The 57,671-nt window shown below is 57.2% G+C and carries 46 protein-coding genes and 4 pseudogenes (2 of these 50 cut by a window edge); 14 read left to right on the top strand and 36 right to left on the bottom strand.

The features are described from left to right. Both cysI and cysJ read right to left on the bottom strand, forming a co-directional pair. Positions 1–1,092, bottom strand: partial view of an assimilatory sulfite reductase (NADPH) hemoprotein subunit gene (gene cysI / locus AU509_RS12095; protein WP_094118435.1) — the 5' portion only. 624 nt of this gene lie to the left of the window's left edge; only the first 1,092 of its 1,716 coding nucleotides appear in the window; it begins with the start codon at positions 1,090–1,092; the stop codon falls past the left edge of the window. Further along, complete coding sequence (gene cysJ, locus AU509_RS12090) at positions 1,092–2,909, bottom strand: NADPH-dependent assimilatory sulfite reductase flavoprotein subunit (protein WP_094118434.1); 1,818 nt, start codon at positions 2,907–2,909, stop codon at positions 1,092–1,094. Before cysJ ends, cysI begins: the two co-directional genes overlap by 1 nt. A gap of 350 nt (positions 2,910–3,259) precedes the next feature. Here cysJ and queD point away from each other — a divergent pair, with 350 nt between their 5' ends. Then, the gene (gene queD / locus AU509_RS12085) at positions 3,260–3,625 is read left to right on the top strand and encodes a 6-carboxytetrahydropterin synthase QueD (RefSeq protein ID WP_085653748.1); all 366 of its coding nucleotides are present in this window, start codon (positions 3,260–3,262) and stop codon (positions 3,623–3,625) included. Positions 3,626–3,665: 40 nt separating this feature from the next. Here queD and queE read toward each other — a convergent pair whose 3' ends face one another. Further along, positions 3,666–4,337, bottom strand: coding sequence for a 7-carboxy-7-deazaguanine synthase QueE (queE, locus tag AU509_RS12080; RefSeq protein WP_085653749.1), 672 nt, complete (start codon positions 4,335–4,337; stop codon positions 3,666–3,668). 182 nt (positions 4,338–4,519) lie between these two features. Between queE and AU509_RS12075 the strand changes: the two genes are divergently transcribed. Next, positions 4,520–5,506 (top strand): MBL fold metallo-hydrolase, encoded by a 987-nt coding sequence (locus tag AU509_RS12075; protein ID WP_085653750.1) that lies wholly within the window; start codon positions 4,520–4,522, stop codon positions 5,504–5,506. A gap of 307 nt (positions 5,507–5,813) precedes the next feature. Here the strand turns inward: AU509_RS12075 and eno are convergent, their stop codons facing one another. The 5 genes and pseudogenes from eno to rlmD form a co-directional block, all read right to left on the bottom strand. Further along, positions 5,814–7,115 (bottom strand): phosphopyruvate hydratase, encoded by a 1,302-nt coding sequence (gene eno, locus AU509_RS12070; protein WP_085653751.1) that lies wholly within the window; start codon positions 7,113–7,115, stop codon positions 5,814–5,816. Positions 7,116–7,195: 80 nt separating this feature from the next. After that, a complete protein-coding gene (pyrG, locus tag AU509_RS12065) occupies positions 7,196–8,833 on the bottom strand; it encodes a glutamine hydrolyzing CTP synthase (RefSeq protein WP_085653752.1) in 1,638 nt (545 codons plus the stop codon). 224 nt (positions 8,834–9,057) lie between these two features. Next, positions 9,058–9,852, bottom strand: a complete 795-nt coding sequence (mazG, locus tag AU509_RS12060; protein WP_094118433.1) for a nucleoside triphosphate pyrophosphohydrolase — start codon at positions 9,850–9,852, stop codon at positions 9,058–9,060. A 65-nt stretch (positions 9,853–9,917) separates the two neighbouring features. After that, positions 9,918–12,149 carry a GTP diphosphokinase gene (gene relA / locus AU509_RS12055; RefSeq protein ID WP_094118432.1) on the bottom strand — a complete coding sequence of 744 codons (2,232 nt, stop codon included), beginning with the start codon at positions 12,147–12,149 and terminating at the stop codon, positions 9,918–9,920. A 15-nt stretch (positions 12,150–12,164) separates the two neighbouring features. Then, positions 12,165–13,492, bottom strand: a pseudogene (rlmD, locus tag AU509_RS12050) (23S rRNA (uracil(1939)-C(5))-methyltransferase RlmD). A gap of 61 nt (positions 13,493–13,553) precedes the next feature. Between rlmD and barA the strand changes: the two are divergent. The 4 genes from barA (at position 13,554) to AU509_RS12030 (ending at position 19,421) form a co-directional block, all read left to right on the top strand. After that, a complete protein-coding gene (gene barA, locus AU509_RS12045; protein ID WP_094118431.1) occupies positions 13,554–16,304 on the top strand; it encodes a two-component sensor histidine kinase BarA in 2,751 nt (916 codons plus the stop codon). 441 nt (positions 16,305–16,745) lie between these two features. Further along, positions 16,746–18,281: a methyl-accepting chemotaxis protein gene (locus AU509_RS12040; RefSeq protein WP_094118430.1), complete on the top strand. Its 1,536-nt coding sequence runs from the start codon at positions 16,746–16,748 to the stop codon at positions 18,279–18,281. Positions 18,282–18,438: 157 nt separating this feature from the next. Then, positions 18,439–18,810 carry a FlxA-like family protein gene (locus AU509_RS12035; RefSeq protein WP_085651156.1) on the top strand — a complete coding sequence of 124 codons (372 nt, stop codon included), beginning with the start codon at positions 18,439–18,441 and terminating at the stop codon, positions 18,808–18,810. Positions 18,811–19,082: 272 nt separating this feature from the next. After that, positions 19,083–19,421 carry a FlxA-like family protein gene (locus AU509_RS12030; protein ID WP_162896324.1) on the top strand — a complete coding sequence of 113 codons (339 nt, stop codon included), beginning with the start codon at positions 19,083–19,085 and terminating at the stop codon, positions 19,419–19,421. 27 nt (positions 19,422–19,448) lie between these two features. On the opposite strand, the gene AU509_RS12025 is transcribed toward AU509_RS12030, so the two are convergent. The 5 genes and pseudogenes from AU509_RS12025 to AU509_RS12005 all read right to left on the bottom strand — a co-directional run bounded on the left by AU509_RS12025 (position 19,449) and on the right by AU509_RS12005 (position 27,533). Continuing rightward, a complete protein-coding gene (locus tag AU509_RS12025) occupies positions 19,449–19,682 on the bottom strand; it encodes a DUF3820 family protein (RefSeq protein ID WP_085651154.1) in 234 nt (77 codons plus the stop codon). A gap of 2 nt (positions 19,683–19,684) precedes the next feature. Beyond that, the gene (gene ligA, locus AU509_RS12020) at positions 19,685–21,733 is read right to left on the bottom strand and encodes an NAD-dependent DNA ligase LigA (RefSeq protein ID WP_094118429.1); all 2,049 of its coding nucleotides are present in this window, start codon (positions 21,731–21,733) and stop codon (positions 19,685–19,687) included. Positions 21,734–21,744: 11 nt separating this feature from the next. After that, positions 21,745–23,172 carry a bifunctional D-glycero-beta-D-manno-heptose-7-phosphate kinase/D-glycero-beta-D-manno-heptose 1-phosphate adenylyltransferase HldE gene (gene hldE / locus AU509_RS12015; protein ID WP_085651152.1) on the bottom strand — a complete coding sequence of 476 codons (1,428 nt, stop codon included), beginning with the start codon at positions 23,170–23,172 and terminating at the stop codon, positions 21,745–21,747. A gap of 116 nt (positions 23,173–23,288) precedes the next feature. After that, on the bottom strand, positions 23,289–26,144 hold the full coding sequence (glnE, locus tag AU509_RS12010; protein ID WP_094118428.1) for a bifunctional [glutamate--ammonia ligase]-adenylyl-L-tyrosine phosphorylase/[glutamate--ammonia-ligase] adenylyltransferase: 2,856 nt from the start codon (positions 26,142–26,144) through the stop codon (positions 23,289–23,291). Positions 26,145–26,199: 55 nt separating this feature from the next. Further along, positions 26,200–27,533, bottom strand: a pseudogene (locus tag AU509_RS12005) (CYTH domain-containing protein). 232 nt (positions 27,534–27,765) lie between these two features. Here AU509_RS12005 and AU509_RS12000 point away from each other — a divergent pair. Together AU509_RS12000 and AU509_RS11995 are read left to right on the top strand one after the other, a co-directional pair. Then, a complete protein-coding gene (locus AU509_RS12000; protein WP_085651149.1) occupies positions 27,766–28,386 on the top strand; it encodes a TIGR04211 family SH3 domain-containing protein in 621 nt (206 codons plus the stop codon). 91 nt (positions 28,387–28,477) lie between these two features. Next, positions 28,478–29,712, top strand: a pseudogene (locus tag AU509_RS11995) (multifunctional CCA addition/repair protein). Positions 29,713–29,805: 93 nt separating this feature from the next. Here AU509_RS11995 and bacA read toward each other — a convergent pair. Together bacA and folB are read right to left on the bottom strand one after the other, a co-directional pair. Next, the gene (gene bacA / locus AU509_RS11990) at positions 29,806–30,627 is read right to left on the bottom strand and encodes an undecaprenyl-diphosphate phosphatase (protein WP_085651147.1); all 822 of its coding nucleotides are present in this window, start codon (positions 30,625–30,627) and stop codon (positions 29,806–29,808) included. A 140-nt stretch (positions 30,628–30,767) separates the two neighbouring features. Further along, positions 30,768–31,121 (bottom strand): bifunctional dihydroneopterin aldolase/7,8-dihydroneopterin epimerase, encoded by a 354-nt coding sequence (folB, locus tag AU509_RS11985; RefSeq protein WP_085651146.1) that lies wholly within the window; start codon positions 31,119–31,121, stop codon positions 30,768–30,770. Positions 31,122–31,228: 107 nt separating this feature from the next. Between folB and plsY the strand changes: the two genes are divergently transcribed. Beyond that, a complete protein-coding gene (plsY, locus tag AU509_RS11980) occupies positions 31,229–31,852 on the top strand; it encodes a glycerol-3-phosphate 1-O-acyltransferase PlsY (RefSeq protein ID WP_139824049.1) in 624 nt (207 codons plus the stop codon). Between the two features lie 62 nt (positions 31,853–31,914). On the opposite strand, the gene AU509_RS19100 is transcribed toward plsY, so the two are convergent. Genes AU509_RS19100 through AU509_RS19090 form a run of 3 tightly spaced genes read right to left on the bottom strand, consistent with a single transcriptional unit; the run spans position 31,915 to position 33,499 of the window. Beyond that, complete coding sequence (locus AU509_RS19100) at positions 31,915–32,460, bottom strand: methyl-accepting chemotaxis protein (RefSeq protein WP_409359765.1); 546 nt, start codon at positions 32,458–32,460, stop codon at positions 31,915–31,917. After that, the gene (locus AU509_RS19095) at positions 32,442–32,867 is read right to left on the bottom strand and encodes a HAMP domain-containing protein (protein WP_409359764.1); all 426 of its coding nucleotides are present in this window, start codon (positions 32,865–32,867) and stop codon (positions 32,442–32,444) included. The genes AU509_RS19100 and AU509_RS19095 overlap by 19 nt, the downstream gene beginning before the upstream one ends. 26 nt (positions 32,868–32,893) lie before the next feature. Further along, entirely contained in the window at positions 32,894–33,499 is a 606-nt protein-coding gene (locus AU509_RS19090) for a Tar ligand binding domain-containing protein (protein ID WP_176223479.1), read from the bottom strand. Positions 33,500–33,789: 290 nt separating this feature from the next. Here AU509_RS19090 and ppa point away from each other — a divergent pair, with 290 nt between their 5' ends. Continuing rightward, the gene (gene ppa, locus AU509_RS11970; RefSeq protein WP_085651143.1) at positions 33,790–34,320 is read left to right on the top strand and encodes an inorganic diphosphatase; all 531 of its coding nucleotides are present in this window, start codon (positions 33,790–33,792) and stop codon (positions 34,318–34,320) included. 320 nt (positions 34,321–34,640) lie between these two features. On the opposite strand, the gene AU509_RS11965 is transcribed toward ppa, so the two are convergent. The 3 genes and pseudogenes from AU509_RS11965 to tamA all read right to left on the bottom strand — a co-directional run bounded on the left by AU509_RS11965 (position 34,641) and on the right by tamA (position 40,577). After that, positions 34,641–34,988, bottom strand: a complete 348-nt coding sequence (locus AU509_RS11965) for a gamma-glutamylcyclotransferase family protein (RefSeq protein ID WP_085651142.1) — start codon at positions 34,986–34,988, stop codon at positions 34,641–34,643. A 2-nt stretch (positions 34,989–34,990) separates the two neighbouring features. Continuing rightward, positions 34,991–38,841, bottom strand: a pseudogene (gene tamB, locus AU509_RS11960) (autotransporter assembly complex protein TamB). Next, the gene (gene tamA / locus AU509_RS11955; protein WP_244201033.1) at positions 38,838–40,577 is read right to left on the bottom strand and encodes an autotransporter assembly complex protein TamA; all 1,740 of its coding nucleotides are present in this window, start codon (positions 40,575–40,577) and stop codon (positions 38,838–38,840) included. Before tamA ends, tamB begins: the two are co-directional and overlap by 4 nt. Before the next feature lie 231 nt (positions 40,578–40,808). Between tamA and msrA the strand changes: the two genes are divergently transcribed. Both msrA and AU509_RS11945 read left to right on the top strand, forming a co-directional pair. Further along, positions 40,809–41,450, top strand: coding sequence for a peptide-methionine (S)-S-oxide reductase MsrA (gene msrA, locus AU509_RS11950; protein ID WP_094118426.1), 642 nt, complete (start codon positions 40,809–40,811; stop codon positions 41,448–41,450). A 232-nt stretch (positions 41,451–41,682) separates the two neighbouring features. After that, on the top strand, positions 41,683–43,011 hold the full coding sequence (locus AU509_RS11945) for a polyamine export protein PaeA (protein WP_085651139.1): 1,329 nt from the start codon (positions 41,683–41,685) through the stop codon (positions 43,009–43,011). Between the two features lie 200 nt (positions 43,012–43,211). Here AU509_RS11945 and AU509_RS11940 read toward each other — a convergent pair whose 3' ends face one another. From AU509_RS11940 to AU509_RS11905, 8 genes are all read right to left on the bottom strand, one after another. Then, entirely contained in the window at positions 43,212–43,418 is a 207-nt protein-coding gene (locus AU509_RS11940; RefSeq protein ID WP_026739210.1) for a DUF1107 domain-containing protein, read from the bottom strand. Positions 43,419–43,849: 431 nt separating this feature from the next. Beyond that, a complete protein-coding gene (cysQ, locus tag AU509_RS11935) occupies positions 43,850–44,590 on the bottom strand; it encodes a 3'(2'),5'-bisphosphate nucleotidase CysQ (protein WP_085651138.1) in 741 nt (246 codons plus the stop codon). Positions 44,591–45,114: 524 nt separating this feature from the next. Next, the gene (locus AU509_RS11930; RefSeq protein WP_409359763.1) at positions 45,115–45,489 is read right to left on the bottom strand and encodes a DUF2502 domain-containing protein; all 375 of its coding nucleotides are present in this window, start codon (positions 45,487–45,489) and stop codon (positions 45,115–45,117) included. Positions 45,490–45,645: 156 nt separating this feature from the next. Further along, complete coding sequence (locus AU509_RS11925; RefSeq protein WP_094118425.1) at positions 45,646–46,623, bottom strand: ABC transporter ATP-binding protein; 978 nt, start codon at positions 46,621–46,623, stop codon at positions 45,646–45,648. Beyond that, entirely contained in the window at positions 46,624–47,658 is a 1,035-nt protein-coding gene (locus AU509_RS11920) for an ABC transporter ATP-binding protein (RefSeq protein WP_085651136.1), read from the bottom strand. 4 nt (positions 47,659–47,662) lie between these two features. Next, positions 47,663–48,562, bottom strand: a complete 900-nt coding sequence (locus AU509_RS11915) for an ABC transporter permease (protein ID WP_099045350.1) — start codon at positions 48,560–48,562, stop codon at positions 47,663–47,665. Between the two features lie 2 nt (positions 48,563–48,564). Further along, positions 48,565–49,518, bottom strand: a complete 954-nt coding sequence (locus tag AU509_RS11910; protein ID WP_085651134.1) for an ABC transporter permease — start codon at positions 49,516–49,518, stop codon at positions 48,565–48,567. Between the two features lie 52 nt (positions 49,519–49,570). Then, positions 49,571–51,244, bottom strand: coding sequence for an ABC transporter substrate-binding protein (locus AU509_RS11905; RefSeq protein WP_094118424.1), 1,674 nt, complete (start codon positions 51,242–51,244; stop codon positions 49,571–49,573). Positions 51,245–51,897: 653 nt separating this feature from the next. On the opposite strand from AU509_RS11905, the gene AU509_RS11900 reads away from it, so the two are divergent. Next, positions 51,898–52,767 carry a nucleoside-specific channel-forming protein Tsx gene (locus tag AU509_RS11900; RefSeq protein ID WP_094118423.1) on the top strand — a complete coding sequence of 290 codons (870 nt, stop codon included), beginning with the start codon at positions 51,898–51,900 and terminating at the stop codon, positions 52,765–52,767. A gap of 68 nt (positions 52,768–52,835) precedes the next feature. Here AU509_RS11900 and fklB read toward each other — a convergent pair whose 3' ends face one another. Next, entirely contained in the window at positions 52,836–53,456 is a 621-nt protein-coding gene (gene fklB / locus AU509_RS11895; protein ID WP_094118422.1) for an FKBP-type peptidyl-prolyl cis-trans isomerase, read from the bottom strand. Between the two features lie 268 nt (positions 53,457–53,724). Between fklB and AU509_RS11890 the strand changes: the two genes are divergently transcribed. Further along, positions 53,725–54,399 carry a LysM-like peptidoglycan-binding domain-containing protein gene (locus AU509_RS11890; RefSeq protein ID WP_094118421.1) on the top strand — a complete coding sequence of 225 codons (675 nt, stop codon included), beginning with the start codon at positions 53,725–53,727 and terminating at the stop codon, positions 54,397–54,399. A gap of 162 nt (positions 54,400–54,561) precedes the next feature. Here AU509_RS11890 and rplI read toward each other — a convergent pair whose 3' ends face one another. The 6 genes from rplI to prfH all read right to left on the bottom strand — a co-directional run. Further along, positions 54,562–55,014 carry a 50S ribosomal protein L9 gene (gene rplI / locus AU509_RS11885; protein WP_085651130.1) on the bottom strand — a complete coding sequence of 151 codons (453 nt, stop codon included), beginning with the start codon at positions 55,012–55,014 and terminating at the stop codon, positions 54,562–54,564. A 41-nt stretch (positions 55,015–55,055) separates the two neighbouring features. Next, positions 55,056–55,283 carry a 30S ribosomal protein S18 gene (gene rpsR, locus AU509_RS11880; RefSeq protein ID WP_000135199.1) on the bottom strand — a complete coding sequence of 76 codons (228 nt, stop codon included), beginning with the start codon at positions 55,281–55,283 and terminating at the stop codon, positions 55,056–55,058. 4 nt (positions 55,284–55,287) lie between these two features. Then, positions 55,288–55,605 carry a primosomal replication protein N gene (priB, locus tag AU509_RS11875; RefSeq protein ID WP_085651129.1) on the bottom strand — a complete coding sequence of 106 codons (318 nt, stop codon included), beginning with the start codon at positions 55,603–55,605 and terminating at the stop codon, positions 55,288–55,290. Between the two features lie 9 nt (positions 55,606–55,614). Then, a complete protein-coding gene (gene rpsF, locus AU509_RS11870) occupies positions 55,615–56,007 on the bottom strand; it encodes a 30S ribosomal protein S6 (protein WP_085651128.1) in 393 nt (130 codons plus the stop codon). Between the two features lie 221 nt (positions 56,008–56,228). Next, the gene (gene yjfP, locus AU509_RS11865; protein ID WP_094118420.1) at positions 56,229–56,978 is read right to left on the bottom strand and encodes an esterase; all 750 of its coding nucleotides are present in this window, start codon (positions 56,976–56,978) and stop codon (positions 56,229–56,231) included. Between the two features lie 152 nt (positions 56,979–57,130). Next, positions 57,131–57,671 carry the 3' portion of a peptide chain release factor H gene (gene prfH, locus AU509_RS11860; protein ID WP_094118419.1) on the bottom strand. 77 nt of this gene lie beyond the right edge of the window, so the window shows 541 of its 618 coding nt (coding positions 78–618); its start codon lies off the right edge, out of view; its stop codon occupies positions 57,131–57,133.

Raw genomic sequence — 57,671 nt, 5'->3', positions numbered from 1 at the left:
ATTTTCGATAAACAGCGTCAGATGCCACTTATTGTCGATGCCTTTCACCCAGCCGATGCGATCGCCGCGGCCGGTGAATTCATACGGACGGATCTCTTCGAACGTGACGCCAGAGCGGCGTTCCACTTCCTGCTTGAACGTGTCGACGCCGACGCGCTCCAGCGTGTACTTGGTTTTGGCGTTCTTACGATTGGTGCGGTTGCCCCAGTCGCGCTGCGTGGTGACCACCGCTTCCGCGACCGCCAGCGTCTTCTCGACGGGGATATAGCCGAACTCGCTGGCAGTGCGCGCATAGGTCGCCTTGTCGCCGTGAGCGATGGACAAACCGCCGCCTACCAGCACGTTGAAGCCAATCAACCGGCCGTTCTCGGCGATTGCGACAAAGTTCAGGTCATTCGCGTGCAGATCCACATCGTTCTGCGGCGGGATCACCACCGTGGTTTTGAATTTTCGCGGCAGGTAGTTCGATCCCAGAATCGGCTCTTCATCCGTCGTCGCAATCTTTTCCCGATCGAGCCAGATCTCGGCATAAGCGCGAGTCTTCGGCAACAGGTGTTCGGAGATCTTCTTCGCCCAGTCGTACGCCTGCTGGTGCAGCTCGGACTCAGCGGGGTTGGACGTACACATCACGTTACGGTTGACGTCGTTCGCCGTCGCCAGTGAATCCAGCCCCACATCATGCAGCAGCTGATGCGCCGATTTCAGGTTGGATTTCAGGATGCCGTGAAACTGAAACGTTTGACGGTTGGTAATACGGATACTGCCGTAAATCGTCTTGGCCTTGGCGAAGTCATCGATCGCCCGCCATTGCTCTGGCGTCATGACGCCGCCCGGCAGACGGCAGCGCAGCATCATCGCATGACGTGGCTCCAGCTTCTGCGCGACGCGTTCGGCGCGAATGTCACGGTCATCCTGTTGGTACATCCCGTGGAAACGGATCAGCAAAAAGTTGTCGCCGGTAAAACCACCGGTCAGGCCATCGTTAAGATCGTCTGCGATCGTACCGCGCAGAAAGTTGCTCTGCTGTTTTAGACGCTCCGCATCGGTGAGTTTGCCTTCTACCACCAGCGGGCCAGAATATCTCTCGCTCATTAGTACACGTCTCTCTGATAGCGCCGCTCAAGCCGCAGCTCGCTTAAAAATTCATCCGCCTGTTCGGCATCCATCCCGCTCTGCTCGGCAATCACTGCCAACAGCGCCTGTTCGACATCTTTCGCCATTCGGTTGGCGTCGCCGCACACGTAAATATGCGCGCCATCCTGGATCCAGCGCCAGACTTCCACGCTCTTCTCACGGATGCGATCCTGAACGTAAATCTTATGCGCCTGATCGCGCGACCAGGCCAAATCGATGTGGGTCAGCAGCCCGTCTTTGACGTACCGTTGCCACTCCACCTGATATAGGAAATCTTCAACAAAGTGCGGATTGCCGAAGAACAGCCAGTTTTTACCCTCGGCGCCTTCCGCTTCACGCTGCTGCATGAAGGCTCTAAACGGCGCGATGCCCGTCCCGGGACCAATCATGATGACCGGCGTATTCGGGTTCGCCGGCAGGCGGAAGTTATCGTTATGCTCAATGAAGACGCGAACTTCGCCGTCTTCTTCCAGCCGATCGGCCAGGAAACCGGAGGCGCCGCCGGTGCGCTCCCTTCCCTCATAGGCGTAACGGACGACACCGAGCGTGATGTGCACTTCATTGTCGACCTCTTCCTGCGATGAGGCGATAGAGTAGAGACGCGGCGTCAGCGGACGCAGCCAGCTAACCAGCTGTTCCGGCGTCAGTTCGGCGGGTGCCGATCGCACCATATCCACTAGCGGCGTCTGCTGCGCATACTGCTGTAGCGCGGACTTATCTCCGACCCGTGACTGAAGCGTTTCATGTCCCGACAGCACGGCATATTTCTCTACCAGCGGCGCCGTATTTTGCGTCAGCTCCAGATGCCGTTGCAGGGCCTCGGCGAGCGGCAGCGTCTCACCAGACACCGTCACCGTTTCGTCCCCTTTCAGCTTCAGCAGCCCCAGCAATTCCTCAACCAACGCCGGATCATTCTCGTACCACACGCCCAGCGCATCGCCGGGACGATAGCGCAAACCTGACTCACCCAAGTCGATTTCCAGGTGGCGCACGTCTTTATCCGAGCCGCGGCCGGTGATCTTTTGATTGACCGACAGCGCGGCGGTATAAGGCGTTTCTTTGCCGTACGGGCTCGCGGTAATCTCATCCACCGCGCCCACTGCCGCTGTCTGGACAGCGGCCGCGTCCTGCGCCTGATGGCGAGACTTCAGCGTTTCCGTCAGCCGTTTCCGCCACTGCTCCGCCTCAGGTTGGAAGGCCACGTCAGCATCCACACGGTCTAGCAGGCGTTCCGCCCCCAGTTCCGCCAGACGACTGTCGAAATCTTTACCGGCTTTGCAGAAAAACTCGTACGAGGAGTCCCCCAAGCCAAAGACCGCGAATGCGGTGCCATCTAAGGTCGGCGCTTTTTTGGAGAACAAGTACTTATACAATGCCACGGCTTCTTCCGGCGGTTCACCTTCGCCCTGCGTCGATGCCACAACGACCAGCAGTTTCTCCTGAGCAATTTGCTTAAATTTGTAATCGCCCGCGTTGACGAGCGTGACCGGCAACCCGGCCGCCAGCAGATCGTCCCGCGTCTGTTCAGCAACCCGACGCGCATTCCCCGTCTGAGACGCCGAAATCAGCGTGATCGCCGAAGGAGCAGCGGCGGGTGCGCTGGCTGTCGCCATCGCGCCGGTAGAAACGCCTGCGGGCTGCTGAGAAATCCCCCAAAAATAACCGGATAACCAGGCAAGCTGGGTGGGTGAGAAATCACCGGTTGCCGCCTGCAGGCGCGCAAGTTGCTCCGCGCTCAGAGGGAGTAGCGAAGTCGGAGAAACCGGATTAGTCATTGTGATACGTTTTCCTTGTTCAGGTCGCTGGCGCCAATGCCGATTTGGTGCGGTACAAAGTTGAATGGGTTATTAAGGTAGCGACCCCCATCTTAACAATTAAAGAAATGATGGAAATATCAAATAACCAAAATGACTAAAGGGTTTTTTATATACGCTTTACCACAAAAAGTGATATAGGCCGAAAAATAGAATAAGCATCTGATTGTTAACAATAAAAAACCAATGCCGGCGTCGAAAACCAAATGATAAAAATTACTATTTACGCTTCTTTGCGGCGGAAAATAGCGCAAAGGCGCACTTTCCGGTAGTATGCGTCGGTTTTTTCAGGTCATATGAGATTCACCGTCATGCCAACCATGCTGTTTAAAGATTTTCAGTTTGAAGCCGCTCATCGGCTTCCCCATGTTCCAGACGGACACAAATGTGGCCGGCTGCATGGCCACTCATTTATGGTTCGACTGGAAATTACCGGCGAAGTCGATGCCTATACCGGCTGGGTGATGGATTTTGCCGAACTGAAAGCCATCTCTCGTCCGATCTGGGAGCAGTTAGATCACCACTATCTGAATGAAATTCCTGGGCTGGAAAACCCGACCAGTGAAATTCTGGCTCAGTGGATTTGGCAGAGATTGAAACCGATACTGCCGCTGCTGACCGCCGTCCGGGTCAAAGAAACCTGTACAGCGGGCTGCGTATATCGGGGAGAGGAATAATCGTCGCCTGACCCGCACGGACGCACCGGTCAGGTCGTCGTCAGGCTATGTTCAGGTACTTGTGGGTCTGCATGGATAAACGCCAGTTGCGCGCTATGCAGGTAGCAATGCACAACCGAGTCGCTTCTTCTTTCTGGCTGATAGGCTGTAACGCGATGACCCGCGCCTTATCATCATCCAACCGGTTTAACAGCGTATCCAACGTTTCGATATCACGCTCCCGCGCCACCGGATGTTTAATCTCATCCGCCCGCTGCAGGGCCTGATCGATGACGACCATTCCGCCGCGCATATTTACCTTTGGAGAGACCGTAACCCAGCAGTGGGTTGAGCAGCGGATTTCGTGCGTCCCGCTGGTTTCGATTTGTGTACTGAAACCCAACGCTTCCAGTCGCTGAGTCAGCGTCGTCAGATCGTGGATACAAGGCTCGCCGCCGGTGATCACCACATGCCGGGCGGTATAGCCCAGCCGCGTCATATGGCCAACGATATCCTCCACGCTGGCCGAGCCCCAGGCATCGCTCTCCGTCGTTTTATCGACGATCTGCTTTAGCGGAATTTCCCGCTCCGGGCGCTTCTCCCAGGTATGTTTGGTATCACACCAGCTGCACCCCACCGGGCATCCCTGTAAACGGATAAACACCGCGGGAACGCCGGTAAAATAGCCCTCTCCCTGTAAGGTCTGGAACATTTCGTTAATCGGGTACTGCATGTTTTTCCACTGTAGCGGTTGCGTAAAAGATCATTATCGCAGATCGTCGATGCGTCGCCAAACAACCGTCGTCATGAGCCGGATAGGTTTCGATTGAGTCATCGCTCATGTCCGGTTAATAATCGCCATTTAGTGCTAGGCTTTACCCAGTAAAAACCCGAAAACTACAAGGAACGAAAGACATGAGTTCGCTGAAATCTCTGACGTTGTGTTTAATGACGCTGTTCGCCGTTCCCGCGATGGTGAATGCCCAAGCCGTCCCACAGGTGAAAACCCAGCCGGGCTACTACCGACTGATGCTGGGGCAATTTGAAGTGACTGCGCTCTCGGATGGCACATTTACGATGCCGATGGGAACGCTGCTGGCTCGCACTCCGGCTGATATCATTAAACAAAAGCTGGCAGATGACGCGCTGGACGCCTCCGCCGTCGAAACGTCCGTTAATACCTTCCTAATCAATACCGGCAAAAATCTGGTTCTGATCGATACCGGCAACGGCGAAAAAGCAGGCGCGCCGGTGGGCCGCCTTCTGGGTAATTTGAAAGCCGCCGGTTACCGTCCGGATCAGGTCGATACCGTGATCCTGACTCACCTGCATGGCGATCATATCGGCGGGCTGCTGACCAACGGCAAACCGACCTTCCCCAATGCCGCGGTCTACATCAGCAAAACAGACAGAGATTACTGGCTGAGTGAAGCGAACCTGCAAAAAGCGCCAGCCGACGGCAAAGAGGCTTTCCAGCTGGCACAAAATACGTTTCAGGTCATCAATGCCGCGAAGAAAATGAAAGTGTATAGCGGCAACGATCGGATCGTGCCGGGGATCACCGCCCTGCCGCTAGCCGGACATACGCCGGGACACTCCGGACTGTGGGTAGACAGCGATGGCGCCAAGCTGCTGGTATGGGGCGATATCATTCACGCCGCCGCCGTTCAGTTCTCGTTGCCGGCAACCACGATCAGCTTCGACTCTGATATGGATACCGCTGCGAAAAATCGCGCTTCCATTCTGGCCGATGCCGCTGATAAAGGTTACTGGGTCGCGGGCGCGCACATCAGCTTCCCCGGACTGGGCCACGTCAAAGTGCTGAAAGACAGTGATGGCAAGCCGAACGGCTATCGCTGGGTTCCGGCCAACTACAGTCTGTCCGGGCTGGCAGGACAGTAATACGACGCCACGGCAGGGAGTACGCTCTCCCTGCCATATCCCCCCTCCTCCTCTTCACCTTTTCATTCGCTCCTTTACTCAAGGCTGACGGCATGACGACAGCGGCGGGTTATCGCGTTGAGAAAGGCATGAAAGAGGAAGTCTTTGTTCAGGAAAGCCGATCGGCGAAAACATCTCGTGCCCAAGCGGGCTTCTGACACAGGCAAAAAAAAATCCGGAGGCGCATGACACGCTTCCGGATTTATTTTCAATCCTACCGGAGTCTGAACGCTATTCGGCGTCAGACTCCTGAGAAGAAAGGGGGCGATTAAGCCTGGCCTTTCACTTCTTTCAGACCGTTGAACGGCGCTTTAGCACCCAGCGCTTCTTCGATACGAATCAGCTGGTTGTATTTAGCAACACGGTCAGAACGGCTCATAGAACCGGTTTTGATCTGGCCAGCAGCAGTACCTACAGCCAGGTCAGCGATGGTCGCATCTTCAGTTTCACCAGAACGGTGAGAGATAACGGCAGTGTAGCCAGCGTCTTTCGCCATCTTGATTGCAGCCAGAGTTTCGGTCAGAGAACCGATCTGGTTGAATTTGATCAGGATGGAGTTAGCGATGCCTTTGTCGATACCTTCTTTCAGGATCTTGGTGTTGGTCACGAACAGGTCGTCGCCCACCAGCTGGATTTTGTCGCCCAGGACTTTAGTCTGGTAAGCAAAACCGTCCCAGTCAGATTCGTTCAGGCCATCTTCGATGGACACGATCGGATACTGTTTGGTCAGTTCTTCCAGGTAGTGAGTGAATTCCTGAGAAGTGAAGGTTTTGCCTTCGCCTTTCAGTTCGTAGTTACCGGTTTCGTTGTTGTAGAACTCGGAAGCGGCACAGTCCATAGCCAGAGTCACGTCTTTACCCAGAACGTAACCGGCTTTTTCTACGGCTTCTTTGATGGCAGCCAGCGCAGCAGCGTTGGATTCCAGGTTCGGTGCATAACCACCTTCGTCGCCGACTGCAGTGTTCATACCTTTGGCTTTCAGAACTTTAGCCAGGTTGTGGAACACTTCAGAACCCATGCGGATGGCTTCTTTAACGGTTTTCGCGCCAACAGGCTGAATCATGAATTCCTGGATGTCGACGTTGTTGTCAGCGTGCTCACCACCATTGATGATGTTCATCATCGGCAGCGGCATGGAGTACTGACCCGGAGTGCCGTTCAGTTCAGCGATGTGTGCGTACAGCGGCAGGCCTTTAGAAGCGGCAGCAGCTTTAGCAGAAGCCAGAGAAACGGCCAGGATAGCGTTCGCGCCGAATTTGGATTTGTTTTCAGTACCGTCCAGATCGATCATGATCTGATCAACGTTAGCCTGGTCTTTAGCATCTTTACCCAGAACAGCCTGTGCGATCGGGCCGTTAACAGCGGCAACAGCTTTGGTCACGCCTTTACCCAGGAAACGAGATTTGTCGCCATCACGCAGTTCCAGCGCTTCGCGGGAACCCGTAGAAGCACCTGACGGTGCAGCAGCCAGACCTACGAAACCACCTTCCAGGTGAACTTCAGCCTCAACGGTCGGATTTCCGCGTGAGTCGATGATTTCACGGCCAATGACTTTAACAATTTTGGACATTAGATTTTCCTCAGTACAAGTTAAACTAAAACCTCAGACGAACAACGCGCGACCTTGGGACGCGCGTTGCTGACAAAACCCTATTTTTCCTGACGTTTCTGGTACGCTCCCGCGGCTTTCACAAAGCCGGCGAACAGCGGATGTCCATCACGCGGTGTGGACGTAAATTCCGGATGGAACTGGCACGCCACAAACCAAGGATGATCAGGGATTTCAACAATCTCTACCAGTCGACGGTCGGCGGAATAACCAGCAACACGTAATCCCGCCGCTTCAATTTGTTTCAACAACATGTTGTTGACTTCATAACGATGACGATGACGCTCAATAATCGTCGGTTCGCCATACAGGCTACGCACCAGGCTGCCTTCGGTCAGATGGCATTCCTGCCCGCCGACGCGCATGGTACCGCCGAGATCGCTCTCTTCGCTACGCACTTCCAGGTTGCCTTCGGCATCACGCCATTCGGTGATCAGCGCCACGACCGGGTATTTACATTCCGGGACAAACTCGGTGGAGTTTGCGCCTTCCATGCCCACCACGTTACGGGAAAACTCCATCAGTGCGACCTGCATGCCCAGACAGATACCCAGATAAGGGATCTTGTTCTCACGAGCATATTTCGCGGCCATGATTTTGCCTTCCACGCCACGGTAGCCGAAACCACCCGGCACCAGAATAGCGTCTAAATCTTTCAGGACTTCGACGCCGCGGCTTTCCACATCCTGCGAGTCGATGAACTTGATATTCACGGTCAGACGATTTTTCAAACCGCCGTGCTTCAGCGCTTCGACAACGGATTTATAGGCATCCGGCAGTTCTACGTACTTACCGATCATACCGATAGTCACTTCGCCGCCCGGGTTGGCTTCTTCGTAAACGACCTGTTCCCATTCTGACAGGTTCGCTTCCGGGCAGTCCAAGCTGAATCGTTTACAAATATAATCGTCCAGCCCCTGCGATTTCAATAGCGACGGAATTTTATAAATGGAATCAATGTCTTTAAGCGATATCACCGCTTTTTCCGGCACATTGCAGAATAATGCAATTTTCGCGCGTTCGTTCGCGGGAACCGTGCGATCGGAACGGCAAATCAGCACATCCGGCTGAATACCGATGGACAGCAGTTCTTTCACTGAATGCTGCGTCGGCTTGGTTTTCACTTCGCCTGCGGCCGCCAGATAAGGCACCAGCGTCAGATGCATAAACAGGGTATGTTCACGGCCGACTTCCACCGCCATCTGACGAATCGCTTCAAGGAACGGCAGGGATTCGATATCGCCCACCGTACCGCCGATTTCGACCAGCACGACATCGTGGCCTTCGCCGCCTTCGATGATGCGCTCTTTGATCGCGTTGGTGATATGGGGAATAACCTGAATGGTCGCACCCAGATAATCACCACGGCGCTCTTTGCGCAGGACGTCAGAATAGATCCGTCCGGTGGTGAAGTTATTGCGGCGCGTCATTTTAGTGCGAATAAAACGCTCATAGTGGCCCAGGTCGAGATCGGTTTCGGCGCCATCTTCGGTGACGAACACTTCACCGTGCTGCGTAGGGCTCATTGTCCCCGGATCCACATTGATATACGGGTCCAGTTTCATGATGGTCACGTTGAGGCCGCGGGCTTCGAGAATAGCCGCCAGAGAGGCTGCGGCAATGCCTTTACCCAGAGAGGATACGACCCCGCCGGTCACAAAAATATAATTAGTTGTCATGCTGAACCTGAGAGTTTAGGTTTAAGGATGATGGAAGACCAAGACGGGAAAGTAGTATACCCGAACCTGATGGGCGCCACAAATGTTCGTTTTGCCAAATATCGGATAGACATCCTGTCCATGACCGCCGCTACCTTGCGGAATAGCGGCGAAACATCTTCCTGAAAAATCATACTGATAAATCAAAATATGTGAATTATCAGCCATTTCAGACCTAAAATCCCTTAATGTCCTTTTTCTTCACGTTTTACCTGCTGCCAGGCGGCCTCCATTTCCTCAAGACTGGCTTCAGAAAGTGTTTTCCCTTTTTCACTAATGATTTGCTCTACCTGACGAAAACGGCGGCAAAATTTACGATTTGCGTCCTGCAGTGTGATTTCCGCTTTATGGCCCAAATGTCGCGATAGATTGACCGCGGCGAAGAACATATCGCCCAGCTCTTCCCCCAGGCGATCCTGATCCACCACCGCCTGTTTCGCCTCGTACATGACCTCATCGATCTCTTCGTACAGCTTATCGACAACCGGGCCCAGCGTCTTCCAGTCAAACCCGACCGCCGAGCAACGCTGCTGAATTTTTTGCGCCTGCATCAGCGCAGGCAACGCTTCCGGAATGTCGTCGACCTGTGAATGAAGCGCCTTTTCAGCTCTCTCTTTAGACTTGGTCTGCTCCCAGTTTTTCAGGGCGTCATCCGCAGTCGGCGCGTCGGCCCCGGCAAAGATATGCGGATGACGCCGCTCCAGTTTGTCGCTGATAGCGTCGCAAACGTCGGAGAAATCGAAAAGCCCCTGCTCCTGCGCCATCTGGGCGTAGAACACCACCTGAAACAGCAGGTCGCCCAGCTCGCTGCGCAGATCGTCGAAATCCTTACGGCGAATGGCGTCCAGCACTTCGTAGGTTTCTTCCAGCGTATAGGGAACAATCGAATCGAAGGTTTGCTTGCGATCCCACGGGCAACCGCTCTGCGGATCGCGCAGCTGCGTCATAACGTTGAGCAGTCGGGAGATGGATGAGGACATAACGTTTCCTGGTTAAGGCAAAAAATGGGCGGGCAACGGGCCCGCCCAGGTTATCGGACTGCGGCTCAGTTGCCCTGCTGACGACGCGCGTCAATCACATCAGGGAGCTGATTCAGCTTGGCCAGAACCCGGCCCAGCACCTGCAGGTTGTAGATCTCGATTTCCATATCGATCGTCGCGAGCTGCTGTTTGACATCGCTGCGGCTGGAGACGCCAAGCACGTTGACCTTCTCGTTGGCGAGAATCGTCGTGATGTCGCGCAACAAGCCGCTGCGGTCGTTGGCGGTGACACGCACCACCAGCGAGTATCCGCTGGAGTAACTTTCCCCCCAGACCGCATCCACCACGCGCTCCGGCGCATGACCACGCAGCTCGTCCAGCTGTTCGCAGTCCGCCCGATGGATAGAGATCCCGCGTCCTTTGGTGATGAAGCCGACGATATCGTCGCCGGGGATCGGCTGGCAGCAGCGAGCGATGTGATGCATCAGGTTGCCGACGCCTTCCACCACGACACGCCCATTGTCTTTGCTGGCACGCGTCGGCGCAGGCGTCTTCTGGGTGAGTTGGCGCAGCGCTTCACGATCCTGCTCTTCCGCGCTCGGCTGATTAACCTTGGACTGCAAGAAATTGACGACCTGATTCAGGCGAATGTCGCCGCCGCCAATCCCGGCCAGAAACTCGTCCATCGAATTGATGTTGTAACGCGGGAGCAACAGCTTCTCCGCCATCTTCTGGCTCAGACCCAGATTTTCCAGCTCGTTGTCGAGGATCTGTTTGCCCGCCAGGATGTTTTTATCGCGATCCTGTTTACGGAACCAGTTGTGGATCTTGGAACGCCCGCGGCTAGTGGTGACATAGCCCAGATTCGGATTCAGCCAGTCCCGGCTCGGGTTCGGCTGTTTCTGGGTGATAACTTCTATCTGGTCGCCCATTTGCAGCTGATAGGTAAACGGTACGATGCGGCCGCCCACCTTGGCGCCGATGCAGCGGTGCCCGATATCACTATGAATGTGATAAGCGAAATCCAGCGGCGTCGAACCGGTTGGCAGATCGATGACATCGCCTTTCGGCGTAAAGACATAGACGCGATCGTCGAAGACCTGACTGCGCACTTCGTCCAGCATTTCGTCCGAATCCGCCATCTCCTCCTGCCAGGCCAGCAGCTTACGCAGCCAAGCGATCCGCCCCTCGTAACCCGATCGGCTGGTGGTCGATGCGCCTTCTTTATACTTCCAGTGCGCGGCGACGCCCAGCTCGGAGTTCTCATGCATGTCGCGGGTACGGATCTGGATTTCGAGCGTTTTACCGCGCGGCCCCAGCACCACTGTGTGAATGGACTGATAACCATTGGGTTTCGGGTTCGCCACGTAATCGTCGAACTCATCCGGCAGATGGCGATAGTGGGTATGTACGATCCCTAGCGCGGCGTAGCAGTCTTGCAGACGCTCCACCACGATCCGCACGGCGCGGACGTCGAACAGTTCGTCGAACGACAGGGATTTTTTCTGCATCTTGCGCCAGATGCTATAGATGTGTTTCGGGCGGCCGTAGACATCGGCTTTCAGCCCGTCTTTTTCCATCGCCTGACGCAGGCTGGTCACGAAATCGTCAATATACTGTTCGCGATCGATGCGCCGCTCATGCAGCAGGCTGGCGATGCGTTTGTACTCTTCGGGATGCAGATAGCGAAAGCAGAAATCTTCCAGCTCCCACTTCAATTGACCGATGCCCAGCCGGTTCGCCAACGGCGCATAGATGTTGGTACACTCTTTCGCCGCCAACACCCGTTCTTCTTCCGGGGCATCCTTCACTTCGCGCAGGTGGGCGATGCGTTCCGCCAGTTTGATGACGACGCAGCGGAAATCTTCCACCATCGCCAGCAGCATCCGCCGGATGTTATCCACCTGCTCCGAGGCGACGGAGTCGTGCTGCGTCGCCTTTAGCTGGCGGATTGCATCCATATCTCTGACGCCGTGCACCAGATTGGCAATGTTCTGGCCGAACGCGTCTTTCAGTGTTTCTTCTTTGACGACGTCCGCTTTCACCAGCGGGAACAGCATGGCCGCCCGTAGGCTATCGTTATCCATGCTCAGGGTGGAGAGGATCTCCACCATTTCGATGCCGCGCCACAGCAACAGCAGCGCATCCGGATGATCTTTCGTCTGCTGTTCACAGTAGCGCCAGGTTTCTTTCAGGCGCTCGCATGACTGCTGGTTGGCGATCCCCAAAGACGCGATCCACACATCGGGTTCGAATTCGCCTTCGGTATTTAAATGTGCACTTCTTACCGCAACCATAAATTCTCCCTTTCTTTACCGATCACCGGCGCCGGGCAGGAACAACGCCATGGATTCAAGATGCCCGGTGTGTGGAAACATATCCAGCATCGCTATCCGCGCCAGGCGATAGCCAGCGGCCAATAGCACTTTGCTGTCTCGCGCCAGCGTGGTCGGGTTGCAGGATATGTAGACCACGCGCTCAGGCGCCAGTTTCACGATGTGAGACATCACGCCCGGCGCGCGGCGCGGGCCGGATCGAGCACAATTTTGTTGAACCCCTGCGATGCCCACGGCTGCCGGGTGACGTCCTCTTCCAGGTTATGATGAAAGAATTCGGCGTTGGATAAACCGTTGCGTCGGGCATTTTCCTGTCCCTTGGCCACCAACGCCGGCACGCCTTCCACGCCGACGACGTCGGCGGCCCGCCGGGCCAGCGGCAGCGTAAAATTGCCCATACCGCAAAACAGGTCAAGCACGCGGTCCTGCGGCTGTACGTCCAGCCAGGACAACGTCTGACTGACCATTTGCCGATTGATGACGTCGTTCACCTGAATGAAGTCCCGCGGACTGAAGGCCAGGGAAAGGTCGTCAATTCGGTATGACGGCATGTCGCCGTGCAGACACTCCAGCGTGTCTGTCTCACCGGCGAGAAACAGCGATATTGACCGCTCGCGCGCTAGCGTCAGCAGCGCCTGACGGTCTGCGTCGCCAAGCGGGTCGAGGTGACGCAGAATCACCAGCGGCCCTTCGTCAGCGAGCACCAACTCGACATGGCCGAGGCGTCTTTTGGCCTGAAGACCGCTAAGGCACTCGTGCAGCGGCGTCAGCAGCGCTTCCAGCTCGGAGCACAGTATCGGACAGTGACGCACATCCACCAGATCGTGCGAAGCCGCCTGGCGATACCCCATCTGCAATCGCTGTGATTTAGCCTGAAAGTATAACCCAAGCCGGGCGCGACGTCGGTAGGCATAGGCCGGGCCGCTAATGACGTCTGGAGAGGGGACGGTCCCCCCTGTTTCTCTCTCCATCAGCCGTATCAGCGCGCTGGATTTACTGCGCTCCTGCAACGACTGACTGGCATGTTGCTGCTGACAGCCGCCGCAGACGTTGTAATGCGGGCAGCGTGGATCGACCCGTTCTTCGCTTTTGCTCAGCAGCTGCTTCAGGCTCGCCCGGGAAAACTGTTTTTTATCCTCGGTCACCTGGACTTCGGCCTGTTCCCCCGGCAACGCGCCGGCGATGAAGATCGTTTTCCCCTGATGACGCGCCACGCCTTGACCGAACGGGTCGAGGTCATTGACCGACACGGTGATGCGTTGACGGGTCGTCACACGCCGTTTTGGGGAGTAGAATTGCGCCATATAAGTGTGATGTCATGTATTAACGGATTAATCAGCCTCAATTCTCCCACATTGGACCCCCATGACCAAATACAGTCTGCGTGCACGAATGATGATTCTGATTCTGGCGCCCACGCTACTGGTGGGACTGCTGCTCAGCGGCTTCTTCATTATTCACCGTTATAATCAATTGCAGGATCAGCTGACGGAAGCCGGCAGCAGCATTATTGAACCGCTAGCGATCAACAGCGCCTTCGCGATCGCCCAGCATCAACCGGAAACGTTGCGCCAGCTGGTGCATCGACTGCATCGCCGCCATGCCGATGTGGTTCGCGCCATCAGCGTTTTCGATACGCATCACCACCCTTTAGTCAGCACCTACTCCCGCGATATCAACAATATTCTCGCGCTGCCGGAAGGATCGCCGGTGCCGGATACGCTACAGATTTTCGAACGCGACAATCATCTCATCATGCGAATGCCGCTGCTGACAGAGGAAGAATTGGCCCCGGCGCTCCCCCACAATAGTGGCCGCTTCGCGCCGGTCGGCTACGTCGCTATTGCGCTGAATCTGGACAACATCGAACTGCAGCAGTACCGGGAAATTGGTCTGGCGACCCTGCTGTTGCTGATGAGTCTGGGATGCGCGCTGCTTTTCGCCTATCGCCTGATGCGGGACGTCACCACGCCCATCGGCAATATGGTGGATACCGTCGACCGTATCCGCCGCGGCCAGTTGGACAGCCGGGTAGAAGGCAAAATGCTCGGCGAGCTGCATATGCTGAAAAACGGCATCAACTCCATGGCGATGTCGCTGACCGCCTACCATGAAGAGATGCAGCAGAATATCGATCAGGCTACCTACGACCTGAGAGAAACGCTGGAACAGATGGAAATCCAGAACGTCGAGCTGGATTTGGCCAAGAAGCGCGCTCAGGAAGCCGCCCGCATCAAGTCCGAGTTTCTCGCCAATATGTCGCATGAGCTGCGCACGCCGCTCAACGGCGTGATCGGCTTCACCCGGCAAACGCTAAAAACCCAGCTGACGCCTACGCAGCAAGACTACCTGCACACCATTGAACGCTCGGCCAACAACCTGCTGAACATCATCAACGACGTTCTGGACTTCTCTAAACTGGAAGCCGGCAAGCTGGTGCTGGAGCACATCCCTTTCTCTCTGCACAACACGCTGGATGAAATGGTGATACTGCTCGCACATACCGCGCACGAGAAAGGGCTGGAGCTGACGCTGAATATTCAGCGCGATGTGCCGGAGCAGTTTATCGGCGATCCGTTGCGCATCCAGCAAATCGTCACCAACCTGCTGGGTAACGCGATTAAATTTACGGAGCGCGGCAACATTGATATTCGCGTGGAAAAACGATCCCAGCTACACCAGCAGGCGCAGTTGGAAATCCAGATCAAAGATACCGGCATCGGGATTGATGAAACGCAGCAAACCCAGCTGTTTCAAGCCTTTCGACAGGCTGATACCAGCATTTCCCGTCGACATGGCGGTACGGGGCTGGGTCTGGTGATTACCCAGAGGCTGGTGCAGGAAATGGGCGGTAATATTCGCTTTCACAGCGTGCCCGATAAGGGGTCGACCTTCTGGTGTACGCTGAATCTGCAGCTCAATCCGCACCCCGCCGTGCTCAACAACTACTTCGATATGCTGCAAGGGAAAAAACTGGCCTATGTCGAAGCCAACTCCGCCGCCGCGCAGGCGACGCTGGATGTATTGAGACGAACGCCGCTGGCCGTCAGCTACAGCCCCACGACCGAGCAATTGCCAGCGCAAAAGTTCGATATTCTGCTGATGGGCATTCCCGTCCATTATCGCAATACGCTGCTGGACTTCACGCCCAAGATCCACAACCTTTGCCGTCGCGCGCCCTGCGTCATTCTCGCCCTGCCCAGTCTGGCGCAGATGGATGCGGAACAGCTGAAATCGCTGGGCGTCCATGCCTGCCTGAGCAAACCCATCACCTCCGCACGTCTGTTGCCGCTGTTGCAGGACACTAACCTGTTCCAGTGCAGCTATGCGAACAGTAGCGAGTTGGAGCTTCGTCCTAAACAGGAAACGCCGCGACTACCGTTACGGGTGATGGCGGTGGACGACAATCTGGCCAACCTCAAGCTGATCGGCACGCTGCTGGAAGAGCTGGTGGACGACATCATCCTGTGCGAAAGCGGTGCGGAAGCGGTAGAGCAAGCCAGGCAAAACGATTTGAACGTGATACTGATGGATATCCAAATGCCGGGGATGGATGGTCTGCATGCCAGCGAGCTGATCCGCCAGTTGCCGAATCACAAGGAGACGCCCATCATCGCGGTTACCGCGCAGGTCATGCACGGCGAACGGGAACAGTTTCTCCAGTCAGGTATGGACGACTATCTGTCCAAACCGATTGATGAAAAGATGCTGTACAGCGTGCTGCGCAGGCACGTGCGCGAGCCGGAGATCACCCCGGCCGACGACGCCGGAGAAGCCGTGTCGCTCGACTGGGCGCTGGCGCAGCAGCAGGCTGCTAATAAACCGGAGCTGGCGCGCGATTTGCTGAAAATGCTGTTGGATTTTCTGGCTCAGGTGCGTCCGCAAATTGAATCGCAGCTGGACGGACAGCATCAGGAATCGCTACTGGATACCATTCACAAACTCCACGGCAGTTGTAGCTATAGCGGCGTGCCTCGCCTCAAACAGCATTGCGCGTATCTGGAACAGCAGTTGCGGCGCGGCGTCACGGCGGAGGCCTTAGAGCCGGAATGGCTGGAGCTGCTGGACGAAATGGCCCATGTCGAAAAGGCCGCAAGACAATACCTTTCCGATTAACAAAATACCTTCATTATTTCCCTCTTTAAGGGGGAAATAATGTCATTTTATTTTATCGGCTTTGTAAACGCCTTGAGCAGGATAAATAAATAAGTCGTTATCGTTTTAACAATCCCCACACGATTTATTTTTAATTCTCGTTTCATACTTATTTAAAATCATTAAATGACTTTATACTTAAAATAATCATCCTTGCGAGAATGATAATTACCTATGCTCTAACATCACGAATAAATTGACAATATCATTCTTTACCGGATAATCCCCAGCCTGGTGGAATACCCCCTGAATAGACGGCAACGGCCATATATAAGGCAGTCCTATTCACAAACCACCGCCAATAATAATAAAACGCCATTCTTTTTAATAAATTTCAGTATTCAATCGGTTAATTATTTTTCATTTATTTCTTTTAAGACGACACACACTCGGGGTTTTGTTATGAGGGTTAATACACCTGTCACCCAACAAGAATATTCGCTGGGCGCGAATACTACGTTAATGTCAACCACCGACGTTAAAAGCCATATTACCTATGCCAATTCCGCCTTTATTCGGGTCAGTGGATTTGATGCGGAAGATCTTGTCGGCCAACCGCATAATATTGTACGCCACCCGGATATGCCTCCCGCCGCATTTGCCGACATGTGGTATACCCTGCAACGGGGAGACAGTTGGACCGGCATGGTAAAAAATCGCCGCAGAAACGGTGATTATTATTGGGTTCGCGCTAACGTCACGCCGGTTTATCACGACGATAAACTTTCTGGTTATATTTCCGTTCGCAATACGCCCGAGGCGGAAGAAGTGAAAGCCGCCGCCGCGCTGTATGAAGCGGTGAACAAACAGCGGGCCGGCCGCCGCAAGTTTTATAAAGGGCTGGTGGTCAGAACCGGTCTGTTCTCTGTTCTCTCCGTATTTCAAAAAATGTCGGTACGCTGGCGCCTGCGCTGCGCCGTATTGGCGGGCGGTATCATTCCTTTTCTGTTTTCGTTGTCCGGCGCAGGCCTCCTGCCACTTGCCATGGCTTCGCTGTTGACCATGCTGCTGCTGGACGTCTTTTTACAGCAGCAAATCGCACGCCCTCTGCAAACCATACTGCGTCAGGCGCAGCGTGTAGTCTCGGGGAGGAAAGTCGATAGTTTGCGGTTCAACCGCGTGGATGAAGTCGGCATGTTGCTGCGGGTGGTCAATCAGTTCTCGCTCAATCTGAACTCGCTGGTAGACGACGTCAGTACCCAGGTGGCGGGCATGAAAAGCGTCAGCGAACAGTTGGCGGGCGGCAACGTCGACCTGAGCCATCGCACGGAAGAGACGGCGGGCAACCTGCAGCAAACGGCGGCGGCGATCGAAGAGATCACATCAGCCGTCCATCAAAGCGCTGAAACGGCGGCGAACGCGATCCAACTGACCGACGTGACGACTCAGGCCGCGCAGCAGGGCGGCGACATCATGCGACAGACCGTCAAGATGATGAACGCGATCAATGCGACCAGCGTCAAGGTGGTGGATATCATTTCCGTCATCGACAGCATTGCATTCCAGACCAACATTCTGGCGCTGAATGCCGCCGTGGAAGCCGCCCGCGCAGGCAGTCAGGGGAAAGGATTCGCGGTCGTCGCGGCCGAAGTCCGCCAGCTGGCGCAAAACTCAGCTTCCGCCGCCAAAGAGATTAAGGCGTTAATTGATGATAACGTCGCCAACGTCAAGAACGGCAGCCATATGGTAGAAAAGGCCGATCAACATATTTCCAATATCGTGGAGCACGTCGGACAGGTCAGCGGCCTGATCCACGAGATCGGCCTGGCCACGCGGGAGCAGACATCGGCGTTGGCGCTGATCAACGATTCCATCGCTCAGATCGAGCAAATGACGCAGAGCAACAGCGAGATGGTCACCCAATCCTCAGGCGTTGCCGCAGGACTGAACCAGCAGGCGATCCGTCTGACGGAAGCGGTCAACGTCTACGGGCGCTAACGCGGAACGAAGATCCACGAATAACGGCGAATGTTTTATACTGATTAAGTATTAAAAGATGATAAAAATTCGCCGAAAACACGATCTTACCCCTGCGTAGCTTCGCATCGGGTAAGGGGTGAAGATCTCGGCTTTACACACATATTCAGGAGCGAAAATGACTAGTATTAGCTCGGTCACCTCCGTCAGCAGCAGCTCTTCTGGCGGTTCGACCAATTACACGCAGAAGATCAATCAGCTCAACCAGAAACTGGAAAAGGCCACTGAGCAGTTGAAAGATGTGTCTAATTCAAGCGCGGATGCAGAGACGAAAGCCACTCAAACGCAGATGTTGCAGGCACAGATTGAGATGATTGAAGCTCAGATTGAGCAGCTCCAAAACCAACAGGCTCAGGAGCAAATGGCGCAGACGCAGCAAAGCCAGCAGCAGCAAAGTATCGCTGAAAACAGCAATGCGTCCACAGCCAGCAGCAAAAAGGAAGGCGTTAATCAGCCGACCGACAGCAATCAGATTGACATCTATATCTGACGGTCACCTGCAAGGTCGGCGCTTTTCGCGTTAGCCTGAACACTGACCCACGGTCGGGCCTTGATGGCCGGCCGCGTTCTCAGCCCTACTCCCCCTGACGCCAAGACGGTCCAAGCCCCGCGCATCATGCCATGAAGCGCCTCTTTACGTTTTTCCCACGCTTTGCAGCAAAATTCTGCGTTTTTTCAGACAAAGTGCTAAATATTCACCCAACTCACTTGTTTTATAATCACTCCATAGCCTACCAAGGCTGACAAATGGAGGAAGACATCATGGCCGCAATCAGCGCAATAGCGTCGACATCATTCAGCGATTCGTCCAGCAACCGTGATAACACACAAAGGATTGCCCGGTTGCAACAGCAGATACAGCAGCTGACACAACAGCTAAGTCAGGCCACGTCCAGCAGCGGTGAAGATTCAAGCGCTCAAATGCAGATTCAGATGATTGAAGCGCAGATTCAGGCGCTGGCAGCCCAGATTTCCCAGCTGCAATCGGCGCAGGCGCAGAGCTATTCCAGCGACAGCAGCTCGCAGACCAGCAGCTTCTCGGCGTTGGCGGACGGCATTAATCGTCCGACCGCCAATAACCAGATTAACGTCTACGTGTAATCGCGAGCGAGAAGAGGAACGCGCCGGTCAGTCAGACCGGCCGTTTGAGGCGTCTTTCAGGGGTTTGATTAACCCCTGCAAACCTTCCATTTTGATGACCATCGTCAGTTGCAGCAGCTCCCCCAAACGTCCTTCGGGGAAAATCTCCTTACGCGCGAACCACAGCAGATACTCCTCCGGCAGATCGATCAAAGCCCGGCCCTTGTATTTACCAAACGGCATAGTCGTATTGGCGATAGCCAGCAGGTCGGCCTTTTCCATCGTTATTGCTCCAGCAGGCGCATCATTTCCGCCTCATCGATCACCGGAATGCCCAGCGACTGTGCTTTGGTCAGTTTCGACCCCGCCGCTTCGCCCGCGATCACCATATCGGTTTTTTTCGATACGCTGCCGCTAACCTTCGCACCGAGCGCCGTCAGGCGATCTTTCGCTTCGTCGCGCGACAAGACGCTTAACGAGCCCGTCAATACCAGCGTTTTACCGGCGAACGGGCTGGAAGATTCGTCCACATCGACGACAACCGGTTCGGGCCAATGAATGCCAATCTCGTCGATCAGCTCCCGGATCACCTGCTGGTTGTGCTCTTCATCCAGGAAATTGCGGACACGCGTCGCGACGACAATCCCGACATCCTGCACCTGCTGCAACGCCTCCAGATCGGCATCAGACAGCGCCTGAGGCGTCAGGAAATGCGCAGCAAGACTCGCCGCGGTCGCCTCGCCGACGTCCCGGATGCCCAAGGCATAAAGGAAACGGGCGAAGGTGGTCGACTTGGCTTTCTCCAGCGCGTTCACCAAATTCTGCGCCGACTTCGGCCCCATGCGGTCCAGCCCGGTGAGGATGCCCGCCGTCAGGCGGAACAGGTCCGCAGGGGTATGCACGTACTCTTTTTCCACCAGCTGATCGATGATCTTGTCGCCCATACCATCGACGTCCATCGCCCGGCGGGAGACAAAATGCTTCAGCGCCTCTTTACGCTGCGCGCCGCAGAACAGGCCGCCGGTGCAGCGGGTTACCGCTTCGCCTTCCACTCGCTCGACGTCGGAACCGCAGACCGGACATTGGTCAGGGAAAGCGATAGGCTGCGTTTCTTCCGGACGTTCCGTCAGCACGACGCTGACAATTTGCGGAATGACGTCTCCGGCGCGGCGTACCGTCACGCGGTCGCCGATGCGAATGCCCAGACGGTCGATTTCATCGGCGTTGTGCAGCGTCGCATTGCTGACCATCACACCCGCGACGGCCACCGGCTCCAGCCGCGCAACCGGCGTAATCGCCCCGGTGCGGCCAACCTGAAACTCCACGTCGCGCAGCCAGGTCAGTTGCTCCTGCGCCGGAAACTTGTAGGCCACCGCCCAGCGCGGCGCGCGGGCAACAAAGCCAAGACGCTCTTGCAGCGCGAGATCGTCGACTTTGATGACCACGCCGTCGATATCGAATCCCAGATCGCTGCGCGTCTCTTCCACCTGACGATAAAAGTCCAGCACGGCATCGCTGCCGCAGCATCGACGAATACGGTCGCTGACCGGCAGTCCCCAGGACTTGAAGCGTTGCAGTCGTTCCCAGTGGGAGTCAGGCAGCTCGCCGTCTTCAATCAACCCGACGCCGTAGCAGAAAAAGGTCAGCGGACGTTTCGCCGTAATACGCGGGTCCAACTGACGCAGCGAACCGGCGGCGGCGTTGCGCGGGTTGGCAAACACCTTGCCGCCCGTACGACGCGCGTCCTCGTTCAGCGCCTCAAAGCCGCTGTGCGTCATAAAGACTTCGCCGCGCACTTCCAGCCGACGCGGGATAGCGTCCCCGCTGAGCCGCAGCGGGATCGCGCCGATGGTGCGAATATTCGAGGTGATGTTCTCCCCCGTCGCCCCGTCGCCGCGAGTGGCGGCGCGTACCAGCACGCCGTCTTCATACAGCAGGCTGACCGCCAATCCATCCAGTTTCAGTTCACAGCAGAATGAGAGATCGTCCGCATGTTTCAGGCGGTCGTTGATACGCTTGCAGAACGCCAAAAAACTTTGCTCGTCGAAAACGTTGTCCAGCGACAGCATCGGCACTTCGTGCCGCACCGACTCAAACGCCGCCAGCGGCTCCGCCCCCACTCGCTGCGTCGGCGAGTCAGGCGTGATCAGCGCCGGATGTTCCTGCTCCAGCGCTTTTAGCTCACGCATCAGACGGTCGTATTCCGCATCGGGAATTTCCGGCGCATCCTCCACGTGATACTTGTGCTCGTGATAGCGGAGTTGGGTGCGCAGCGTTTCAAGACGTGCTTCAACAGACTGTGAATTCAATGGAGTAAACCCTTTCTCTGACATAACGACATCGATCAGCGGCTGGCCTTGATGGTATTGATGATGTTGGTGGTCGAACAGCCGTCCTCAAAGTTCAGCACTTTGACTTCGCCGCCGTTGTCCCAGACTTCTTTGCTGCCTGCGATCTCTTCAGGCTTGTAGTCGCCGCCCTTCACCAGAACATCCGGCAGGATGTCGGCGATCAGGCGTTGCGGAGTGTCTTCTTCGAACGGCACCACCCAGTCGACGGCTTCCAGCGCGCCCAGCACGATCATACGCTGCATCAGCGGATTGACCGGACGTGTCGGGCCTTTCAGACGTTGGGTCGACGCATCGCTGTTCACAGCCACAATCAGACGGTCGCCCAGCTTGCGAGCATTCGCCAGATAAGACACATGGCCGGCATGCAGAATGTCGAAGCAGCCATTGGTCATCACGATGCGCTCGCCGCGCTGACGCGCCTGCGCGACCGCCGCTTTCAGCTGTGCTTCGTCCATCGCGCCGAATCCCGTTTCCGCGCGACCGCGAATCGCGTTTTCCAGCTCGATCGGCGTAACGGTGGAGGTTCCCAGCTTGCCGACCACGACGCCCGCGGCGGCATTCGCCAGGAAGCAGGCTTCTTCTATGGGATTACCGGCGGCCAAAGCGGCAGCCAGGACGCCGATGACCGTATCACCGGCCCCGGTCACGTCATACACTTCCTGCGCCTGCGTCGGCAGATGCAGCGGCGTTTTACCCGGCTGCAACAGGGTCATGCCCTGCTCTGAGCGGGTGACCAGCAGCGCGGACAGATCCAGATCCGCCATCAGCTGCATACCGCGCGCGACCAGATCGTCTTCGTCGCGGCAGCGGCCAGCGACGGCTTCGAATTCCGACAGGTTTGGCGTCAACAGCGTGGCGCCGCGATAGCGAGCAAAGTCCGTGCCTTTCGGATCGATCAGCACCGGCACACCGGCCGCTTTCGCCGTCTGAATCATGCTTTGCACGTGGACCAGCGCGCCTTTGGCGTAGTCGGACAGCACCAGCGCGCCGATTTTCGGCAGCGCCTGCTGAATACGCTCGATCATCGGCTCCGGGTCAACGTTGTCGAACCCTTCTTCGAAGTCCAGACGGATCAGCTGCTGATTGCGGGACAGCACCCGCAGTTTGGTGATCGTCGGGTGCGTCGGGACGGAGACGAAATCACACTGCACGTTGACTTCGTTCAGTTTGGCATTCAACGCCCGGGCCGCATCATCGATCCCGGTCAGGCCGACCAGACGCGAACCGGCGCCCAGCGCCGCGATATTCATCGCCACGTTTGCCGCGCCGCCCGGACGCTCCTCAATGGTGTCGACTTTGACCACCGGCACCGGCGCTTCCGGTGAAATACGGCTGGTCGGACCATACCAATAACGGTCGAGCATGACATCGCCCACCACCAGGACACCGGCTTGACGAAAATCAGGTAGCGTAACTTTCATTCCCTGCTCCAAAAAGGGTTCATTTTTATCGCGCGCTATACTACCACAGCTCGCCAGACGGCACGGCCTCCACGGGGGAAATCCGCGGCGGCGTCGCCGATTTTGCATACAATTTCTCAGCCCAGCCAGTTTTTCCAGCTGCGTTCCACCTGCTCGCGCTCAGCGCGGAAAAGCGCTTGGCTCACGCGTCCGGAGCGTTCCTGTAAGGCCAGGCGATGCAGCTCGTCGCGCAATGTGATGTAAGCCCGCGTTAACGCGTTGGCCTCGTCTTCTTCCATCACGCCGTGCTGGGCCATCATCTCCAGAACACGTACATTGTCGGACCAGCGCGTTAATGCCGGCTGCGCGTGCGCATAGCGCAGAACCAGATACTGCACGATGAATTCGATGTCGATGATGCCGCCGGCATCCGCCTTCAGATTGAACGCGTCCGGATCCCGACGGGACTGGTGACGCCGCATCTTCTCCCGCATCTCCCGCACCGCGGCGCGTAGCGCTTCGCCGTCGCGCTCCCGGCAGAGGATATGTCGACGGGTCGCCTCGAACTGACGCTGGACGCCGGTTTCGCCGTAAACCATACGCGCGCGCACCAGCGCCTGATGCTCCCACGTCCAGGCATCATGGCGCTGATAATCGTCGAATGCGCCAACCGTGCTGACCAACATCCCCGCCGCGCCGGAGGGCCGCAGCCGCGCATCGACTTCGTACAGAATCCCGGACGAGGTGCGCGTGCTGAACAGATGCATGACTCGCTGGGCCAGCCGCAGATAGAACTGGTGGCCGTCGATACTGCGCTCGCCATCGGTCATCACGTTCGCCGGGCAGTCGTGCAAAAAGACCAGATCGAGATCCGAGCCATAGCCCAGCTCCCAGCCGCCCAGTTTGCCATAGCCGATCACGGCAAATCCGCGCCCTTCCTGCTGTTGCAGGTGCGATGGCTGACCGTAGCGCGTCACCATACTCTGCCAGGCCTGTTGCACGACGGCGGCGATAATGGCTTCGGCCAGATAGGTCAGGTGGTCGCTGACTTTCATAATCGGCAGCGCGCCCGCGATATCTCCGGCGGCGATCCTCAGCTGCTGCGTCAGCTTAAATTGGCGCAGCGCCTCCAGCTGTTGCTCTTCGTCATCTTCCGGTACCCGCATCAAATACTGGCGCAGTTCATCCGCATAGGCATGTTGTGCCGTCGGTTGATAAAGCGTAGCAGGGTCGAGCAGCTCATCCAGCAACAGCGGGTAACGCGCCAGTTGGCTGGCCAGCATCGGAGAGGCCGCGCACAGACGAATGAGGTGCTTCAACGCCGGGCGCGATTCGAGCAGCAGCTCCAGATAGGTTGTTCGGGTAATGATGCCGATAAGCAGCGGCGTGATCCGCGAGACGATAATATCGGCCTGCTCCTGCTGACAGGCTTCCGCCAGCAGCGCGGGCATCAGTTGGTCCAGCACGTCCCGGCCACGCGGACCGATGGTGCGGCGGGTCAGCTCGGCGCGGAAGTCCTGCAACTGTCGTAACAGGTTGGTCCGGTTCTCTTCCGGCAGATGCGGGGTCAGCGATGCCAGTTCGGCATCATCCAGCCCGTCCTGCCACAGATTGCGGAAGTGTTCATGAGCCGGGTCATCGCTGCCGTCAGGGGCATCGTCCCCAATCAGTTCGTTGAAAACGTCGCGCACCGCCTGCGTATGCCGCGTCAACGCTTCGCAGAGCGACGGCCAACTGTCGCAGGCCATTCCCCAGGACAGGCGAGCCTGATTGAGCGGGTCGTCCGGCAATGTCTGCGTTTGTTCGTCGGCTATCGCCTGCAACAGGTTTTCCAGCCGACGCAGGAACAGATAGGCTTCCCGCAGCCGCGACGTTTGTTCCACGGGCAGCACGCCCAGCTCACCCAGTTGCTGCAGCGTAGGCAACAGCGATCGCGACTGCAGCTGCGGCTCGCGTCCTCCGCGAATCAGCTGGAACACCTGAGTGATGAACTCGATTTCCCGGATACCGCCGGGACCCAGTTTGATGTTATTACGCAGATCCCGACGGCGCACTTCGCGCGCGATCAGACTTTTCATATTGCGAAGGGACTGAATGACGCTGAAATCCATGTAGCGACGGAACACGAACGGACGCAGTAATTGATTCAGCTCCTGACGATACGCCGCATCCGCTTCGCCGAGCGGACGCGCCTTCACCATCGCGTAGCGCTCCCAGTCGCGCCCCTGCTCCTGATAGTAATCTTCCAGCGCGGTGAAGCTCAGCACCAACGGGCCGCTGTCACCGAACGGCCTCAGGCGCATATCCACCCGATAGACGAAGCCGTCTTCGGTGATGTGGTCGAGCGCTTTGATGAGCCGCTGACCCAGCCGGGTAAAGAACTGAGCGTTGTCCAGCTCCCGCCGTCCGCCGCGCGTAGTTCCGCTTTCGGGGTAGGCAAAAATCAGATCGATGTCCGAGGAAAAGTTCAGCTCCCGACCGCCCAGCTTGCCCATGCCGAGCACCAGCAGCGGCTGCGCATCGCCATTCTGATTGCAGGGCGTTCCCCACTCCTGACAGCAGGCGGCGTAGAGCCAGTCGCGGGCCGCAATGACGGACACTTCCGCCAGCTCGCTGAGCTGGCGCAGCGTCTCCTCCGTGCTACACGATCCCAACGCCTGCGCGAAAGCGATGCGCACCAGCGTGCGACGCCGAAATGTGCGTAACGCCGTCATCAGCGCCGCCTCGTCTTGCACCTCGTTGAGCACCCGTCGCAGCGCGTCCGCATAGCCTCGACATTCGTCGGGTGCGGGCGGCGATTGCCTGATGTCATGCAGCCAGTCGGGGTAGCGAGCCAACGCATCGCTGATGAAATCGCTCATCGCGACCGCCGCCTGCTCCTCCGCCGTCAACGTCGTGAGCGCAGGAGAAGAGGGCCAGCGGGACCCCGCATGCTGGGCCTGAGAGAGTAACGAGGCGGGTAATGGGAAACGGGGCGCAGGAGTGCTGCTCATCGACCTATCCTCACACCGCCGCCTGCTCCGACGACAGGCGGCTGGGTTCATTGCATCATGGTTGTCCGCTGTTCAGCCAGAAAGGCGGACAGGTAATCGCCTGCTTACGGATATCATCCAACGCGACAGGCACCGGTTGGTGGACATTAAGCTTCGCGATTTGCTGCGCCAGCTCGCGCCAAAGGCCAACATAATCGCCCGCCTCTTCCTCTGGATAAAAACCGCCCAGCAGCATAAAAGCGCTCAGTCCACGTTCCAGACGCGGCAGTTGCTGTTCGTAATGCAGCGACGTCAGCGAATGCGCAAAGACGGACTTCAGCTCCGCCAAACTCCGGCTCAGCATGATATCGGCGAAGCGTTTATAGGAACTCTGCAAACGCATGCGCTCACGGTTATCCATATAGCGACGCCAGCCCGCTTCGAGCAGCCAGGTCGTCAACACCAGCTTACTTTTCAGGTAATCCTTATCGAAGCAGACGGTCTCCGCGTCGAGATCCGTCGAAGCCTTCGCTTCCAGCGCCGTCAAAGCGCCGCGAAATTCTGACGTCACTTTGCGCGGCACCACGCCGCCGATCAACACCAGCATTTCACGCAGCAGCGTTCCCGCCTCCAGCATGCTGTCGCGCGCGGCCCGATCGCCCCGCACCCACAGCTCTTCGTGATACTGCCAGTGCGCCAGCCCGAACTCCAGACCCGCCTCAATCCCCTCGTCGAGCGTCATTTTGCCTTTGACCGGCATGAACGTCAGCGCATGTCTTTCGCGCGGCGGGTTGCCTTTAGCCAACTGATAACCGCGGGCCGCTTTACTCAAATAGCCCTGTCGCAGACGCCTACGTCGGAGAGCTCGTTGGCGAATTCCAGCAGGTCGCTGCGCTGCCCGACCTTCAGCTCTAACTCCAACTCGCAAATCGGCTCCTGCACATCGCCGGCCACCACCTCGCCGCGGTCAAGCACCATCTCGATGACGCTTTGATGATGAGACACCACCCAGACCTCACGACGGAAATCGGTGCTGAACAACGGCGTTAACTCCGCCGCCAACACATCCAGGTCGCAATGCTCTGGCCAAATATCGTCCGGCAAGAGACGAATATCCAGCTGCGGCCCCGCCAGTTCGACGTTGTATTCCGGGTGCTGATGCAGGCCGCCGACCACCTTGCCCGCCGTTTTGGCGGTCATTTCGTAGCGACCGTTTTCCCCACGAATACGCAGCCCAATCCCATGCTGACGCAGGTAGCCGTCCGGCGTTTCGTAATAGATGTTCGCCAACTGATGCGCATGTAAATGCTTGCTGTGGCTGTAGTCGCTCTTCCACTCATTCAGCTGCGCTTGCAGGGCTGGCACGGTGTCAGGGTGGACAATAAATTTCAGTTCAATCTCTTCACTCATAATCGTTAGCTACACCGGATGCTGCGGGAATTTCGTCAGTAAATAACATTTTACGCTACCTTGCCACCGTTGCCATCCCCTGCCGCCAGACGTGCGACCACCGCCATCATCGGTTATCCTGCGTCTTCGGCTGACAAACAAGAGTAAGACAGTTCCCATTTAGGTTTGTCCCCCTCGTCGTCAGACTTATCCGACGAATATTTCACATTCATTCACGCAACCTGATGATCTTATGCAGAAATTACGCTTTATTATTGCCGGCCTCGTTGGCCTTGCCATCACCTTTGGTGCCCAGGCGGAAGAAAAACGCTATATCTCCGATGAACTTATCACCTACATCCACAGCGGACCGGGCAACCAATACCGTATTGTCGGCACGCTGAAAGCCGGTGAAGAAGTCTCCGTCGTTGAAGTCAACGACGGAGCGGGCTATGCCCAGATCCGCGACAGCAAAGGTCGCGCCAGCTGGATCCCGCTCGATCAGCTGAGCCAGACGCCCAGCCTGCGCACCCGCGTGCCGGATCTGGAGAATCAGGTGAAAGTCCTGACCGACAAGCTGACCAATATCGACCAGAGCTGGAACCAGCGTACCGCCGATATGCAGCAGAAGGTCGCCGCCAGCGATAACGTGATCACCGGCCTGCAGCGCGAAAATCAGGATCTGAAAAATCAGCTGGTCGTCGCGCAGAAGAAGGTCAATGCCGCCAACGTACAGTTGGATGACAAACAGCGCACTTTAATCCTGCAATGGTTTATGTACGGCGGCGGCGTGGCCGGCGCAGGTCTGCTGTTGGGGCTCGTGTTGCCGCATCTGATCCCGCGTCGCAAGAAAAACGATCGCTGGATGGGCTAACCCGTTGCCCATCGTCAAACCCGGCACTGAACATCAATAAAGGTTATAGTGAGCCATCGTCATTAAGAAACCGTAGATTCAGGAGTTGGGTTTGAAGATTTACCTTGTGGGTGGCGCCGTGCGCGATGGTTTATTGCATCAACCCGTCACCGAGCGAGACTGGGTGGTAGTCGGCGCTACGCCCGAAACACTATTGAAACTCGGCTATCAGCAGGTCGGCAGGGATTTCCCCGTCTTCCTGCACCCCACCAGCCGCGAAGAGTACGCCCTGGCCCGAACGGAACGTAAATCCGGGCAGGGTTATACCGGTTTTGTCTGCAACGCCAGTCCGGACGTGACGCTGGAAGACGATCTCCTGCGCCGCGATCTGACCATCAACGCCATCGCGCAAGATGAAGACGGCAGCCTGATCGATCCTTACGGCGGCCAACGCGATCTCGCCTCAAAACTGCTGCGCCACGTTTCCGACGCCTTCGGCGAAGATCCGCTGCGAGTATTGCGTGTCGCGCGATTCGCCGCCCGCTACGCTCATCTCGCTTTACGATTGCGCCGGAAACGCTGGCGCTGATGCGTCAGATGGTGGACAGCGGCGAACTCAACAGTCTGACGCCGGAACGCGTTTGGAAAGAGACCGAAAAGGCGCTGGGTTCGAACTCGCCGCAGGTCTATTTTGAGCGGCTGCGGGACTGCGGCGCATTGCAGGTGTTGTTCCCTGAAATCGACAATCTGTTTGGCGTCCCTGCCCCCGCGCAATGGCACCCCGAAATCGACACCGGCATTCATGTCATGATGACGCTGGCCATCGCGGCGCAGCTCAGTCCGGAGATCGACGTTCGATTCGCCTCATTGTGTCACGACGTCGGCAAAGGCCTGACGCCGCCGTCGCTGTGGCCGCGTCATCACGGACACGGTCCTGCGGGCATCAAGCTGATTGAAGCGATGTGCCAGCGCCTGCGGATCCCTAACCACATACGCGATTTGGCGAAGCTGGTGGCGGAATACCACGATCTGCTGCATACCGCACCCATCTTGCAACCTAAGACCCTGTTGAAGCTGTTCGACAGCATCGACGTCTGGCGCAAGCCGCATCGTCTGGATCAGCTGATTCTGACCAGCGAGGCCGACGCGCGTGGGCGAACTAGCTTTGAGCACAAGCCTTATCCGCAGGGCGACTATCTACGCGAAGCCTTCAAGGTCGCCAGCAGCGTCACCAGCGCGCAGGTCGTGGCCGATGGATTCCGCAATGCGGCGATCCGCGACGAACTGCACTGGCGTCGTCGTCGCGCCTTGCAAGATTGGAAAGATAGCCAGCAGAGCGCTGACTAAAAAAAACGGCCTTTCCCGTATGCGTTGCCGCAGAGGAAAGGCCGTTTTTAACACCACAGTTAAAGCCCCCGTTTAGGGGAGCCCCCTAGCGTGTTACATAAAGATCACATATACCGCCGCGCCGACGATGAAGCGGTAAATGGCGAAAGGCACGAACGACATCCGTTTGATCACCGCCAGGAACGTTTTAATCGCAATCATCGCGACCACAAACGCGGTAATGAAGCCGATGGCGAACATCGGCAGCGCAGACAGGCTCATCAGGTGCCAGTTCTTGTACAAGTCCAACCCGCTGGCTCCCAACATCATCGGCACCGCCAGGATGAAAGAAAACTCGGACGCCGCAAATCGACTCACGCCCGTCAACATCCCGCCGGAGATCGTCGCGCCGGAACGGGAAAATCCCGGCCAGAGCGCCAGACACTGAAAACACCCGATGTAGAACGCCTGACGATAGGTAATATCATCCAGCCCTTCCGCACGCGGAGTTTTAGGACGCCACTTCTCGGCAATCAGCAGTAAAATACCGCCGGCGATCAGCGCCCATGCCACCATCTGCGGGTTGAACAACGTTTTGATGGCGTCATGGAACAACATCCCCAACACCACCGCCGGCCCCATGCCCAGCAAGATATGCACCAGAGTCAAACGCCCGGTAGGCTTGACGCCATCATGAGGTTCGCGACCAAAATGAATGCCAATCAGCCCAAACATCCGCCGCCAGAACACGACCACCACCGCCAGGATAGACCCCAGCTGAATCACCACCTCAAAGGTTTTCGACAGATCGTTCTCAAATCCCAACCAATGACCGACAAGGATCATATGTCCAGTCGACGAGACGGGTAAAAACTCCGTCAGCCCCTCGACGATCCCAAGGATAAACGCCACCAGCAACGTGTATGAATCTGTCATTACCTGTTCAGCTCCATCAAACCGTAACCATAAAAAAGCGGCCTCGCTGCACGCGAGCCGCTGCATATGAAACGACATTAAAATAATGAGATTACGGGCTAATGACCTTAGGAAGGGTCTCTAATCATTGCATAACGGAATTATCTCATTCCCCGCTCGATCACTACGCCGACCGCACGAGCCTGAGCGACTGCACCCGGTTTGCTGACTTTGAGACGCATCCACGGTATCCCGAATCGTTTCATCAGCATTTGGACCACGTCTTCAGCCACACGTTCAACCAGCGCAAACCGCTGTGTGGAGACGAGCGCGATCACTGCCTCGCTGACATCCGCATAGCTTAGACAATCTTTGACATCATCGCTGACGGCGGCGGCGCGGTTGTCCCATCCCATTTCAATATCGAACACCAGCTTTTGCTGGATGGTCTGTTCCCAGTCGTAAACGCCGATCGTGGTAATCACGCTAAGTTCTTCGATAAATACGATATCCATTACCTTACCCTCTGTTTTTGCGGCTGCCGGATACCACTTCCGGCCGAATATGCGTATTATCCTTGGATGCTAATATTAAAACGACCTTTATTAGACGGACGCATACTATGAGTGCTACCGCGCTAGGAATGATTATCCTCGCGTACCTGTGCGGCTCGATTTCCAGTGCGATTCTGGTCTGTAGGATCGCCAGATTGCCAGACCCACGCGAAAACGGCTCGGGAAACCCCGGAGCCACTAACGTGTTGCGCGTCGGCGGTAAGGGCGCGGCAGCGGCCGTGCTGGTTTTCGATATCCTGAAGGGCATGCTGCCCGTTTGGGGCGCTTATGAAGTTGGCGTCACGCCGTTTTATCTCGGTCTGATCGCCATCGCCGCCTGTCTGGGGCACATCTATCCTCTGTTCTTCCGCTTTCACGGCGGCAAAGGAGTCGCGACCGCATTCGGCGCCATCGCGCCTATCGGTTGGGATTTAACGGGATTGATGACGGGAACCTGGCTGTTGACCGTGCTGCTGAGCGGGTATTCGTCGCTGGGCGCTATTGTGAGCGCGCTGATCGCGCCGTTTTACGTCTGGTGGTTTAAACCGCAATTGACCTTCCCGGTCGCCATGCTGTCTTGCCTGATTCTGGTCCGTCACCACGATAATATTCAGCGTCTGTGGCGCGGTCAGGAAACGAAAATCTGGAAAAAGCGACGCAGGAACTCCTCCTCATCCTCCGAACAGAAATAACCTGCATCGCGTGATTCACGACGCCGCTGATTCGCAGCGCCGCGTTACTCTCTTACTCTCGTTTAGCTGCGGCCAATCGCAGCCAGCGGCTCATTGTCCAGCTTAAACAGTTCCATACTGGCCGCCAGTTCAATCGCCTGTTCTTCCAGCGAACGTGTCGCCGAAGCCGACTCTTCGACCAACGAGGCATTCTGCTGCGCCACGCTGTCCATCTGCGACACGGCGGTATTGACCTGATCGATGCCGTTGCTCTGCTCGCGGGTCGCGGTGGAAATCTCGCCCATCAGCGTCGTCACCTGCACCACGGCGGACGACACGTCCTTCATGGTTTCACCAGCGACCTGCGCGATCTCCGTACCTTCACGCACTTGGACCTGCGAGTCTTCCAGCAGCGTTTTGATCTCTTTGGCAGACTGCGCACTGCGCTGAGCCAGACTACGCACTTCGCCAGCCACCACAGCAAAACCACGTCCCTGCTCGCCTGCCCGCGCCGCTTCAACCGCCGCATTCAGCGCCAGAATGTTGGTCTGGAAAGCGATGCCGTCGATCATGGCCAGAATATCCGCCACGCTCGCCGTACTTGTCGAGATCAGCTCCATTTTTTCCAGCATCCGACGTACGGCGTCGCTGCCCTTGTCCGCGATGCTGGCAACGTTCTGCGACAGTTGATAGCCTGATCGGCGCTTTCCGCATTCAGTTTCACCGTAGAGGACAGCTGCTCCATGCTCGCGGCGGTCTGTTCCAGTGACGCCGCAGATTCTTCGGTACGAGCGGCCAAATTAATGTTGCCGGCGGACAGCTCTCGCGTGCCGACTTCAATCTGTCCTCCCGCATCGCGTACACGCCCGACGGCGGTCGCCAGCGCATCCTGCATCGTCTTCATCGCCTGAATCAGACGGCCGATTTCGTTCTTGCCGCCGTCCTCAATATGCTGGGACAGATCGCCGCCAGCAATGACTTCCAACTGATGAACGGAGCGATCTAACGGTTGCAGGATCAGACGCTTGATCACCACCCAGGCGACGCCGGACAGCAGCAGCGTCAGGACGCAAGACAGGCCGATAATTGAGAGACGCTTAACGCCAGCTCTTCAGCCTTGGTCAGCAGGTTGTCTCCCACCATGATGGCGAAGACGCGGAAGTCGTTGATGGCTTTATCCATCGCCATGCTATAAGGCACGACAACGTCTTGTGTGATTTTGTAGAACTCGACGGTATCGCCCTTTTTCAACGCTTCCATCATCGGAGCGATGCCCTGGTTGCGATAGCTTTCATAGCTGGTTTTGATCTGCTCGGCCAGGATCGCGCCTTTGGCGGTCACCGTGCCATACGCCAGAAACTCATCCATGTCCTTACGAGAAAGCGCCAGATAGTTTTCAACGCGTGACAGCGTTTCCTTCGCCCGGGTGACGTTGCCCTCATCCAACTGCCGCGCGGCCTGATAGGCGGTAGTACGGGCTCGCAGCGTCGCCGTATAGCTCGCCGCCAGCGTCCCCAATTCCTTCCCCTGTATTTTATCGATCGAGCTTAATGACGCATTTCCCTGGCTGATAGCATTGGCGCCGATACCGCTGACCAGAAGCAGCAGCAGCACCATGACGCTCAGCAATACAATCAGGCTCGACTTCACCGTGATATTTTTCAACATCCAAAAATCCCTCTTAACTTAATGAAAAAGCCATAAAAAATAGATAAATCTCATTAAAGAAGCCCCCTTCTTATCGGATCATCACCCTTAGTCTTCAATTAAATTAATTATTATAGTGGTTATGGTTAGCTTGCTAGCCACCACCTCCATAACGTTAGTCCTAACGGGAGCCGTCCCGGCCCTGCGACGCGTCGAACCGGCGTCCGCACTGCTAAAAACCGCGACTTTCACGACGAGTTGGCTATAATGACCGCCACTCCATTTCTGGTTTGAAAGAGAAGGAAACCGACATGAGCTTGAATACGGTGCCGGCAGGCAAATCGCTTCCGGAAGATATTTATGTAGTCATCGAAATTCCCGCGAATTCCGATCCCATCAAATACGAAGTAGACAAAGAAAGCGGCGCGCTGTTTGTTGACCGCTTCATGTCTACGGCGATGTTCTATCCGTGCAACTACGGTTACATCAACCACACCCTGTCGCTGGACGGCGATCCGGTCGACGTGCTGGTTCCGACCCCGTTCCCGCTGCAGCCAGGCTCTGTGATCCGTTGCCGTCCGGTTGGCGTACTGAAAATGACCGACGAATCCGGTGAAGATGCCAAAGTGGTTGCCGTACCCCACAGCAAGCTGAGCAAAGAGTACGAGCACATTCAGGATGTGAACGACCTGCCTGAACTGCTGCGTGCGCAGATCGGCCATTTCTTTGAGCACTACAAAGATCTGGAAAAAGGCAAATGGGTGAAAGTGGAAGGCTGGGACAACGCAGAAGCGGCTAAAGCGGAAATCGTTGCCTCTTTCGAACGCGCCAAAAACAAGTAATCCTGATGGTGACAGCGTAGCGGGAAGACGTTCCTATCCGCGCATCACCTGACCCTGCAAGGGGGCTGAGCTTAACGGCTCAGCCCCCTTGTTGTTTCTGACGTCCAGCGGCGCGTCTCACGCGTTAAAATTCGCAGGCCGTTGTCTGCGCGCTTTTTTGCGCTCAAACAGGGTGGAATGCCTCTGATGAAGGCATAAAAAAAACACCGCAACGGGCGGTGTTTTTTATTGACTGATGCAGACTGAAAAACGATGTTCCCGGCTTCAATGCCTGCCCCGACATCGGGCATCGGGGCCGCCGAGAGGACGATGAAAAGCGGTTACGCTTCCTCGTCGCGTTTGGACCAGTCGCCGCTACTGATGCGCCGCAGACCGGTCACGGAGCGCTGGTAAAGATAGATCCAGGCGCTGCCGTAAGGGGTGAATATCAGCTTGCGCTTATATTCGCCGCCGTCTCGTTTTAAAGCATCCAATTCGGTCAGGATGGAGGAACTAATGCGATAGACTTCGCCGTAGACCGCCCCCTCACCCGCCACTGCCGCCGGATAGTGACCTAAATCATACAGCTCATAGCCTTCGAGCTGATGGTCGCCTAGCCATTGCGCATTGGTCATCCAATGACTATTTCCCTGTTTGCGTCGTAAACTGCCATAGACAATAATTCGCATCGCTAAAACTCGAACTGATAGAGCACATCTAATGCCTGACTGACGCCAGACACCGCCTCCAGATATAGTTTCGGCATTAAACGATAACGCAGCGTTAACGTTGCCAGTGAATCAAATATACCCACGCCATATTTGACTTGCAGGCCCGGTGCGACGTAACCGCTGACGACGACTTGCGAACTGTCGCCAGCGCCCTGTGTATCCAGAGCTAAATTGCTTACGCCGAAAGCCTCGCCGATTTTACCCACAACTTGGCCTGTCTGCGCAACCCCCAGACCGATCAATGCTGAGGTCATCATTGAGCTATCGGTTCCGCTGCTATCCAGCCCCTGACCGCGAAGCAGATAGGACAACGCTTCCTGTTGCGATAGGGTCGGATCGGAGAAGACCTCCAGCTTGGGCGCCGACGCGGAGCCCGTGACGCGAATTCCCACCGTGACATCGTCTTCCGTGTTGTCAGGGTTACGGATAGCCTCGATATTCAGCATCGGTTGTCCCGGCGGTCCCGCAAATAACAGCTGACCTTTGCGAACCTGCAGATCTTGACCATACGCCTTGAATCGCCCGCTGGGAATATTGATTTGGCCATTAAGCCCCAAACCACGTTCGTCCTGCGCGACTTTCAGATCGCCCGCCAGATTGGCGGTCAGGCCGTAAGCATCCAGTTTGACGTCGTCGCCGATATGGATAGTCAGGTTGCTGTTGATCGGAATCGAGGTCGATTTCTGCTGCGTCGGTTTTCCTTCTTCATTCAACATCACCTCGTCCGACGAAACGCCCACCGAACTGGCTGGCAGGTCATGCACCACGATGCGCGCCCACGGAATATTCACTGACCCGTTCAACGCCAGCAGCTGCGGCGTGGCTTCGAAAACGATGTCGGGCGACACATCCAGACGCACCATCGGCGGCACCGTCACTCGCATACGATCGCCTTTCGCCGCCACGCGCGCGCGCCAGGCATCCGGCTGCGACCAGTCGGCCCCCCCGGCCAGGTTGACCTGCCCTTGCGTCGTTTTGAGGAAGCCTTGCAGCGTGGAGGACATGCCATTGAAGTACACCGCAAGACGGCCATTTTTCAGATCGACCGGCATCCAGTTACCGTCGATATCCAGTTTTTCCAACACCATCTGACCAAAGATCTGCGGACGTTCGACGTTGCCGCCTAACCGCAGATTGGCGTTCAGAATACCCGCGGCTTTTTCGCCCTGCTGCAACGCCGGATTGAGCATATCCAGCGACAGCGTATCAATGGTGACCGTACCGCTCAGGTTACGGCGCTGCTGCGGATCGCTGATCAGCACGTCGCCATTCAGACGGCCGTTGCCGCGAATCGCCATCCGCCAGCCGATTTTGGCCTGACCGCGGTCAAGACCGGCGTTCAGCGTCAGTGTGTCGAAGACGACCGGCAGCGCGCCGCCCTGCATCTGCTGGCGTACGCTTACACCATCGCCGTTCAATGTGACTTTGGCCTGCGGCAGTCCGCCGTTTGCCTGCCAGCTCACATTGGCATCGCCGGTGAAACGCCCGCTCAGCACGGTATCTTCACTCAGGAAAGGCTCCAGCATCGCCAGGTCGAAGCGGTTGAGCCGCACGCTGGCCTGTCCGCTCGGACCCGCTCTATCGGTTTAGGTACACACACTTCAGCATGCGGATTCACCCAGCAGTGGGTGCCGACGGTGATTTTCTGCGCCGCCGCCAAATAATCCAGCGACATTGCCTGAGTCAGCCGCCACTCGCCTACCGGCGTATCGAAACGGGTGTTGTTCAACGTGCCGCGCCAGCGTTGCTGAGCGCGGTCGAAGCTGCCATTCACCGCAAGCTGGCCGGAAACCGGCTCGCCTTTCACGGTGAGCTGGAGCTGATGTTTGTTTTCGTTGCCGCCCGCTGCCAGGTCAACCGAGCTGATCTTCAGCGCCCCCTGAGTGAGCTGGGCCACCTTGAGCGCCAGCGTCCCCTGAATCTGCTGATCAGAGCGAACATCGCCTTTCAGGTCGATACGCTGAATCCGAAGTTCCTGCCAGCGCAGCCCAGAGGCCGTTAAGTCGGCGCGCACCTGAGGCGCGTCACGACGGCCGTCCAGATGAAGATTGCCGAGGATGTGCCCGCCCAGACCCGGCAACATGCCATTCAGCTCCGGCGCGTTGATATCGGCCAACAACTGCCAGCGGTCGTCCAGTTTTCCCTTCACGTTGATTTGGTTGCGTCCCAGCGCCAGATTCAGTCCGGGCACGTTCCACTGCCCCGCCGCGTTACCGCTCAGGGAACCTTTCGCCGTCAGCTTGTTCTGACGGATGCTGCCGTCCATCTGCACCTGAGGCACCTGTAGCGTCCAGTCACTGCCGGAGACGACCTGCCCGTTAGCCTTGATGCTGCCGTTAAGGCGTACCGGCCAATCCGGCCACTGCCGCCCCGTATTGATACGGCTGAGGGTCAGCGCGCTGCTCCAGTTGACGGCGTCGCGCCAGTCGACTTTCGCGGTGATATCGCCGTAGCCCTCGAACGCATCCAGCCGCAGGTGCGCCAGCTCGAACTGCTGCAAATCGCCTTTCCCTTCGACCCGCAGTGACGCGGGCGGAACGGCGCTGCCACGGATATCGCCCTTCACGTTGAGCGCATAGTCCGTCGCTTTACCGCCAAAGTTCACTTGCAGGTTATTCATCTGATACTGCGCGGTGCCGGTCACCGGCCAACGCAGCTGTGAGCTTTGCAGTTTCAGCGTCAACGGCAGGCCCGTCTCAGCCAGCGCCGTGTCGATATTCAGTTGCGCGCGCTGCGGACCGGACAAATTCATCGCCAGCTTCAGCTGCTGCCGCAATGCGCCGTCGACGGTGAGCTTCAGGCGTTCCCCCTTCAACGGGTCGATGTTCAGCGCGCCGTTGGCGTTAAACGTCACCGGCCAGTCGCCGTTAAGCGTCGCCGCGCCGTTGGCGAACAGCGATCCCTGCGGGGACTGTACGCTGAACTTTTGCAGAGTGACGGCCTGTTTCAGCGTGGAGGCTTGCAGTTGGAGACGGTTGATCGTCACATCCTGATCGCCGGTGACACGCAGCTGCTCGCCAGTGATATCCGCGATCGTCACATCGAGCGGCAGCGTGATGTCCGGCATGTCGTTCAGCAGCGGCTTGGCAAACATCGCCTGTAGACGCTCGCCTAACGGCGGTTCGGCGGGCGCTTTCTCCGCCGACGCCGCTTTAGCGTCTCCGGCCTCTTTATCCTGAGACGCTTTGGCCACCTGCGGCAGCGTCTGCGCGACGTCGCCCGCCGTCACGTTATCTTTGACGACCAGTCCCGCGGGGGTTTTAGGCAGCGCGACCAGTAAAGAAGCGATACGGGTCGGTTGCAGCGTCAGTGACCGTCCCTGCCACAGCATGCCGGTCTGAAATTCCGCCAGCGAGATGGCGACATCGTCCACCGTCACGCGGGTGTTTTGCAGGCTGAAATGTTGCAGATCCAGCGTCACCGGCGTAGAGATTTCCGTGGTCGGCTCGCTGGCGGTCGTGTTCTCCGGAGCGGCGGCCGGCATGGCCTTGGTGTCCACCACCACGTCCAGCCCCTGTAGCGACAGGTCGTTAATGCACAGTCGGCTGTGCCACAGGCAGTTCGGAGTCAGAGCCAGATGCAGACGGGAAGCTTTCACCGTCACGCCCGGCATCTGGTAGCTGAAGTCCTGTAACGTCAGGTCGCGCCAGCCGCCGTCTACCTTCCCAATAGCCAATCCCGGCACCCAACGCGTGGCCGAACTGAGCATGAAATGCAGCCCGGGCGTCGTCGTCACCAACAACGTCAACGCCACCAGTAGCGCTAATACCACGGCAATGAGGCCGATCCCGATTTTTTTCAACTTACTCATAATTCAGGCCCCAAACCGATGTAGAACTGTAAACCGTGTTTTTCCGGATCGCCGATAGGTCGTGCGATGTCCAGCTTGATAGGCCCAACCGGGGACGCCCAGCGGACGCCGACCCCCGCCCCGGTTTTGAAGTTGCTTTGCTTGAAGTCGTTGACCGCTTCACCGCTGTCGATGAACGCCGCGCCCCACCATTTGCCGGTAATGTTGTATTGATATTCGAGCGAGCCCGTCGCCAGCCGGGAGGCCCCGGTCAACTTGTCGTCGCCATCGCGAGGAGAGATAGATTTGTATTTGTAGCCGCGAATGCTGCGGTCGCCCCCGGCGAAGAAACGCAGGGATGGCGGCACGCGGGAGAAGCTGCCGGTTTCAATCCAGCCCAGATTGCCGCGCACGACGAATCGGTGTTTCTCTTCCAGCGTACGGATCCAGACGTTCTGCGCCTGGAAGACGGAGAAGTCGATATCGGATCCCCAGGCGGTATTGGACACGTCGATGGAGTAGCTTTGCGAGTCCCCCCACGTCGGCATCAAACCGCCCCGCTGACGGGTACGGTTCACGTTGAAGCCGGGGTAAAGCAGCATCGTCGTGTCGGTCACCGACCCCTGAGTAAAGTGATCGAGACTCCAACGCAAGTTGACTGAACGCTGCCAACCGCTGGAATAGTTCCAGTAACGGGCCACATTCAGGGTGGTGGAGTCCGCCTTGGTATCATTGAGGTCCTCACGCTTGAAGCCGCCCTGCAAAAGGTAGTATTGCTCCAGCGGGCTTTTTAGCAGCGGGATTTTGTAGCTCAGATCGAGCTGCTGTTCCGGAGCCGAAACGCTGAAGCTGCTTTGCAGGCTGTGGCCGCTGGAGTTGACCCAGGGTTTGTTCCAGGTCGTTTTCACGCGCGGACCCACGTCCGTCGCGTAGCCGACCCCGGTTTCAACGGTATTGTGCGTCCGCGGAGACAGCAGGGCTTCCATCGGCAGCTCTTTATTTTTGTTTTCTCTGCCGCGTTGAAGGTCGGGGGACACCACCACGGAGTTAAACCATCCGGTGGCCGAGAGTCGGCGGTTGAATTCGCCCAGCTGTTCAGAAGTGTAGTCATCGCCTTCGTGGAAAGGCAGCAGCGCGCGGACGTACTCTTCGCGGATCTGCGATCCCTCGATGCTCAGCGCGCCGAAGCGATAGCGATCGCCGCTGTCGTAGTCGATGTCCCAGAAGGCCTGATGGGTCGAGTCCATCACCCCCAGCTGGCTTTTGAGGAAGTGCGCGTCGAAGTAGCCTTTGCTGACGGCAAGCGTGTTCAGGTCGCTTTTAAAATCGTCATAATCGCCGTGGTTAAGGATCGTACCCAGCGCAGGCGTTTTTTCTTTCTTCAGCTTCAGGAAATCCTCGTCGTTACGAGCATGCCCTTCAATATCGACGTCCACACCGGCGATTTTCACCGGTTCTCCCGGCGTCACCTTGACCATCAGCACCGGACGGCCGCCATTGACGGCGGGTAAGAACTGAAAGTCGATCTCAGGATCGTAGTAGCCCAGCGCCCGCAAACCCTGTCGAACAGCCGTGTTGACGCGGGAACGGAAACGTCCATCTGCGCTCACTTCATCGGCGGTAATGGTCGACAGCTGCGCTCGCACGTTCTTTTGCAGGTCGCCCGTCAGTCCCGTGACCTGCAGACGGACATTGGAAGCGGCGCTGGCAGACGCACTCGCCAGCAGTAATCCGCACACACCTATCGCACGGCACAGGCGGAGGCCGCCGGTGCGATAAAAATTCCTCTTCAATGTAAAAATCGCCACTGCGCTCCCTGATCACCCTATAGAATTAAATTGTTTCTCTTTAGCCATAGATATTAGCCGGTAAAGCCTAAAATATAGTGTATACAAGGGGAAACTCGCTCGCACACCCTTTTATCCTGCCCGGACGATACCGGAACCGTAACCGATAATGATGATTCAATCAGCAAACGGGAGCTCAACGTGGTTTCACTTTTTGATAAAACGCAGCCGATAAGTCAGACCGACGCGCTGCCTGGCCGCTCCACGCCGATGCCTGTCGCCCGGCTCCATGTGGTCAACCAACACTCGATGACGCATGTGCCGGACACCATGGACGTCGCCATTTTCGCTATGGGCTGCTTCTGGGGAGTGGAACGTTTGTTCTGGGAACAAGCGGGCGTCTACAGTACGGCTTCCGGCTACAGCGGCGGTTACACGCCGAATCCGACCTATCGGGAAATTTGCACCGGCAAAACCGGTCATGCCGAAGTCGTGCGGGTCGTTTTCGATCCGGCCATCATCAGCTATGAGAAGCTGCTGCAAGTGTTCTGGGAAAATCACGATCCGGCGCAGGGGATGCGTCAGGGCGGCGATATCGGCACGCAGTACCGCTCAGCGATCTATACGCTGACGCCGGAACAGGAACAGGCGGCGAAAGAGAGCCTGCAACGTTTCCAGCAGGCGATGGCAGCGGCAGGCGACAAGCGAACGGTCTCCACCGAAATCACTGAGGCCGGGCCGTTCTACTATGCCGAAGATGAGCATCAGCAGTACCTGTACAAAAATCCGGAAGGATACTGCGGACTCGGCGGCATCGGCGTTTGCCTGCCGCCGCAGCGCTGATTTTACCGAACGCCGTCGCGTTAAAACCGACGGCGTTTTTTCCTCGTTAAAACGCCGTTTTAGCGGCCCACTGATCGCCTCACGCCAGTGCTGGCGGTTCTTTGACCGCTCCTGCTATAATGCCGCGGGCATGAGGCTGATAACCGGCCTTGTCCACGGCTCCCTGCCGTCGGTTCATGATTATTTTCCTTCCTGAGGATCGCCCTGTCTATTGAGGCAAAGCGAAAAAACTATGTTAAACAGTTTGTTATTAATTATTTTTCTTATCGCCGTTAGCGCGTTTTTCTCCGTGTCTGAAATCTCCCTGGCTGCATCGCGCAAAATCAAGCTCAAACTCATGGCGGACGAGGGCAACCAAAACGCCGCACGCGTGATGAAGCTCCAGGAGACGCCCGGTATTTTCTTTACCGTGATTCAGATTGGCGTTAATGCCGTCGCCATTCTTGCGGGTGTCGTCGGCGACGCCGCCTTCTCCCCCTACTTCAACATGCTGTTCGATAATGTGATGTCGCCGGAAATGGCCGAGCGTGTCAGTTTTATCTGCTCCTTCGTGCTGGTTACCAGCCTGTTTATCCTGCTTGGCGATTTGACGCCGAAACGCATAGGCATGATCGCCCCCGAAACGGTTGCCGTTCGGATCATCAACCCCATGCGCTTCTGTCTGCTGATATTCCGGCCGTTGGTCTGGCTGTTTAATGGCTTGGCGAACATGATCTTCCGGATGCTCAAGCTGCCGATGGTGCGTAAGGACGACATCACTTCAGACGACATTTATGCAGTGGTGGAGGCTGGCGCGCTGGCTGGCGTACTGCGTAAGCAGGAACATGAGCTGATCGAAAACGTGTTCGAGCTGGAATCCCGCACCGTACCGTCTTCCATGACCTCTCGCGAAAGCGTGGTGTTTTTCGACCTACATGCCGACGAGGAAAGTATCAAGGATAAAATCGCCCAGCAGCCGCACTCTAAATTCCTGGTTTGCGACGGCCATATCGATCAGATCGTCGGCTATGTCGATTCCAAAGACCTGCTGAACCGCGTGCTGGGAAATCAGAGCCTGGAACTGACCAGCGGCGTACAAATTCGTCCTGCGTTGATCGTGCCGGATACGCTAACGTTGTCCGAGGCGCTGGAAAGCTTCAAGACCGCGGGCGAAGACTTCGCAGTGATTCTGAATGAATATGCGCTGGTGGTCGGCATCATAACCCTTAACGACGTGATGACGACGCTCATGGGCGATTTAGTGGGTCAGGGGCTGGAAGAACAGATTGTGGCGCGTGACGCCAACTCCTGGCTGATCGAGGGCGGCACGCCGATCGACGACGTGATGCGCGTACTGAATATCGACGACTTCCCACACTCCGGCAACTACGAAACCATCGGCGGTTTCATGATGTACACCCTGCGAAAAATCCCTAAACGAACTGATTTCGTGCGTTTCGCAGGCTACAAGTTCGAAGTGGTGGATATCGACAGCTACAAGATAGACCAGCTGCTGGTCACTCGACTGGAAGACAAACCGGCGGGAAGCGCGGCCCCGGATGTCACCATCGTGCAGCCATAAAACGGTGTTTCACCCATTAAAAAAGGCCCGTTAACGGGCCTTTTTTTGACGCTGGATAACCGCAGGGCGTACCGGTCACCCTCATACCGGCGCAGATCCGAACCTGTTCTTTTTACACATCGTGCATCAATTCATTGCATGTGTCGCAACAGTTCGGTCCGCCGTCTCCAACATCCCTATTTCGAGGGCGATAAGCGGCGTTATGCCAGCTCTGACTGCAGTTTCATGACCTGACGGTTTACCTCAGACATGACTTCAAGATGCTGCTTGTCTTTCTTTTTCGGCAGTAAAATTTTGCCGTAATCGAACTCAAAAGCACCAACCCCTTTGATATACAAGCGGCCGCGAAACAGTGTCTTCACGTACTTGGCGACTTTAAAGGGATTATAGCGTTCGAAGATCCTCATACTTCCTCTCCTTACGTTGTTCCAGTAGTGCGCCTCCTGCCACCAACCCGGTACAGGGTGTATGACGCACCAAGCTTTATCCTACATTTAGGGTCGATATTTAATGGGAAGTTCCCTATAAGCCAGCATTATTTATCGCTTTTACATTAGTTTACGGAACAGAAAAACGCAAAATTTGATAAATCAGAATAAACCTTCAAATACCAGGGTAATACAGAACACCAATTGCCAGCGGCGTCTCCCGCCGTTTCAGCCAAATCATTGAGGCCGTGCGGTGTTATACCGTCCTTGTATGACGGAATGACGACGGCGCTTAAAAGTTTCGGACAATCCTCATAAAACTTTAAGGCGTTACAGAAAGGGAGAGCGCGAGAACAGCCTCTGAAGGGCTCCGGGCCAAGGACATGAGCCCGGAGAATAGGCTGACAGGATTAATACAGGGAAACGCGGAATCCGGGGTTGAGGAAGGATTCGCGAGGGAGATAAGACAGCGGCTGGCCTTGCCAGTCGTTAACCTGTGCGCCCGCCGCCAGCGCCACAGCGTGTCCTGCGGCGGTATCCCATACGCTAGTCGGTCCAAACCGTGGATAAAGCTGGGCCTTTCCTTCCGCCACCAGACAGAACTTCAGCGATGAACCGATAGCGACGGTCTGATGATCGCCCAGTTGAGCAAGATAGTCCTGCAGCTCCGCATCCGCATGGGAACGGCTGACCACGACCAGCGGAGGACGCGCGTCCTGTACCTGAATCGGCAGACGGACGCCGCACTCCTCTTTCCAGGCTTTGCCATCCGCGGCGGCGTACATCACGCCGGTCACCGGTACGTACACCACGCCCAGCACCGGTTTGCCGTCTTCAATCAGCGCGATGTTGACGGTGAATTCCCCGTTACGACTAATAAACTCTTTCGTTCCATCCAGCGGGTCCACCAGCCAGTAACGCTGCCAGCGCTGGCGTTCTGACCACTGCGGCGGATCTTCTTCAGACAGCAAGGGAATCGCCGGATAGTCCGTCGTCAGCCCCCGCGCAATCACCTTGTGCGCAGCGATATCGGCCGCGGTCACCGGTGAGTCATCCTGCTTATGTTTGACCTCAACCGGCGCCTGTCCCTCGTAAATTTGCATGATGGCGTCGCCCGCCTCACGCGCTAGCTGGCAAATATGATCTAGCATGGTGTCTCCTCTCTACCGGTTGCCGAGGCCGCCTGATGCCCCGTCTGATAACGCTGAAAAGGGATGAGTCGGCCATGATGCTACAGGCAATGACCGCGTCTGCACGCCCTTCGCTTATAGGGGATGATACTTCATCTGTTAACCCTGATTATATGAGATATCCCCTCCACTACCACCCCGTCCAAACACCGCACGAAGAGACACCGGCAGGCATGGGGCGAAGAAGCGCATTCCCTTCTCGAGACGGCCGCACCAGAGAACAGGGCAAAAAGCGCAGTGCAAAACATGATCCTGAGAAACCTGAAATGACGTCCCCGACAGTTGATGACCCCAAACGCAGGTGTGGACCGTTACCGTACCGGGACAGGTCAAACGGGCTTCGCCAGAGATTCAACGTAGGATACCAATGCCTGAAATGACAAGGGATGCCGCGCTTGCTGGCATCCCTTGAGAAGAAAACGGTGCTGAATCAGCCTGGTGTCGCAACAAGGGAAGCGAGCCTCCTCTTGCCGTCTGACGGGCGATTAGCGATGACGATCGTCGTCACGATGATGGTGTCCACGATCGCGGTCACGACGATCCCAATCCCGGTCAGGCCCGCGGTGGTGGCGCTCCTCGCGGTAGACCCGCGGCGGCGGCTGCACGACGATCACGCGCGGCGGCGGCTCATAGTAATGACGCGGCGGCGGCGGCGGTCTGTGATAGTGATGGCGTTCGCGCCAATAATCAGGATCGCGCCAGTAGCGGCCGTCCCAGTAATAGCCCCGTCTGTCGCGATCGCCAATGTGCAGCTGCACCCCCGGCAACGACAGACTCAGGCTGTCAGCTTGCGCGGCGGGCATCGTATAGACCACTCCTGCCATAACAGCAGCGAATAACAGCGGTTTAATCATCATCATACCCTCTACGTCACCGCGATGCGGCGTATGGCAACGGTATACGGGGAATCTGACACACGCTCTATCAGAAAATGGCTAATTTCCTGTTATTCCGCTAACGGCAGCACTTCCGGCCACAAAAAGGCCGCTACGACCGGCCCATTCAGGCAAATCGGCCTAGTTCTCCTGCCAGTGATGGCAGAAAACCTGATGCGACGGCGCGACCCGACTCTCCGTCGGCACCTGGCGCAGACAGGTTTCGCTGGCCTGCGGGCAGCGCGGCGCAAACGCGCAGCCCGCGGGCAGATTAGCCAGATCCGGCGGCGCGCCGGAGATACTCACCAGACGGCTTCCTTTTTCCAGTCCGCCCTGCGGGCGAGTGCCGAGCAACACGCGCGTATAGGGATGACGCGGGCTTTGCATCAGCTCGGCCAACGGCGCCTGCTCGACGATGCGTCCGCCGTACATCACCGCAACCCGGTCGGCCACTTCGACCGCCGCGCCGATATCGTGCGTCACGAAAATGATCGACAGGCCCAGTTGTTGCTGCAATTCGCGCAGCAGGATCAGAATCTGGATTTGCACCGTGGCATCCAGCGCCGTCGTGGGTTCGTCGGCCAACAACAGCTGTGGCTGACAAGCCAGCGCCAGCGCGATCATGGCGCGTTGCCGCATCCCGCCGGACATTTCATGCGGATAGGCGTTAAGTCGCTGTTCCGGGCTGGGGATTCTGACCCGCTGTAGTGCGTCCAGCGCTATTTCGCGCGCCTGCCGACGGGAAACGGCGCGGTGTCTGCGAACGGTTTCCATGATTTGCTGACCGATGGTGTAAACCGGGTCGAGCGCCAGTAACGGCTCCTGAAAAATCATCGCGACCGTGGGTCCACGCATCGCCCGTAGTTCACGCGGAGACAGCGACATCACATCCTGACCGGCGATACGAATCTGACCATCAATCGTCGTGGTTCGGGCCGGATGCAGGCGCATTAACGCACGCAGCGTCACGCTTTTTCCGGAGCCGGATTCGCCGATCAACGCCAGCACTTCTCCACGCCCCAGCGCCAGATTCACGCCGTTCACCGCCGATAGCGTCTGATTGCCACGGCGAAACGTCACCCGCAGATCGTCGACCGCCATTAAAGATTGTGTCGTCATTCAGACCTCCTCGGTAGTGAGCGCGGCGGCGCTGTGCGAATGCCCGGCATCCGTTTCCGCCATCAGGCAAGCCACCTGATGCCCGTCGCCGCAGGATGACATGATGGGTTTTCGCTGGGCGCACACCGCCTCGGCGTGCGGACAGCGGGTATGGAAACGGCAGCCGGACGGCGGCCGAATAGGACTCGGAGGATCGCCGCTCAGCGGCGCCTGCTGGGTTCGGGCGCCAGGGTCCATCGACGGCATCGAGCTTAACAACGCGCGCGTATAAGGATGACGCGCCCGCTCGAACAGACTTTCCGCGGGACCGACCTCCACCACCTCGCCCAAGTACATCACCATGATGCGATCGGACAGATAGCGCACCACGTGGAGGTCGTGGCTGATGAAGACATAGGTCAGATTCATGCTCTCTTTCAAATCCAACAGCAGGTTGATGACCTGCGCCTCAACGGACTTATCCAGCGCCGAGACCGCTTCATCCAGAATCACCAGCCGCGGCTCGACCGCCAAAGCACGAGCGATATTCACGCGCTGCCGCTGGCCGCCGGACAACTCATGCGGATAACGCCCGGCGAAGCGCGTGGGGTCCAGTCCCACCTTCTCCAGCAAATCGCGCGCGCGTCGTTTCGCCTCCGCGGCAGGCACCCCGTGAACCGACGGCCCGAAGGCGACCGCCGCCTGCATCGTCAGACGCGGATTCAGCGAGGAGTAGCTGTCCTGAAACACCATCTGCACCTGTCGCCGGTAGTCGCGCAAAGACAGCTGGCTGCCGCCGACCGTCAGCCCGTCGAAAATCAGCTCGCCGCTATCCTGCGCGATAAGCTGCATCAACACGCGGGCCGTCGTCGATTTTCCACAGCCGGATTCGCCGACAACGCCCAACGTTTCTCCCTTCATCACGCTGAACGCGATACCGTCCAGCGCGCGCACCCGTTCCGCTTTGCCCAATCCGCCCTTTAACGGGAAGTGCTTCACCAGATCGGTGCCGATCAGCAGCGGCTGAGCGGGGCCGCCAATATCCTGAGTACTCATCGCATCAGCTCCTTATCGCCATCGCGATCCGCAGTCGGTCGGCGAGGAGGTTGAAAGAGATCGACGTGATAAAGATCATCGCGCCGGGCAGCGCCGATACCCACGGCTGGGTATAGATCGCCGTACGCAGCGTATTCAGCATCAGCCCCCATTCCGGCTCCGGCGGTTTCACGCCGAGACCAAGGAACGACAAGCCGGAGGCAAGGATCATCGACACCGAGATCAACCCGGTCGAAAACACAAAAATCGGTCCCAGCACATTGCCCAACACCTGAGTGCGGATAATCACCCACGCCGAAGCGCCGGACGCGCGCGCGGCTTCGATATAGTCGCGATTGCGCACCTGGGTCGTGACGCTTTCCGCAATGCGCGTCACCTGCGGCACGAACACCAGCGTCAGGGACAGCAGCGCGTTGCCGACGCCCGCGCCCATCGCGCCGGAAAGCGCTATCGCCAGCAGCACGGAAGGAAACGCATAGAAGACGTCGATAGTCCGCATGATCAGCGTATTCAGCCACCCGCCCGCATACCCGGCGACGACGCCGATCGCAGAGCCGATAAAAAACGCGAGGATCACCGGCGTAATCCCCATAAACAGCGACAGCCGCGCGCCGAGCATCAGGCGCGAGAGCATGTCTCGTCCCAGCTCGTCGGTGCCGAGCGGGAAACCGGGCGTGCCGATGGGCTTTAGCCGTTTAAACATGGACGTGCTATAGGGATCGCCATGCACCAGCCAGGGACCAAAGATCGCCAGCAGCAGCAACACCATGATCACGCTGCCGACGCACCACGCGGTGGGATCTTTCGCCATACGTTTTCCGACTTCCCGCCAATAGCCGGAAGCGCGGTCGATCGGCGCCGTCTCAACCACCGGAGAGGGCGCAACGCCGATATTCACACTCATGCTCATCCCCTCTTGATGCGCGGATCGATCAGCGTTTGCAGCACATCCACCAGCAGGTTCAGCACGACGAAAAACAGCGCTAAAACCCAAATGGTGCCCTGCAACAGCGGCAAATCGCGTTGAAAAATCGCCGAGTTGAGCAGCATTCCGGTCCCCGGCCAGGAGAAGACAGTCTCAACCAGAATGGAACCGCCCATCAGATAGCCGACCTGTAGGCCCATCACCGCCATCGCGGTTGGGGCGGCATTCTTGGCGACATGGCGAAACAGCGTCAGTTCGCTCATGCCTTTCGCCCGCAGCCCGACAATAAATTCCTGAGATAGCGTTTCCGCCACCTGCGCCCGCACCGTGCGCGCGATAATGCCGGTCGGGATCACCGACAGCGTCATCGCGGGCAGCAGCATAAACCGCAGATGCGCCCAGTCCCACGCCCAGCCGCCCTCGCCTAACGGACCGCCACCGGTCGCAGGCAGCCAGTTGAGCTGAGAGGAGAACACGATGACCAGCAGCATCCCCAGCCAATAGTGCGGTACGCTGACGCCGAAGACCGACAGCACGGAAGCCAGTCGGTCCAGCCAGCTATCCTGAAAATAGCCCGCGACGAAGCCGAAGAAGCTGCCGAGCAGAAAACCGATCAGCGTCGCCAGCAGCGCCAGACGCAGCGAATAGCCGACGGCGTTCATCACCTCGACAAACACCGGCCGACCGCTGGCAATCGACATCCCTAAATCGCCCTGCACGGCGTGCCACAGCCAGAGCCCGAACTGCACGGGCAGCGGCCGGTCAAAACCATAGTCGCGAATCAGCTGCTGGCGTAGCGCTTCCGAGGCATCCGGCGGCATGACCGACACCAGCGGGTCGCCCGGCGTCATATGCACCAGCATGAAACACACCAGTGCAACCCCAAGCAGAATGGGCGTCGCCAGCAGCAGACGACGGATCAGATAGACAAACATGGCTCCTCCGCGATGGGGTTAGGTGCCGCCCGAGAAGGGCGGCCAGACGGTATCACTCCGCTTTCTTGGCGGGCAGCGTCAGGTCGATCATCCAACTCTGCGCCTGCACGACGCCGGTCACGGCAGGTGAAATGGCGCGCGGCGCCATGTCATGCCCCACGAACAGGAACGGCGTTTCATCCACTATCGCGGTGTGGAGTTCGGCCGCGGCGGCATCCAGCGCGGCGGGTTCGAAGGCATTACGGGTTTTGGTAATCAACGCCTCGATCTGCGGCGTGGAGAAATAGCCCCAGTTGGTGGAGACGGGCGGGAAGGTTTTTTCGCTGGCGAAACGCATCATGCCGAAGTACGGATCCATCACCGCCGCGCTGACGTTGACAGCATTGGCGCCCTGCGCCGCCGGATCTTTCGCGCCCAGTCGCCAGCCGCTGAACAGCGTATTCCACTCCGTCACCTGAATATTGACGTTGAAGTAGCAGGCTTTCAGGCTTTGCTGAATAAACTCGTTCATGGGCAACGGTTGCATTTGCCCGGAACCGGAAGCGGAGGCCAGAACTTTGACCGACAACGGTTTACTCTCGCTGTACCCTGCTTCCTGCATCAGTTTGCGCGCCGCGTCCGCGTCATAGCGGATCTTGAACTGCGGATGGCCGTACCACGGCGAATCCTTTTCATAAATGCCGGTGGCTTCCTGCATATAACCGCCGAGATACGACTTCAGTTCGCTACGGTCGATACACAGGTTGGCCGCCTGACGGACGCGTTTATCCAACCACGGCGAGCCCGGCGCGAAAGAAAACTGCCACGGCCAGAGGTGCGGCTGCGCATTGGCGTAGATCTTGAAGCCGCGGCTCTTGATCTGTTCCATCACATCCGGCGCGGGCGCCTCGATCCAGTCCACCTGACCGGACAACAACGCCGCCGTGCGGGCATTCGCTTCCGGCAGCGGCACCAAAATCAGATGGTCGACTTTCGGCACGCGTTTGCTGTCCCAATAGTCGGGGTTTTTATCGAGCGTCAGCTGCTGGCGCGGCACCAGCTTATTCATTTTGAACGGCCCGGTCCCCACCGCTTTGGCGGCAAAGGCGGTCCAGGCCTGCTTGGCGCGCTCCGCTCGGTCGGTCACCGAAGCAGGCACAGCGTCAAAGGCCTGCTGCCACGCGGTGGGCGAGACGATAAACAGGTTGGTGAGGTTATAAGGCAGGACGGCGTCCGGCTCGGTCGTCACCAGCGCTACCGTCAAATCGTCAATCTTGCGTGCGGACACCAGCGTCGGCATACGCGACGCGGTCGTGCCGATCTGCGCGGGCGCGAACTGAACAGACGCTTTGTTCAGCACCTTATCCACATTCCACACCACCGCATCGGCATTGAACGGCGTGCCGTCATGAAACTTGACGCCCGGACGCAGCGTGAAGGTCCATTGTGTAGGATCGTCCGGGTTCACTTTCCAGCCCGTCGCCAGACCGGGTATCAGTCCGCTGGGCTTTTCGCCCTGCGACAGATCCCACTGCGTCAGCGAATCATAAAGCGTGATGCCGGTGAAGCGGTTGCCTTCGTACCCCTGATCGGGCTGGCCCAACGTCAGTGGAATATCCGCCGCCGTCATGCCAATACGTAACGTGCTTTCAGCGCGAGCGACAGCCGGCAACGTCGCCCCCACCATCAGAACGGCCAGAGCCAAACGAGTCAAAGAAAACGTGGGACCGGAACAGTGTTCTTTCATCAGCAGCATTCCTTGGTGTGGTGGAGGTATCATCCACCTGCACGCAAGCCGCGTACCAACTTTCGTCTAAAACGATAGGTTTAACTTATTAAAAATCGATATATAGGCGGTTTTCAACGAATTAGGCGCATAAACATTAGGTGCAAGCACATCGCAGAAGAGAAAACCGGCTAAGAACTGATGCAGACCAAACTTTCCCGCCATCGTTCCGTTGATACTACAGCCCGCCGTTGACGGCCGGCCCCATCGGCGATGTCCGGCTCTTCGCTGGTGCATACACCGCCTGTCTTTCACCAAAAAGAGGCGAAATACGCAGGTATTGAACGGACTTTCCGTTTCAACATCCTCCAGGTATTGCATCAGGTAACAAAACGCAAGGCGGAAAGGAAGCCGACGTTTTCTGGTATGTCATTTGCTTCTGACCGGCAGAGGTCAAAGGGCTCAGGAAAGAATCAGGCTCGGCCATGCCGTGATTGAAAGACCTGCGCCCCACCGTTATGCCGTTCTGAACACGGTGAATCAACGCGGCAGAGAGGGATGACAGCCCTTGCCGCCAGACACGCTTAACTTTCCACGATTTTGGTGCTGCGTGTTTTCAGCACGCCGTCACCTTTAACGAGCAGGAAACGCTCTTTGTTTTAACGAGGAAACACATGAAGAAAATCGCCTTTGCCGCCGGTGCGCTGCTGGCTTCGTCTTTTAGCGCGGCCGCGGCCGACGGTCAGTATGCCTCAGACTGGTGGCATCAGAGCGTCAACGTCGTCGGCAGCTACCATACCCGCTTTGGACCACAGCTCAATAACGACCTTTATCTGGAATACGAAGCCTTCGCCAAAACAGACTTACTCGACTTTTACGGCTATGTGGATGTTCCCAAGTTCTTTGGCGTCGGCAACACGCCCGACAGCGGCATCTGGGACAAAGGCTCTCCGCTGTTTATGGAAATCGAACCCCGCGTTTCCCTCGATAACCTGACCGGCACCGATCTCAGCTTCGGTCCCTTCAAGCAGTGGTACTTCGCCAATAACTATATCTACGACCTCGGGCATAACGCCGACGGACGTCAGAATACCTGGTACATGGGGCTTGGCACCGACATCGATACCGGTCTGCCGATCAACCTGTCGCTGAACGTATACGCTAAATATCAGTGGGAAAACTATCAGGCGGCCAACGAAAACCAGTGGGACGGCTATCGCATCAAGGTGAAATACTTTGTTCCGCTGACCCCGCTGTGGGGCGGCAACTTGAGCTACATCGGTTTCACCAACTTCGACTTTGGCTCCGATTTGGCCAAGGACAGCAACTGGGTAGACGGTAACGGTAAGCAAGTACGCACCAGCAACTCTATTGCCTCCAGCCACATTCTGTCGCTGGGCTACGATCACTGGCACTACGCGCTCGTCGCGCGCTATTTCCATCACGGCGGACAATGGCAGGATGGGGCGGAGATTGGCACGCCGCAGGGGCCGATCAAATCGACCGGATGGGGATATTACGCCATGGTGGGGTATAACTTCTAACGAGGCAGTCGCTCTCGTGGTAAGGCGAGATGTCAGACCGCCCGTCGACGGTCTGACGGTTTCCTGACTTACAGGATTTCCAGCAGCTCGACTTCAAAAATCAGCGCGCTGAACGGCGGGATGGACGCGCCAGCGCCACGTTCGCCGTAGGCCAGGTCCTGCGGGATATACAGTTCCCACTTGGAACCGACCGGCATCAGGGTCAGAGCTTCAACCCAGCCTGGGATAACGCCGCTGACCGGGAATTCCGCCGGCTGGCCGCGCTGTACGGAGCTGTCGAAGACCGTACCGTCGATCAGACGACCGGTGTAGTGCACACGTACGCGGTCCTGACGGGCAGGAATATCGCCTTCGCCCTGAGTCAACACACGGAACTGAAGACCAGACTCGGTGCTGCTCACGCCTTCTTTCTGCGCATTCTCTTCCAGGAAACGCTGACCTTCTACCGCCAGCTCGCGCTGACGTTCGCGGCGTACCGCATCCGCACGTTCATGAACTTCACGCAACGCACGGTGAACGACGTCGACCGGTACGGCTGGCGCCTGTCCGTCAAGAGCATCACGCAGGCCAGCGACCAGCGCTTCAGGAAGCAGCCCTTCCAGACCCGATTCCTGTAACTGTTGACCGATCTGCAGGCCGATGCCGTAGCTTGCCTGGGCTTCTACGCTGTCATAAGAAGGCGTTGTCATTGATGTTCCTTTTTTCTGTAAAAATAGCGAACGTGCAGCATAACAGCGTGAGGTTTATGGGTAAAATTTTCTCTGTCCAGCCCCGCCGGACGCGCGCTGACATACCTTGTGACCGATAGCGTGGACTCCGCCCCAAAAGCGTTCTGACTTACTGGCTATCATTAAGGGATTACCGATATACTCAAGGCGTTTTACCTTACACGGTAGCAAGAGAGGTCATCATGGCAGAATCGCGCCCAGGAGAAGTAAAACTCGCAGGGATTCCCGCATGCTATGGCAATCCTGCCTGCGCTTGTGGCGTCAACGTCCCTGGCAGTTCCGCATCGCCGATAAAATGCCAGGCCGCAGACCGTCCGCGTCAGCCTCCGCACGTCGCATCCCCTATGGCCGAATCTCGCCGCTGCTACGTCAGCTCTGGCATGTGCCGGACCGCTTCCAGTGGATGGAACCGCTGCCCTATCCGCATCGTCGCGGGTTGCTGATTGCGGCGACCTTGCTGCTGATTGTGCTGCTCTGGCCCTATTCTCCAACGCCGGAGTCTCCGAACGTCGCCAGCCCCACAAATGTTCCGTTGGCGTCAGAGCCCGCTCCGGTTCAAGCCAGGCTGGTCAATCCAACGCCGCATACTGTTTCAGCCCCTGCGCCGGAACAAGCAGAAGCGGCTCCCGCAGCAACGGAAAAACCGTGGCAAAACTACCAGATAGCCTCAGGACAAACGCTGGCGCAGCTTTTTCGCGATCACAACCTGCCGGTTAACGACGTGTTCGCCATGGCGCAGGTGGAAGGCAGCGACAAACCGCTCAGCAGTCTTCATGCGGGACAAAAGGTCAGACTGCGGTTGAATGCGCAGGACGTGGTGTCGGAATTAGAGATTGATACAACGGATAACCAGACGGTGCAGTTCGTCCGTCAGCAGGACGGCGCGTTTGTTCGCACTCGCTAGGTGGCGTTTGAGTCACGGATAGGAAAGTCAAAAAGAAAGCGGGCGCTTTCTGTCAGCGGAAAGGGCCTGTTACCCACCCAGGTGAATTATCGATTCACTCCCCCCAGAAATGCAAAACGCTGGCACAAGGCCAGCGTTTTACGACGTTAACATCAGCGTAAATTACGCTTCAGCAACGATAACCACGTTCAGCTTAGCGAATACGTCGCTGTGAACCTGGAAGCTCACTTCGTGTTCGCCCAGAGTACGCAGAACGCCATCCGGCAGGCGGACTTCGCTTTTCGCAACTTCAACGCCAGCTGCGGTAACCGCATCAGCGATGTCACGAGTACCGATAGAACCAAACAGTTTACCTTCATCACCCGCTTTGGAAGCGATGGTGACGTTAGCCAGTTCGTTCAGTTTAGCGGCACGAGCTTCAGCTGCGGCCAGAACGTCAGCCAGTTTGGCTTCCAGTTCAGCGCGACGAGCTTCGAAGAACTCAACGTTTTTCTTGGTTGCCGGCACAGCTTTGCCCTGCGGAACCAGGAAGTTACGAGCGTAGCCCGCTTTAACGTTTACCTGGTCGCCCAGGCTGCCCAGGTTTGCTACTTTATCAAGCAGAATAACTTGCATTACCTTATCCTCTTAAAGTCTTGTTAATAGACAGCAGCCGATTACTGATGACGATCGGTGTACGGCAGCAAAGACAGGTAGCGCGCGCGCTTGATAGCACGGGCCAGTTGACGCTGATATTTTGCACGCGTACCGGTGATACGGCTCGGTACAATTTTACCACTTTCAGTGATGTAGTTTTTCAGCGTAGCGATGTCTTTATAGTCAATCTCTTGAACGCCTTCCGCGGTGAAACGGCAGAACTTGCGACGACGGAAATAACGTGCCATTTGGCTAGTCTCCAGAATCTATCAATTCAATCTGCTCGGCATGTAGAACAACCTTGTTCAGGCCATTGCGCCCTTGGTGGCAACTAATGAAACCATGAACGGTGAGTTGCATGCCGACCGTTATACTGTGAGTTAATGCTTGTGACGGGTGTCCACTGACAACCACGGGCATACGGCACCATGCTTGCCGGTTAAATCCGGCTTCCTGCTGCGAAGAACGATGCTCAAGCACGAACTGGCAGTGAGGAATACCCGAAGGACTGACTTTTCGAATGGGCGTCTTGCACACGGTGCCGGACAGTACCAGTCGATTAGTCGTCATCACGGCAAATTACTCTGCAGAATCCCCAGCTTCAGCATCATCGCTGGTTTCTGCGAAATCTTCACGACGCTCGCGGCGCTCGTCTTTCGCTTTTACCATCGGGGAAGCTTCAGTTACCGCGTGTTTAACGCGCATAACCATGCTGCGGATAACGGCGTCGTTGAAGCGGAAGTTTGTTTCCAGCTCATCGATCACTTCCTGCGGAGCTTCCACGTTCAGCAGAACGTAGTGAGCTTTGTGCAGTTTGTTGATCGGGTAAGCCAGCTGACGGCGGCCCCAGTCTTCCAGACGGTGGATCGTACCTTCAGCACCAGTGATAGCACCGGTGTAACGTTCGATCATACCTGGAACCTGTTCGCTTTGGTCAGGATGAACCATAAAAACGATTTCGTAATGACGCATCGAATTGCTCCTTACGGATTATTCAGCCTCCTGTCAGGGTCAGCCGCGGCCCATGGAAGCAAGGAACGTAGTTGTGTGCGGCCGAAAAAATGACGCGCAATTATAAGTGCCCCGTACAGGTAACACAAGCGACAATGTGGCCGGGAAAGCAGAAAGGCCGCGAGAAAAAGACGCGGCCTTAGAGTCAATGATGTGATTGACGACAGGAAAACGTCCGCCACTCAGAGGTGCTGACGGAAAAAATGGGCGCCCGCCCGCAGCGCGGTGGGGGTGATTTTATGGCCGATACCCGCCTCCGTCAGATAAGTCACGTTCGCGTCCAGCTGACGTTTGGCAAGCGCCTGATACAAACGTTCAGTCTCGTCCGCCGGTACCAGCGTATCCGCCAGCCCATGCCACAGCAGCAGCGGTCGGTCAGACACTTTTTCCAGCTGATGCCCCACATCGTAAGGCGCAAGCTGTTCTGCCAGCGACGCGAATTGCGGCGCGTTCTGCGGTTCATCCGGCGCGACCGGAGGGAACAAAGAGCGCGACAATGATGAGACATAGCCCGATCCCATAAAGGCCGCCACCGCGTTGATCCACGGATACTGCGTCATCGACGCTAACGCGGTCATCCCCCCCAATGAAGCGCCGCAGACGCCAATGCGCCCGTCTTCAATCAATCCCAACTGACGGAAATGCGCCACGTACTCCGGCAGCTCCCGGACATTCTGCTGGAAGATATCCCAGAAATGATGCAAACGCCGCGCGTCGTCACCGTCAAAGCGGGCGCCGTGCATCGGGGCATCCGGGGAAACCACGCGAAATCCGGCATGCGCCAGCGCATAGCCGAAGTAGGAATAGACCTCTTTCGAGGAGGTGAAACCGTGAAAGAAGAAAACGGTGGGCAGAGACGCAGCCTGTTTGCCTGATGGCGTAGCGTGCAACGCCTCAACGCCGTTTATCGTGGTTACCGAAATATCGACCATCAGTGTCACCTCCCTTTTCGTTCATCTACGCCGCCAGTGCCGTCGCCAGCGCGTTTACTCCCCATACCATAGCGCCAAACACACCTGAGGGATAAAAAGAAATCCCCCCAACCATAGATAAAAAACGACAAAGCGTGACGGCTGGCGGATGGCTAACCACAGGGTTCGAAGCGCTCGCCTTTGAACACCCGCACCGGATTGCCACGTTCAACCTGTTGGTGACAACGATGTCGCTGCTCCCGCAAGGCCGCCGTCCGCTGCTGGTGCTGCTGCCGTAAGCGCCACTCAATCAAATGGAGCGCGAGACGGCGATTGGCATGCTGGCTACGCTCACTTTGCACCCGTACGCTGATGCCGCTGGCGACATGCGTCGCGCGGACGGCGGACTCCGTCTTATTGACGTGCTGGCCACCGGGACCGGAAGAGCGCAGCGTCTCGATACGGATCTCTCCGTCAGTGAACGTTTGCTGTGGGGTGAAACGCTGCACGCCGATAAACCAGTTCTTACGCCCGGGACCTTTACGCCAGGGACTGGGACAAACCCACTGCAACGTCCCGCACCATGCGTCCGCCAGCGCTTCCTCGGCGTCGCCCTGCAGTAGAACCAACGCGGATCTCAGCGTTCCCGGCCGGTCCCCGGATTCGCTTTCGACCATCTCCAGCGTGACGGACAACGCGTGCGCTTCGCGCGTC

Origin of the sequence: Lonsdalea britannica, from assembly GCF_002111595.1 — a bacterium.
Classification (GTDB): Bacteria; Pseudomonadota; Gammaproteobacteria; order Enterobacterales; family Enterobacteriaceae; genus Lonsdalea; species Lonsdalea britannica.
Note: the sequence above shows the minus strand (reverse complement) of the source record. Positions and strands in the feature narration are given on the sequence as shown.

What these genes read in the sequence shown, in the direction of transcription:
- cysJ (WP_094118434.1), bottom strand. Translation starts at nt 2,909, where the DNA reads ATGACTAATCCGGTTTCTCCGACTTCGCTACTCCCTCTGAGCGCGGAG.
- queD (WP_085653748.1), top strand. Translation starts at nt 3,260, where the DNA reads ATGCCAACCATGCTGTTTAAAGATTTTCAGTTTGAAGCCGCTCATCGG.
- queE (WP_085653749.1), bottom strand. Translation starts at nt 4,337, where the DNA reads ATGCAGTACCCGATTAACGAAATGTTCCAGACCTTACAGGGAGAGGGC.
- AU509_RS12075 (WP_085653750.1), top strand. Translation starts at nt 4,520, where the DNA reads ATGAGTTCGCTGAAATCTCTGACGTTGTGTTTAATGACGCTGTTCGCC.
- eno (WP_085653751.1), bottom strand. Translation starts at nt 7,115, where the DNA reads ATGTCCAAAATTGTTAAAGTCATTGGCCGTGAAATCATCGACTCACGC.
- pyrG (WP_085653752.1), bottom strand. Translation starts at nt 8,833, where the DNA reads ATGACAACTAATTATATTTTTGTGACCGGCGGGGTCGTATCCTCTCTG.
- mazG (WP_094118433.1), bottom strand. Translation starts at nt 9,852, where the DNA reads ATGTCCTCATCCATCTCCCGACTGCTCAACGTTATGACGCAGCTGCGC.
- relA (WP_094118432.1), bottom strand. Translation starts at nt 12,149, where the DNA reads ATGGTTGCGGTAAGAAGTGCACATTTAAATACCGAAGGCGAATTCGAA.
- barA (WP_094118431.1), top strand. Translation starts at nt 13,554, where the DNA reads ATGACCAAATACAGTCTGCGTGCACGAATGATGATTCTGATTCTGGCG.
- AU509_RS12040 (WP_094118430.1), top strand. Translation starts at nt 16,746, where the DNA reads ATGAGGGTTAATACACCTGTCACCCAACAAGAATATTCGCTGGGCGCG.
- AU509_RS12035 (WP_085651156.1), top strand. Translation starts at nt 18,439, where the DNA reads ATGACTAGTATTAGCTCGGTCACCTCCGTCAGCAGCAGCTCTTCTGGC.
- AU509_RS12030 (WP_162896324.1), top strand. Translation starts at nt 19,083, where the DNA reads ATGGCCGCAATCAGCGCAATAGCGTCGACATCATTCAGCGATTCGTCC.
- AU509_RS12025 (WP_085651154.1), bottom strand. Translation starts at nt 19,682, where the DNA reads ATGGAAAAGGCCGACCTGCTGGCTATCGCCAATACGACTATGCCGTTT.
- ligA (WP_094118429.1), bottom strand. Translation starts at nt 21,733, where the DNA reads ATGTCAGAGAAAGGGTTTACTCCATTGAATTCACAGTCTGTTGAAGCA.
- hldE (WP_085651152.1), bottom strand. Translation starts at nt 23,172, where the DNA reads ATGAAAGTTACGCTACCTGATTTTCGTCAAGCCGGTGTCCTGGTGGTG.
- glnE (WP_094118428.1), bottom strand. Translation starts at nt 26,144, where the DNA reads ATGAGCAGCACTCCTGCGCCCCGTTTCCCATTACCCGCCTCGTTACTC.
- AU509_RS12000 (WP_085651149.1), top strand. Translation starts at nt 27,766, where the DNA reads ATGCAGAAATTACGCTTTATTATTGCCGGCCTCGTTGGCCTTGCCATC.
- bacA (WP_085651147.1), bottom strand. Translation starts at nt 30,627, where the DNA reads ATGACAGATTCATACACGTTGCTGGTGGCGTTTATCCTTGGGATCGTC.
- folB (WP_085651146.1), bottom strand. Translation starts at nt 31,121, where the DNA reads ATGGATATCGTATTTATCGAAGAACTTAGCGTGATTACCACGATCGGC.
- plsY (WP_139824049.1), top strand. Translation starts at nt 31,229, where the DNA reads ATGAGTGCTACCGCGCTAGGAATGATTATCCTCGCGTACCTGTGCGGC.
- AU509_RS19090 (WP_176223479.1), bottom strand. Translation starts at nt 33,499, where the DNA reads ATGTTGAAAAATATCACGGTGAAGTCGAGCCTGATTGTATTGCTGAGC.
- ppa (WP_085651143.1), top strand. Translation starts at nt 33,790, where the DNA reads ATGAGCTTGAATACGGTGCCGGCAGGCAAATCGCTTCCGGAAGATATT.
- AU509_RS11965 (WP_085651142.1), bottom strand. Translation starts at nt 34,988, where the DNA reads ATGCGAATTATTGTCTATGGCAGTTTACGACGCAAACAGGGAAATAGT.
- AU509_RS11945 (WP_085651139.1), top strand. Translation starts at nt 41,683, where the DNA reads ATGTTAAACAGTTTGTTATTAATTATTTTTCTTATCGCCGTTAGCGCG.
- AU509_RS11940 (WP_026739210.1), bottom strand. Translation starts at nt 43,418, where the DNA reads ATGAGGATCTTCGAACGCTATAATCCCTTTAAAGTCGCCAAGTACGTG.
- cysQ (WP_085651138.1), bottom strand. Translation starts at nt 44,590, where the DNA reads ATGCTAGATCATATTTGCCAGCTAGCGCGTGAGGCGGGCGACGCCATC.
- AU509_RS11930 (WP_409359763.1), bottom strand. Translation starts at nt 45,489, where the DNA reads ATGATGATGATTAAACCGCTGTTATTCGCTGCTGTTATGGCAGGAGTG.
- AU509_RS11925 (WP_094118425.1), bottom strand. Translation starts at nt 46,623, where the DNA reads ATGACGACACAATCTTTAATGGCGGTCGACGATCTGCGGGTGACGTTT.
- AU509_RS11920 (WP_085651136.1), bottom strand. Translation starts at nt 47,658, where the DNA reads ATGAGTACTCAGGATATTGGCGGCCCCGCTCAGCCGCTGCTGATCGGC.
- AU509_RS11915 (WP_099045350.1), bottom strand. Translation starts at nt 48,562, where the DNA reads ATGAGTGTGAATATCGGCGTTGCGCCCTCTCCGGTGGTTGAGACGGCG.
- AU509_RS11910 (WP_085651134.1), bottom strand. Translation starts at nt 49,518, where the DNA reads ATGTTTGTCTATCTGATCCGTCGTCTGCTGCTGGCGACGCCCATTCTG.
- AU509_RS11905 (WP_094118424.1), bottom strand. Translation starts at nt 51,244, where the DNA reads ATGAAAGAACACTGTTCCGGTCCCACGTTTTCTTTGACTCGTTTGGCT.
- AU509_RS11900 (WP_094118423.1), top strand. Translation starts at nt 51,898, where the DNA reads ATGAAGAAAATCGCCTTTGCCGCCGGTGCGCTGCTGGCTTCGTCTTTT.
- fklB (WP_094118422.1), bottom strand. Translation starts at nt 53,456, where the DNA reads ATGACAACGCCTTCTTATGACAGCGTAGAAGCCCAGGCAAGCTACGGC.
- AU509_RS11890 (WP_094118421.1), top strand. Translation starts at nt 53,725, where the DNA reads ATGCTATGGCAATCCTGCCTGCGCTTGTGGCGTCAACGTCCCTGGCAG.
- rplI (WP_085651130.1), bottom strand. Translation starts at nt 55,014, where the DNA reads ATGCAAGTTATTCTGCTTGATAAAGTAGCAAACCTGGGCAGCCTGGGC.
- rpsR (WP_000135199.1), bottom strand. Translation starts at nt 55,283, where the DNA reads ATGGCACGTTATTTCCGTCGTCGCAAGTTCTGCCGTTTCACCGCGGAA.
- priB (WP_085651129.1), bottom strand. Translation starts at nt 55,605, where the DNA reads ATGACGACTAATCGACTGGTACTGTCCGGCACCGTGTGCAAGACGCCC.
- rpsF (WP_085651128.1), bottom strand. Translation starts at nt 56,007, where the DNA reads ATGCGTCATTACGAAATCGTTTTTATGGTTCATCCTGACCAAAGCGAA.
- yjfP (WP_094118420.1), bottom strand. Translation starts at nt 56,978, where the DNA reads ATGGTCGATATTTCGGTAACCACGATAAACGGCGTTGAGGCGTTGCAC.